At 66.7% G+C, this 54,312-nt stretch carries 55 protein-coding genes and 3 pseudogenes (2 of these 58 running past the window's edge); 28 read left to right on the top strand and 30 right to left on the bottom strand.

Translation table 11 applies throughout. The annotated features are described in order from the left end of the window. On the top strand, positions 1 to 56 hold the end of the coding sequence (locus tag ACWGRX_RS19960; protein WP_452118951.1) for a TonB-dependent hemoglobin/transferrin/lactoferrin family receptor. Its footprint begins 2,200 nt before the window's first position; only the last 56 of its 2,256 coding nucleotides appear in the window; the start codon falls outside the window, past its left edge; its stop codon occupies positions 54 to 56. A gap of 173 nt (positions 57 to 229) precedes the next feature. On the opposite strand, the gene ACWGRX_RS19955 is transcribed toward ACWGRX_RS19960, so the two are convergent. After that, positions 230 to 793, bottom strand: a complete 564-nt coding sequence (locus ACWGRX_RS19955) for an NADPH-dependent FMN reductase (RefSeq protein WP_452118950.1) — start codon at positions 791 to 793, stop codon at positions 230 to 232. A 173-nt stretch (positions 794 to 966) separates the two neighbouring features. Beyond that, positions 967 to 1,401, bottom strand: a complete 435-nt coding sequence (locus ACWGRX_RS19950) for a MarR family winged helix-turn-helix transcriptional regulator (RefSeq protein WP_452118949.1) — start codon at positions 1,399 to 1,401, stop codon at positions 967 to 969. Positions 1,402 to 1,491: 90 nt separating this feature from the next. Here ACWGRX_RS19950 and ACWGRX_RS19945 point away from each other — a divergent pair, with 90 nt between their 5' ends. Beyond that, positions 1,492 to 1,968 (top strand): cupin domain-containing protein, encoded by a 477-nt coding sequence (locus ACWGRX_RS19945; protein ID WP_452118948.1) that lies wholly within the window; start codon positions 1,492 to 1,494, stop codon positions 1,966 to 1,968. A 119-nt stretch (positions 1,969 to 2,087) separates the two neighbouring features. Here ACWGRX_RS19945 and ACWGRX_RS19940 read toward each other — a convergent pair whose 3' ends face one another. Both ACWGRX_RS19940 and ACWGRX_RS19935 read right to left on the bottom strand, forming a co-directional pair. Then, complete coding sequence (locus ACWGRX_RS19940) at positions 2,088 to 2,891, bottom strand: RNA methyltransferase (protein ID WP_291638772.1); 804 nt, start codon at positions 2,889 to 2,891, stop codon at positions 2,088 to 2,090. 134 nt (positions 2,892 to 3,025) lie between these two features. After that, positions 3,026 to 4,165 (bottom strand): dipeptidase, encoded by a 1,140-nt coding sequence (locus ACWGRX_RS19935; protein ID WP_452118947.1) that lies wholly within the window; start codon positions 4,163 to 4,165, stop codon positions 3,026 to 3,028. 384 nt (positions 4,166 to 4,549) lie between these two features. Between ACWGRX_RS19935 and ACWGRX_RS19930 the strand changes: the two genes are divergently transcribed. From ACWGRX_RS19930 to ACWGRX_RS19900, 7 genes and pseudogenes are all read left to right on the top strand, one after another. Then, entirely contained in the window at positions 4,550 to 5,467 is a 918-nt protein-coding gene (locus ACWGRX_RS19930; RefSeq protein ID WP_291638770.1) for a branched-chain amino acid ABC transporter permease, read from the top strand. Positions 5,468 to 5,471: 4 nt separating this feature from the next. Next, a complete protein-coding gene (gene livM, locus ACWGRX_RS19925; RefSeq protein WP_452118946.1) occupies positions 5,472 to 6,854 on the top strand; it encodes a high-affinity branched-chain amino acid ABC transporter permease LivM in 1,383 nt (460 codons plus the stop codon). Beyond that, positions 6,854 to 7,726: pseudogene (locus tag ACWGRX_RS19920) on the top strand (ABC transporter ATP-binding protein); the annotation flags it as partial. The gene livM and the pseudogene ACWGRX_RS19920, both read left to right, overlap by 1 nt. 23 nt (positions 7,727 to 7,749) lie before the next feature. Further along, positions 7,750 to 8,481: an ABC transporter ATP-binding protein gene (locus ACWGRX_RS19915; protein ID WP_291638767.1), complete on the top strand. Its 732-nt coding sequence runs from the start codon at positions 7,750 to 7,752 to the stop codon at positions 8,479 to 8,481. Positions 8,482 to 8,524: 43 nt separating this feature from the next. Beyond that, on the top strand, positions 8,525 to 8,878 hold the full coding sequence (locus tag ACWGRX_RS19910; RefSeq protein ID WP_452118945.1) for a DUF6867 family protein: 354 nt from the start codon (positions 8,525 to 8,527) through the stop codon (positions 8,876 to 8,878). Between the two features lie 150 nt (positions 8,879 to 9,028). Then, the gene (locus ACWGRX_RS19905; protein ID WP_291647477.1) at positions 9,029 to 10,144 is read left to right on the top strand and encodes a branched-chain amino acid ABC transporter substrate-binding protein; all 1,116 of its coding nucleotides are present in this window, start codon (positions 9,029 to 9,031) and stop codon (positions 10,142 to 10,144) included. 291 nt (positions 10,145 to 10,435) lie between these two features. Continuing rightward, the gene (locus tag ACWGRX_RS19900) at positions 10,436 to 11,098 is read left to right on the top strand and encodes a hypothetical protein (RefSeq protein ID WP_452118944.1); all 663 of its coding nucleotides are present in this window, start codon (positions 10,436 to 10,438) and stop codon (positions 11,096 to 11,098) included. A gap of 99 nt (positions 11,099 to 11,197) precedes the next feature. On the opposite strand, the gene ACWGRX_RS19895 is transcribed toward ACWGRX_RS19900, so the two are convergent. Together ACWGRX_RS19895 and purB are read right to left on the bottom strand one after the other, a co-directional pair. Continuing rightward, positions 11,198 to 11,764, bottom strand: coding sequence for an RBBP9/YdeN family alpha/beta hydrolase (locus ACWGRX_RS19895; protein WP_452118943.1), 567 nt, complete (start codon positions 11,762 to 11,764; stop codon positions 11,198 to 11,200). Positions 11,765 to 11,810: 46 nt separating this feature from the next. Beyond that, positions 11,811 to 13,118 (bottom strand): adenylosuccinate lyase, encoded by a 1,308-nt coding sequence (purB, locus tag ACWGRX_RS19890; protein ID WP_291638762.1) that lies wholly within the window; start codon positions 13,116 to 13,118, stop codon positions 11,811 to 11,813. Positions 13,119 to 13,300: 182 nt separating this feature from the next. On the opposite strand from purB, the gene ACWGRX_RS19885 reads away from it, so the two are divergent. After that, positions 13,301 to 13,651, top strand: coding sequence for a DUF1428 domain-containing protein (locus ACWGRX_RS19885; protein ID WP_291638761.1), 351 nt, complete (start codon positions 13,301 to 13,303; stop codon positions 13,649 to 13,651). Positions 13,652 to 13,844: 193 nt separating this feature from the next. Here the strand turns inward: ACWGRX_RS19885 and rpe are convergent, their stop codons facing one another. The 3 genes from rpe to ACWGRX_RS19870 all read right to left on the bottom strand — a co-directional run bounded on the left by rpe (position 13,845) and on the right by ACWGRX_RS19870 (position 16,424). Beyond that, entirely contained in the window at positions 13,845 to 14,528 is a 684-nt protein-coding gene (gene rpe / locus ACWGRX_RS19880) for a ribulose-phosphate 3-epimerase (RefSeq protein WP_452118942.1), read from the bottom strand. Between the two features lie 202 nt (positions 14,529 to 14,730). Further along, entirely contained in the window at positions 14,731 to 15,408 is a 678-nt protein-coding gene (locus ACWGRX_RS19875; protein ID WP_291638759.1) for a glutathione S-transferase family protein, read from the bottom strand. Positions 15,409 to 15,455: 47 nt separating this feature from the next. Then, entirely contained in the window at positions 15,456 to 16,424 is a 969-nt protein-coding gene (locus ACWGRX_RS19870; protein ID WP_291638758.1) for a Na+-dependent transporter, read from the bottom strand. A gap of 262 nt (positions 16,425 to 16,686) precedes the next feature. Here ACWGRX_RS19870 and ACWGRX_RS19865 point away from each other — a divergent pair, with 262 nt between their 5' ends. Then, on the top strand, positions 16,687 to 17,934 hold the full coding sequence (locus tag ACWGRX_RS19865; RefSeq protein WP_291647468.1) for an NAD(P)/FAD-dependent oxidoreductase: 1,248 nt from the start codon (positions 16,687 to 16,689) through the stop codon (positions 17,932 to 17,934). Positions 17,935 to 18,083: 149 nt separating this feature from the next. Here the strand turns inward: ACWGRX_RS19865 and ACWGRX_RS19860 are convergent, their stop codons facing one another. The 5 genes from ACWGRX_RS19860 to ACWGRX_RS19840 form a co-directional block, all read right to left on the bottom strand. Beyond that, positions 18,084 to 18,956 (bottom strand): bile acid:sodium symporter family protein, encoded by an 873-nt coding sequence (locus tag ACWGRX_RS19860; RefSeq protein ID WP_291647467.1) that lies wholly within the window; start codon positions 18,954 to 18,956, stop codon positions 18,084 to 18,086. A gap of 145 nt (positions 18,957 to 19,101) precedes the next feature. Beyond that, complete coding sequence (locus tag ACWGRX_RS19855; RefSeq protein ID WP_291647466.1) at positions 19,102 to 20,112, bottom strand: 4-hydroxyproline epimerase; 1,011 nt, start codon at positions 20,110 to 20,112, stop codon at positions 19,102 to 19,104. A gap of 9 nt (positions 20,113 to 20,121) precedes the next feature. Beyond that, positions 20,122 to 20,547 (bottom strand): DUF3574 domain-containing protein, encoded by a 426-nt coding sequence (locus ACWGRX_RS19850; RefSeq protein WP_452118941.1) that lies wholly within the window; start codon positions 20,545 to 20,547, stop codon positions 20,122 to 20,124. 164 nt (positions 20,548 to 20,711) lie between these two features. Next, positions 20,712 to 21,944, bottom strand: a complete 1,233-nt coding sequence (locus ACWGRX_RS19845; protein ID WP_452118940.1) for an FAD-binding oxidoreductase — start codon at positions 21,942 to 21,944, stop codon at positions 20,712 to 20,714. Beyond that, complete coding sequence (locus tag ACWGRX_RS19840; RefSeq protein ID WP_291638752.1) at positions 21,941 to 22,267, bottom strand: cupin domain-containing protein; 327 nt, start codon at positions 22,265 to 22,267, stop codon at positions 21,941 to 21,943. The genes ACWGRX_RS19845 and ACWGRX_RS19840 overlap by 4 nt, the downstream gene beginning before the upstream one ends. A gap of 285 nt (positions 22,268 to 22,552) precedes the next feature. Between ACWGRX_RS19840 and ACWGRX_RS19835 the strand changes: the two genes are divergently transcribed. Together ACWGRX_RS19835 and ACWGRX_RS19830 are read left to right on the top strand one after the other, a co-directional pair. Beyond that, the gene (locus tag ACWGRX_RS19835; RefSeq protein ID WP_452118939.1) at positions 22,553 to 23,245 is read left to right on the top strand and encodes a GntR family transcriptional regulator; all 693 of its coding nucleotides are present in this window, start codon (positions 22,553 to 22,555) and stop codon (positions 23,243 to 23,245) included. Between the two features lie 145 nt (positions 23,246 to 23,390). Then, positions 23,391 to 23,906: a flavin reductase gene (locus tag ACWGRX_RS19830; protein ID WP_291638750.1), complete on the top strand. Its 516-nt coding sequence runs from the start codon at positions 23,391 to 23,393 to the stop codon at positions 23,904 to 23,906. A gap of 97 nt (positions 23,907 to 24,003) precedes the next feature. On the opposite strand, the gene pcaC is transcribed toward ACWGRX_RS19830, so the two are convergent. The 5 genes from pcaC to pcaB are packed head-to-tail and all read right to left on the bottom strand — an operon-like array spanning position 24,004 to position 28,243. Continuing rightward, positions 24,004 to 24,399, bottom strand: coding sequence for a 4-carboxymuconolactone decarboxylase (pcaC, locus tag ACWGRX_RS19825; protein WP_291647458.1), 396 nt, complete (start codon positions 24,397 to 24,399; stop codon positions 24,004 to 24,006). Between the two features lie 3 nt (positions 24,400 to 24,402). Beyond that, complete coding sequence (gene pcaD / locus ACWGRX_RS19820) at positions 24,403 to 25,182, bottom strand: 3-oxoadipate enol-lactonase (protein WP_452118938.1); 780 nt, start codon at positions 25,180 to 25,182, stop codon at positions 24,403 to 24,405. 13 nt (positions 25,183 to 25,195) lie between these two features. Further along, on the bottom strand, positions 25,196 to 25,627 hold the full coding sequence (locus ACWGRX_RS19815; protein WP_452118937.1) for an aconitase X swivel domain-containing protein: 432 nt from the start codon (positions 25,625 to 25,627) through the stop codon (positions 25,196 to 25,198). Further along, entirely contained in the window at positions 25,618 to 26,877 is a 1,260-nt protein-coding gene (locus tag ACWGRX_RS19810) for an aconitase X (protein ID WP_452118936.1), read from the bottom strand. Before ACWGRX_RS19810 ends, ACWGRX_RS19815 begins: the two co-directional genes overlap by 10 nt. Further along, positions 26,870 to 28,243: a 3-carboxy-cis,cis-muconate cycloisomerase gene (gene pcaB, locus ACWGRX_RS19805; protein ID WP_452118935.1), complete on the bottom strand. Its 1,374-nt coding sequence runs from the start codon at positions 28,241 to 28,243 to the stop codon at positions 26,870 to 26,872. Before pcaB ends, ACWGRX_RS19810 begins: the two co-directional genes overlap by 8 nt. Before the next feature lie 337 nt (positions 28,244 to 28,580). On the opposite strand from pcaB, the gene ACWGRX_RS19800 reads away from it, so the two are divergent. Continuing rightward, positions 28,581 to 29,033: an SRPBCC family protein gene (locus ACWGRX_RS19800; protein WP_291638744.1), complete on the top strand. Its 453-nt coding sequence runs from the start codon at positions 28,581 to 28,583 to the stop codon at positions 29,031 to 29,033. Between the two features lie 157 nt (positions 29,034 to 29,190). On the opposite strand, the gene ACWGRX_RS19795 is transcribed toward ACWGRX_RS19800, so the two are convergent. Next, positions 29,191 to 30,534: a methyl-accepting chemotaxis protein gene (locus tag ACWGRX_RS19795; RefSeq protein ID WP_452118934.1), complete on the bottom strand. Its 1,344-nt coding sequence runs from the start codon at positions 30,532 to 30,534 to the stop codon at positions 29,191 to 29,193. Positions 30,535 to 30,865: 331 nt separating this feature from the next. Here ACWGRX_RS19795 and ACWGRX_RS19790 point away from each other — a divergent pair, with 331 nt between their 5' ends. From ACWGRX_RS19790 to ACWGRX_RS19780, 3 genes are all read left to right on the top strand, one after another. Beyond that, a complete protein-coding gene (locus ACWGRX_RS19790) occupies positions 30,866 to 31,366 on the top strand; it encodes a (2Fe-2S)-binding protein (protein ID WP_291638742.1) in 501 nt (166 codons plus the stop codon). A 110-nt stretch (positions 31,367 to 31,476) separates the two neighbouring features. Beyond that, complete coding sequence (locus ACWGRX_RS19785) at positions 31,477 to 33,840, top strand: xanthine dehydrogenase family protein molybdopterin-binding subunit (RefSeq protein WP_452118933.1); 2,364 nt, start codon at positions 31,477 to 31,479, stop codon at positions 33,838 to 33,840. A 128-nt stretch (positions 33,841 to 33,968) separates the two neighbouring features. After that, complete coding sequence (locus ACWGRX_RS19780) at positions 33,969 to 34,775, top strand: FAD binding domain-containing protein (RefSeq protein WP_452118932.1); 807 nt, start codon at positions 33,969 to 33,971, stop codon at positions 34,773 to 34,775. A gap of 193 nt (positions 34,776 to 34,968) precedes the next feature. Here ACWGRX_RS19780 and ACWGRX_RS19775 read toward each other — a convergent pair whose 3' ends face one another. Both ACWGRX_RS19775 and ACWGRX_RS19770 read right to left on the bottom strand, forming a co-directional pair. After that, positions 34,969 to 35,325, bottom strand: coding sequence for a nuclear transport factor 2 family protein (locus tag ACWGRX_RS19775; RefSeq protein ID WP_452118931.1), 357 nt, complete (start codon positions 35,323 to 35,325; stop codon positions 34,969 to 34,971). A gap of 74 nt (positions 35,326 to 35,399) precedes the next feature. Further along, positions 35,400 to 36,002 carry a trimeric intracellular cation channel family protein gene (locus ACWGRX_RS19770; RefSeq protein WP_291640901.1) on the bottom strand — a complete coding sequence of 201 codons (603 nt, stop codon included), beginning with the start codon at positions 36,000 to 36,002 and terminating at the stop codon, positions 35,400 to 35,402. 125 nt (positions 36,003 to 36,127) lie between these two features. Here ACWGRX_RS19770 and ACWGRX_RS19765 point away from each other — a divergent pair, with 125 nt between their 5' ends. The 7 genes from ACWGRX_RS19765 (at position 36,128) to ACWGRX_RS19735 (ending at position 42,432) form a co-directional block, all read left to right on the top strand. Next, positions 36,128 to 37,042 (top strand): AAA family ATPase, encoded by a 915-nt coding sequence (locus tag ACWGRX_RS19765; protein WP_291640893.1) that lies wholly within the window; start codon positions 36,128 to 36,130, stop codon positions 37,040 to 37,042. Positions 37,043 to 37,145: 103 nt separating this feature from the next. Beyond that, on the top strand, positions 37,146 to 37,520 hold the full coding sequence (locus ACWGRX_RS19760; protein ID WP_452118930.1) for a nuclear transport factor 2 family protein: 375 nt from the start codon (positions 37,146 to 37,148) through the stop codon (positions 37,518 to 37,520). A 246-nt stretch (positions 37,521 to 37,766) separates the two neighbouring features. Beyond that, a complete protein-coding gene (locus ACWGRX_RS19755; protein ID WP_452118965.1) occupies positions 37,767 to 38,969 on the top strand; it encodes a vWA domain-containing protein in 1,203 nt (400 codons plus the stop codon). Between the two features lie 145 nt (positions 38,970 to 39,114). Then, on the top strand, positions 39,115 to 39,453 hold the full coding sequence (locus ACWGRX_RS19750) for an XdhC family protein (RefSeq protein ID WP_452118929.1): 339 nt from the start codon (positions 39,115 to 39,117) through the stop codon (positions 39,451 to 39,453). Beyond that, complete coding sequence (locus ACWGRX_RS19745; RefSeq protein ID WP_291640886.1) at positions 39,453 to 40,085, top strand: LysE family translocator; 633 nt, start codon at positions 39,453 to 39,455, stop codon at positions 40,083 to 40,085. Before ACWGRX_RS19750 ends, ACWGRX_RS19745 begins: the two co-directional genes overlap by 1 nt. Positions 40,086 to 40,088: 3 nt before the next feature. After that, positions 40,089 to 40,793: an XdhC family protein gene (locus tag ACWGRX_RS19740; protein ID WP_452118928.1), complete on the top strand. Its 705-nt coding sequence runs from the start codon at positions 40,089 to 40,091 to the stop codon at positions 40,791 to 40,793. A 22-nt stretch (positions 40,794 to 40,815) separates the two neighbouring features. Next, positions 40,816 to 42,432 (top strand): NTP transferase domain-containing protein, encoded by a 1,617-nt coding sequence (locus ACWGRX_RS19735; protein ID WP_452118927.1) that lies wholly within the window; start codon positions 40,816 to 40,818, stop codon positions 42,430 to 42,432. Positions 42,433 to 42,498: 66 nt separating this feature from the next. Here the strand turns inward: ACWGRX_RS19735 and bcsS are convergent, their stop codons facing one another. After that, entirely contained in the window at positions 42,499 to 43,239 is a 741-nt protein-coding gene (gene bcsS / locus ACWGRX_RS19730) for a cellulose biosynthesis protein BcsS (RefSeq protein ID WP_452118926.1), read from the bottom strand. A gap of 151 nt (positions 43,240 to 43,390) precedes the next feature. Here bcsS and ACWGRX_RS19725 point away from each other — a divergent pair, with 151 nt between their 5' ends. Next, on the top strand, positions 43,391 to 43,660 hold the full coding sequence (locus tag ACWGRX_RS19725) for an usg protein (RefSeq protein WP_452118925.1): 270 nt from the start codon (positions 43,391 to 43,393) through the stop codon (positions 43,658 to 43,660). Positions 43,661 to 43,741: 81 nt separating this feature from the next. Beyond that, a complete protein-coding gene (locus ACWGRX_RS19720; RefSeq protein WP_452118924.1) occupies positions 43,742 to 44,338 on the top strand; it encodes an exopolysaccharide biosynthesis protein in 597 nt (198 codons plus the stop codon). 16 nt (positions 44,339 to 44,354) lie between these two features. Here the strand turns inward: ACWGRX_RS19720 and ACWGRX_RS19715 are convergent, their stop codons facing one another. The 3 genes from ACWGRX_RS19715 to ACWGRX_RS19705 form a co-directional block, all read right to left on the bottom strand. After that, entirely contained in the window at positions 44,355 to 46,523 is a 2,169-nt protein-coding gene (locus tag ACWGRX_RS19715) for a putative bifunctional diguanylate cyclase/phosphodiesterase (RefSeq protein ID WP_452118923.1), read from the bottom strand. Between the two features lie 188 nt (positions 46,524 to 46,711). Next, the gene (locus tag ACWGRX_RS19710; RefSeq protein ID WP_291647435.1) at positions 46,712 to 47,461 is read right to left on the bottom strand and encodes a proteasome-type protease; all 750 of its coding nucleotides are present in this window, start codon (positions 47,459 to 47,461) and stop codon (positions 46,712 to 46,714) included. 257 nt (positions 47,462 to 47,718) lie between these two features. Beyond that, a complete protein-coding gene (locus tag ACWGRX_RS19705) occupies positions 47,719 to 48,882 on the bottom strand; it encodes a GGDEF domain-containing protein (RefSeq protein ID WP_452118922.1) in 1,164 nt (387 codons plus the stop codon). Between the two features lie 196 nt (positions 48,883 to 49,078). On the opposite strand from ACWGRX_RS19705, the pseudogene ACWGRX_RS19700 reads away from it, so the two are divergent. After that, a pseudogene (locus tag ACWGRX_RS19700) lies at positions 49,079 to 49,331 on the top strand (transposase); the annotation flags it as partial. A gap of 252 nt (positions 49,332 to 49,583) precedes the next feature. On the opposite strand, the gene ACWGRX_RS19695 reads toward ACWGRX_RS19700, so the two are convergent. The 3 genes from ACWGRX_RS19695 to ACWGRX_RS19685 are packed head-to-tail and all read right to left on the bottom strand — an operon-like array spanning position 49,584 to position 52,863. After that, a complete protein-coding gene (locus ACWGRX_RS19695) occupies positions 49,584 to 50,411 on the bottom strand; it encodes a transglutaminase family protein (RefSeq protein WP_452118921.1) in 828 nt (275 codons plus the stop codon). Positions 50,412 to 50,453: 42 nt separating this feature from the next. Beyond that, positions 50,454 to 51,395, bottom strand: a complete 942-nt coding sequence (locus tag ACWGRX_RS19690; RefSeq protein WP_291640868.1) for an alpha-E domain-containing protein — start codon at positions 51,393 to 51,395, stop codon at positions 50,454 to 50,456. Positions 51,396 to 51,447: 52 nt separating this feature from the next. Next, entirely contained in the window at positions 51,448 to 52,863 is a 1,416-nt protein-coding gene (locus ACWGRX_RS19685) for a circularly permuted type 2 ATP-grasp protein (RefSeq protein ID WP_452118920.1), read from the bottom strand. 295 nt (positions 52,864 to 53,158) lie between these two features. Between ACWGRX_RS19685 and ACWGRX_RS19680 the strand changes: the two genes are divergently transcribed. Beyond that, complete coding sequence (locus ACWGRX_RS19680; protein WP_452118919.1) at positions 53,159 to 54,064, top strand: PepSY domain-containing protein; 906 nt, start codon at positions 53,159 to 53,161, stop codon at positions 54,062 to 54,064. Positions 54,065 to 54,074: 10 nt separating this feature from the next. On the opposite strand, the pseudogene ACWGRX_RS19675 reads toward ACWGRX_RS19680, so the two are convergent. Further along, positions 54,075 to 54,312: pseudogene (locus ACWGRX_RS19675) on the bottom strand (JAB domain-containing protein); its annotated part runs 80 nt beyond the window's last position; the annotation flags it as partial.

Raw genomic sequence — 54,312 nt, 5'->3', positions numbered from 1 at the left:
ACTATTACAGCGAGCCCGGCCGTACCGTGAAGGCGACGCTGAAGTACCAGTTCTGAACGCCGGCGCGCCTTGAACAGAAAGAGGCCGGCGTCCTTGACGCCGGCCTCTCGGCGTTTGCGAACCTGTCCTATCCATCGGACCGAAAAGTGGACTCTACTTTTCGGAAAACTCCGATGCGATAACACTGAGATAGATCACCGTGACCGCGTCCGAACGGACGCGCGGTGATCTAGTCGCGCAGCGGCTTCAGTGCGCCAGCCCATTTGCCGAGCTCGGTGAGCAGGTCGGCGGCGCTCTTGCGGTGCAGGTCGTTGGCGGCGAAGACCCCGTCCTTGATCGACTGGCCGACCATCGGAACCGTGACGGCTTCCATGATCGGCATCATCTTCAGGGTGGTGACGATCTGCTTGGTCAGCTGGACGGCGCGCAGTCCGCCGGAAACGCCGCCATAGCTGACGAAGGCGCAGGGCTTGTAGGTCCACTCGCCATAGACATAGTTCAGCGCGTTCACGAGGGCAGGCGTCGGGCCGAAATTGTATTCCGGCGTGACGAAGACATAGGCGTCCGCAGCCTCGACGCTGGCGCTCCAGCGCCTGGTGTGCTCGTGGAGATAGTCGCGCATGACGGGGTGCTTCGGCTCGTCATAGACCGGCAGCGCGAAGTCGGCGAGGTCGACGAGATGGGCATCGAAGCCGGGATCAGCCTGCGCGACCCCGTGAAACCAGTTGGCGACCGCCGGGCCGACGCGGCCGGGGCGGGTGCTGGCGATGATGGTGTGCAGCCGAAGCGTCATGCGGTTCTCCTGGGGGATGGTTTGCGTGAAGGGGCCGGGTCGGCAGCCCGTCGCAGCGGATGGTGGTCGGCCGGCCTGCGGCAGGAACGGTGCGGGCGAACTCCGGGAGCGATTTTGATTGCGCTTTCACGCATCGCGCAAGCCCGGCGTCCAGCCTCCCCGAAATGAGGCGGCTAGCGGGCCAGCGAGCTGTCCCAGACGTGAAGCAGCAGGGTCTTGAGCTGCCCGAAACGATCGGAGCCGAGTTCGGCGCTCCACTCGCGCTCGATGTCGCGTAGGACTTCGATCATTTTCGAGAACGCGGCGTGTCCGCGTTCGGTCAAGCGGATCACGCGAGCACCGCTCTCGCCCGGCATATCGGACCGGGCGATGTAGCCGAAGGCCTCAAGGCTCCGGAGCAACTGGTTCATCGCCTGCTTGCTCATGCCTGCGCGCTCGGCGAGCGTGCCTGGGCGAACTCCGTCGGGGCCGGGAAACTGCAGCACTGCCATATGCGGCAGTCGCAGTTCATCAAAGCCGCCGGCATTGAGTTCCTTGATCAGCCGGCGCTGGATCGCCTGGGCCGGAACGCGCAGCAGGGCGCCGATCAACATGTCCTCGGTCTTCATCGGTAGGCCTTCGGCGACAGGATGTTGACTTCCGGTAAATGAAGTTTACCAATCAAGGGGTAAATCTAGTTTACGGATGGAGCTTGCACAATGCCACAGCGTGCCATCGACAGTCGCGTCAATCCTTCCGACGAAATCATCGCCACCAAGGGGCTCACGGTTCGCTTCCTGCTAACCGGGGACGACTCGAAAGGCAGCATCGCGGCCTTCGAGCTCATGGTCCCGGCTGCGCAGCGATTGCCAGCGCCGGCGCACAGCCACGACCATTATGAGGAGACCATCTACGGCATCGACGGGGTGTTGACCTGGACCGTCGACGGAAAACAGATCGATGTCGGGCCGGGGCAGGCGCTGTGCATTCCGCGAGGCGCCGTTCATCGCTTCGACAATAATGGTGGCGAGGATGCGAAAATGCTCTGCGTCATTACGCCGGCCGCCATCGGCCCTGCGTATTTCCGCGAAGTTTTCGGGGTGCTCGACGCGGCGGCGGGTGGCCTACCGGACCGAGCCAGGCTGGCGGAGATCATGCGCCGCCATGGTCTGACGCCGGCAGTACCTCCGACATAGTCTGCCGCACTGGCGATTAGGGCTCGGCTTCAGGTCTCCAGTGCCCGGCTGGGCCTCCATAGCAATGGCCAGCCGCAGCCTTATGCCTTGTCCGGACGAGCCGCCATTGCCGGGAGCCTTTACGCCGCCGGCTCTTCCGGCCGTCGCCGGCGCGGGCCCTCAGTGAGAGACTTGAAGACGCCGCGCAGCGTGCGGGCCTCCTGCTCGGTCATTGCGAGGCGGTGCAGAATGTCGCGCAGATTGGCGCTCATGATCGCCTTCTTGCCCGGCGGAAAGAAGCCGCACTGGTCGAGCTCGGCCTCGACATAGTCGAACATCGAGAGCACCGTCGCCCGCGTCGCCGGCGGGGAGGGGTTGTTCTCGCGGAAGCTCGGCTCGCCGCCCGATGTCTTGAGCCATTCATAGCCGCAGAGCAGCACTGCCTGGGCGAGATTGAGCGAGGCGAAGGCCGGGTTGACCGGGAAGGTCAGGATCGCGTCGGCGAAGCTGATCTCCTCATTGGTCAGGCCGATGCGCTCGCGCCCGAACAGGATGCCGACGCGCTCGCCGCCGCCGATCCGCTCGCCAAGGCCGGGCATTGCCTCGGCCGGGGTGAAGACCCGCTTCATCTGGCCGCGCTCGCGCGCCGTCGTCGCCAGCACATGGTTGAGATCGGCGATGGCCGAGGCGGTGTCAGGATAGAGCCTGGCATTGTCGAGGATATGGGTCGCGCCCGAGGCGGCCGAGGTCGCGCCCTTTTTCAGCCCGCCGCCGGTCGGCCAGCCGTCGCGCGGCGCGACGAGCCGCATCTCGGAGAGGCCGAAATTCGCCATGGCGCGGGCACACATGCCGATATTCTCGGCGAGCTGGGGCTCGACCAGGATGACGATGGGAGCCTGCCCTGTGACGGGGGGGCGGGTGCGGTCGGTACCGGAGCCGGTCATGCGCGGGGTTTCCTGAAGCGGGCGCAGCTTTGCGCTCGCGGCCCGTGCGCCGTCAACCGGGCGGGGGCCATCGGGGCGCCGGAAATCACCGGCGTTTCCCCTGCTTTCTGCGCGCGCGGTCGATAACAGGCGACTCAGCCGGCGGCCTGCTCCACGGCCCGCATCACCCGCAGCGTGTTGCCGGAGGCGAGCTTGGCGAGGTTCGCCTCCGACCAGCCGCGGCGCAACAGCTCGGCGATCACGTTCGGGAAGGTCGAGACATCCTCAAGCCCTTCGGGCACGGCGCCGCCGAAGAAGTCCGAGCCGATGCCGACATGGTCATGGCCGATGCGCTGCGCGAGATAGTCGAGATGGTCGCAATACTCGGCGAGCGTCGCCTTGGGGCGCGGACCGGACTTCCTGACGATCTCGGCCTCCGCCGCCTTGTAGTCCAGCCCGTCCGGCGTCTTGCCGTACTGGTCCTTGGCCGGCCGGTGCCAGTCGCGCGAGGCCTGGCTGATGAAATCGGGCACGAAGGTCGCCATCACCACGCCGCCATTGCCGGCGACGCGGTCGAGCACGTCATCGGGAACGTTGCGCGGGTGGTCGCAGAGCGAGAAGGCGTTGGAGTGCGACCAGACCACTGGCGCGGTGGTGACGTCGAGCACGTCATGCATCGCCTTCGGCGCGACATGGGCGAGGTCGACGACCATGCCGAGCCGGTTCATCCGGCCGATCACCGCCTTGCCGAAGGCCGAAAGCCCGTTATGGCGCGGCGCGTCGGTGGCGGAATCGCACCAGTCATGCGTGCCGTTGTGGCAGAGCGTCATCAGGCGCACGCCGAGCCCGTGATAGGCGTCGAGCGCGTCGAGCTCGCCGTCGAGCGCCGAGCCGTTCTCGATCGTCATGAACAGGGCGATCCTGCCCTCGGCCTTGGCGGCGGCGACGTCGTCGGCGGCGAGACCAGGCCGGAAGACGTCGGCATGGCGGACGGTGACCGCGCGCATCAGCGCGATCTGGGCCAGGGCGAAGCCGGCCGGGTTCTTCTGGTTTGGCGGGACATAGGCCGCGAAGAACTGGCCGGCGAGCCGGCCGGCGCGCATCCGGGGAATGTCGGTATCGGTTTCGGGGTGGACCCGGCTGAGATCATAGGCGGCGACATCGCCCTTGGCCGCGGCGTCAAGCCGCAGGACATAGGGCATGTCGTTATGCCCGTCGATCAGGGCGACATGCTCCAGGAGCGTGAGCGCCCGCGCCTGCGCGGCGTCGGTGATGGGAGGCGAGGCGAGGGCCATGGCTTACCTTCGAAGGCAGGAATCGCGAGGGCCGATGGTGGCAGGAGCCGACCTGCTGCGCGAGTGCGAAAACCGTCTGGCCGCCATCGGTTTCGGGAGGTTTTCGCGCGCTATGCGGTTTCGAGCGTTTCGTATGCCCCAACCATGGTCGTATTTTTCCGTGAAGGGTGCGCAATTATCTTGCGAAAGAGGCTTGCGGGGCGGCAATTTCGTCCGGCAATTGCATATGCAAAGAGGCGCAGATTGCTTTTGACAGAAATGTGGCGCGGGTGGATTGTCGGCGGCGCAGACCGTTGCTAGCTCTGCGTCGCAATCGCATCCCGCATGCGTCGACGTCATGTCGACTCACAAGAACGGGCTGATTCGAGGGGACAGGCGTCGTCAATGGAAGTCTTCGTCCAGCAGCTCATCAATGGGCTGACCCTGGGGTCGATCTACGGCCTCATCGCCATCGGCTACACGATGGTCTTCGGCATCATCGGCATGGTGAATTTCGCCCATGGCGACGTCTTCATGCTCTCGGCTTTCATCGCGCTGATCTTCTTCATGCTGATCTCGGCCTGGCTCGGAGCCGGGCTGATCGTGCTGTCGCTGTTCTTCGTACTGATCCTGGCGATGTTCTTCACCTCGCTGTGGAACTGGACGATCGAGCGGGTCGCCTACCGGCCGCTGCGCGGCTCGTTCCGCCTTGCGCCGCTGATCTCGGCGATCGGCATGTCGATCTTCCTGATGAACTTCGTCCAGGTCGTGCAGGGGCCGCGCAACAAGCCGACGCCGCCGATGCTGAACAAGTCGATCCTGCTGATCGACAGCGCGACCTACCCGGTCTCGATCTCCTACAAGCAGATCATCATCATCGTCTCGACGGTCGTGCTGCTGGCCGCCTTCTGGTTCATCGTGCAGAAGACCTCGCTCGGCCGGGCCCAGCGGGCCTGCGAGCAGGACCGCAAGATGGCGTCCCTGCTCGGCATCGACGTCGACCGCACGATCTCGATCACCTTCGTGATGGGCGCCGCGCTCGCAGCCGTCGCCGGCGTGATGTACCTCGTGCTCTACGGCGTGGTCTCCTTCCATGACGGCTTCGTGCCCGGCGTGAAGGCCTTCACCGCGGCGGTGCTCGGCGGCATCGGCTCGCTGCCCGGTGCCGTGCTCGGCGGGCTGCTGATCGGCCTGATCGAGGTGATGTGGTCGGCCTATTTCACCATCGACTACAAGGACGTCGCGGCCTTCTGCATCCTGGCGGTGGTGCTCGTGTTCATGCCATCCGGCATCCTCGGCCGGCCCGAAGTCGAGAAGGTCTGACCCGATGGCCATCGACGCAACGACGCCGGCCAAGCGCCAGGCCGACATGATGGCGGCCCTGAAGGAAGCAGCCTTCGCCGGCCTGATCACCCTCGGCCTGTGCATCCCGATCATCTCCTGGGGCACGCGCCAGAACATCGAGAACCAGCTCGTCCTCGATCCGCGCTGGGACACGGTCGCCTGGGCGGTGGCGATCGTCTTCGTCGGGCGCTTCCTGATGGCGCTGCGCCAGCAGACGCGCGATCCGAACAAGCCGGCGGTCCGGCTCCTGCCGCATGGCACGATCGGCTTCTTCCAGCGCCATTCCGGCCTGTTCTCGCTGTTCGGCCTCGGCTTCCTGATCGTCTTCCCGATCATCGCGATCACGCTCGCCGGCTGGGGCGGGGCGCTGAAATGGATCGACAATTTCGGTGTCCAGATCCTGATCTATGTGATGCTCGGCTGGGGGCTGAACATCGTCGTCGGCCTCGCCGGGCTGCTCGATCTCGGCTATGTCGCCTTCTACGCGGTCGGCGCCTATTCCTACGCGCTGCTGGCCAAGAATTTCGGCCTGTCCTTCTGGATCCTGCTGCCGCTCTCGGGGATCCTGGCCGCCTTCTGGGGCATGCTGCTCGGCTTCCCCGTCCTGCGCCTGCGCGGCGACTATCTCGCCATCGTCACGCTCGCCTTCGGCGAGATCATCCGCCTCGTCCTGGTCAACTGGACGGATTTCTCGAACGGCTATGCCGGCATCTCCGGCATCCCGCGGCCGACCTTCTTCGGCATCCCGTTCACTGCCGCCGATAACGGCTTCGCCGCGGTGTTCGGGCTGGAGTTTACACCGCTCTACCGGACGATCTTCCTCTATTACGTCATCCTCTGCCTGGCGCTGCTCACCGCCTTCGTCAGCCTGAGGCTCCGGCGCCTGCCGGTCGGGCGCGCCTGGGAGGCGCTGCGCGAGGACGAGATCGCCTGCCGCTCGCTCGGCATCAATACCACCAACACCAAGCTGACGGCGTTCTCGCTCGGAGCGATGTTCGGCGGCTTCGCCGGCTCCTTCTTCGCGGCGCGGCAGGGCTTCATCTCACCCGAATCCTTCGTCTTCATGGAATCGGCGATCATCCTCGCCATCGTCGTGCTCGGCGGCATGGGCTCGCTCTGGGGCTGCGCCATCGCGGCGATCGCGATGATCGGCGGCACCGAGCTTTTGCGCGAACTCGACTTCCTGAAGCAGGTCTTCGGCAATGATTTCGACCCGACCAAGTACCGCATGCTGATCTTCGGCTTCGCCATGGTGGTGATCATGATCTGGAAGCCGCGCGGGCTGATCTCGACCCGCGAGCCTTCGGCCTTCCTCAAGGAGAAGAAGGCGATCTCGGCCGACATGGTCCAGGAAGGGCACGGCTGATGAGCGATGCGATCACCCTGCTCAAGGTCGAGCATCTGACGATGCGCTTCGGCGGCCTCACCGCCGTGAACGATCTCTCCTTCGAGGCACGTACCGGCGAGATCACCGCGCTGATCGGGCCCAACGGCGCCGGCAAGACCACGGTGTTCAACTGCATCACCGGCTTCTACAAGCCGACCGAGGGGCGGATGGCGCTGATCCATCCGCTGCCGGACACCGACCAGCTGATCGCCGACACGACCCAGCGCGGCGTCTCCTCGATCAACCGGGCCTCCGTCCACCTGCTCGAGCGGATGCCGGATTTCCGCATCGCCTGGGAAGCGAAGATCGGCCGCACCTTCCAGAACATCCGCCTGTTCAGCGGCATGACGGTGCTCGAGAATCTTCTGGTCGCGCAGCACAACCCGCTGATGATCGCCTCGGGGTTCACCTTTCTCGGGGTGCTCGGCGCCCGCAGCTACAAGGTGCGGGAAAAGCAGGCGATCGAGAAGGCCAAGTTCTGGCTGGAGAAGATCAACCTGATCCACCGGGCCGACGACCCGGCCGGTGATCTGCCCTATGGCGATCAGCGCCGGCTCGAGATCGCCCGCGCGATGTGCACCGACCCGGTGCTGCTTTGCCTCGACGAGCCGGCCGCCGGCCTCAACCCGCGCGAGAGCCTCGAACTCAACACCCTGCTCCTGTCGATCCGCAAGGATCTCGGCACGGCGCTGCTGCTGATCGAACACGACATGTCGGTGGTGATGGAAATTTCGGACCATGTCGTGGTGCTCGACTACGGCACCAAGATCGCCGACGGGACGCCGAAGGAGATTCAGGCGGACCCGAAGGTCATCGCCGCCTATCTCGGCGTCGACGACGAAGAGGTCGCGGCCGTGGAAGCGGAGGTCGGCCTATGAGCGAGGCACAGCCGCTGCTGCGCGTTCGCGGCGTCAAGACCTTCTACGGCAAGATCATTGCGCTGAAAGGGGTCGATATCGACGTCAACCAGGGCGAGATCGTCACGATGATCGGCGCCAACGGTGCCGGCAAGTCGACGCTGATGATGACGATCTTCGGCAATCCGCAGGCCCGCGAAGGCACCGTCACCTATGACGGACGCGACATCACGCGGATGCCGAGCCACGAGATCGCCCGCATCGGCATCGCACAGTCGCCGGAAGGGCGGCGGATCTTCCCGCGCATGACCGTGCTGGAGAACCTGCAGATGGGCGCGGCCGTCGCGGGGCTGCAGTATTTCGACGAAGACCTCGAGAAGATGTGCACGCTCTTCCCGCGGGTGAAGGAGCGGCTGCAGCAGCGCGGGGGCACCCTGTCCGGCGGCGAGCAGCAGATGGTGGCGATCGCGCGCGCGCTGATGGCGCGGCCGAAGCTGCTCCTGCTCGACGAGCCTTCGCTCGGCCTCGCGCCGCTGATCGTCAAGCAGATCTTCGAGGCGATCGCCGAGCTCAACCGCAGCCAGGGGCTGACCGTCTTCCTGGTCGAGCAGAACGCCTTCCATGCGCTGAAGCTCGCCCATCGCGGCTATGTCATGGTCAACGGCCTCATCACCATGAGCGGTTCGGGCAAGGAGCTCCTCGCCAATCCGCAGGTGCGTGCCGCCTATCTCGAAGGCGGGCGGCATTGAAGGCGTCGGTTCGGAGCGGCGCAGGCCGGATGGGAGCACGGTGATGCAGGGCATCCTCTACGAAGAGCCGACGATCTGGCTGTTCCTTCTCGTCACGGTGGTGATCGGCGGCTGGGCCGCCTGGATGACGGGCCGGGCGGTGGCGATCACCTGGCGGCCCTTCCTGCAGCTCGTCGCCTATACGCTGGTGCTCGGCCTGGTCATCCGCTTCATCCATTTCGCCCTGTTCGAGGCGACCTTGCTGACCTTCCACTACTACCTGGTCGACACGCTGGTGCTGTTCGCCTTCGGTCTGGCGGGCTGGCGTTACAACCGCACACGGCAGATGACGACCCAATATCGCTGGCTCTACGAGCGCACCGGACCCTTCACCTGGAAGGCTCGGGAAAGCGCCTGAAAGGGGCGAAAAACACCACGAAAGTTCACGTCCTTGCCGCGTGACAGCATCCTGAAAAAGCGCAAGACTGCGCTCCACGGTGGCACCACGCGCCGAGACGGGCCGGCTCCTGGCCGACCCGTTCAATGAAAGACAGGGGAGTCACGAGACATGAAGAAACTGCTCTTGGGCGGAATCGCCCTTGGCGCGGTCCTCGCCTTTTCCGGCGTGGCGAATGCACAGATCAAGCTCGGCGTCGGCGGCCCGCTGACCGGTCCGAACGCGGCCTTCGGGGCGCAGCTCAAGAACGGCGCCGAGCAGGCGGTGGAGGACATCAACGCGGCCGGCGGCGTGCTCGGCCAGAAGATCACGATCTCGCTCGGAGACGACGTCTCGGATCCGAAGCAGGGCGTCTCGGTCGCCAACAAGTTCGTCGGTGACGGCGTGAAATGGGTGCTCGGCCACTTCAATTCCGGCGTCACCATGCCGGCATCGGAAGTCTATGCCGAGAACGGCATCCTGATGATCAGCCCGTCGGCGACCAACCCGAAGATCACCGAGCGCGGCCTGTGGAACGTCTTCCGCACCTGCGGACGTGACGACCAGCAGGGCGGCGTCGCGGCCGAGTACATCGCCAAGACCCTGAAGGGCAAGAAGATCGCGATCGTCCACGACAAGACGACCTATGGCCAGGGCCTCGCCGACGAGACCCGCAAGGGCCTGACCAAGGCGGGCGTCAAGGACGTGCTCTATGAAGGCGTCAACGCCGGCGAGAAGGACTTCTCGGCGCTGATCTCGAAGCTGAAGTCGACGGGCGCGGACTATCTCTACTGGGGCGGCCTGCACACTGAAGGCGGCCTGATCGTGCGCCAGATGCGCGACCAGGGCCTCAAGACCGTGCTGATCTCGGGCGACGGCATCACCACCGACGAGTTCGCCACGATCGGCGGGCCGGGCGTCGAGGGCACGCTGATGACCTTCCCGCCGGATCCGCAGAAGCGTCCGGAGGCGGCCGCCGTCCTGAAGAAGTTCGAGGCCCGCAAGTTCAAGCCGGAAGCCTACACCCTGTACAGCTATGCCGCCGTGCAGATCATGGCCGAAGGCGCCAAGCGCGCGAACTCGACCGATCCGAAGAAGATCGCTGCGGCCCTGCAGGGCGGCGCGCCGGTCGACACGGTGATCGGCAAGCTCGGCTTCGACAAGAAGGGCGACATCACCCGCCCGGACTACACGATCTACACCTGGAAGAAGGGCGCCGACGGCAAGATCACCTATGTCGAGAACTGATCTCGGCGGCTGATCTTTCTCAGACCTGAAACGAGCCCGCTCCGGAGCGATCCGGGGCGGGTTTTCGTTGACGGGTATCCGCCCATCTTCGCAGCAGGTGACACATCGCGTCGGCTTCGTGCCGCCCGGCCGGAACACAGTGCGAGCCTGCCGAGCCGGGGGTGATTCCGCACCAAGGCCAAGGCCATGCTAAACTGGCAGTGGGTCGGTCGCCTTGCCCGTCTCCGAATTTGGACAGGCCAACCGGTGCGACGCGTCCCGGAACGCGGAACAGGACGGGAGGGTCGAGCGATGCGTGTCGGATGGACTGAACTTGCCGCCGCCGCTGGTCTGCTGGTGCTGACGGCGAGCGCCGGCCAGGCCCAGACTGCCGAGATGAGCTTCTTCGTGACGAGCGCCGGCTCCGGCAAGGGAGCCGATCTCGGTGGGCTCGCCGGCGCCGATGCGATCTGCCAGCGTCTCGCCCAGGCGGTCGGCGCCGGCGGCAAGACCTGGCGGGCCTATCTCTCGACGCAGGCGGCGGACGGGGCGGCGGCGGTGAATGCGCGCGACCGGATCGGCGCCGGACCCTGGCGCAATGCCAAGGGGGCGGTGATCGCGAGCAGCCTCGCCGAGCTGCATGGCGCCGCGGCGAACCTCACCAAGCAGACCGCGCTCACCGAGAAGGGCGAGATCGTCAACGGCCGCGGCGACACGCCCAACCAGCATGACATCCTGACGGGCTCGCAAGCCGACGGCACGGCCTTCGGCCCGGGCGAGGACCGGACCTGCGGCAACTATACCAGGAGCGGAACCGAGGGCGTCGTGATGCTCGGCCACCATGACCGCTCGGGACTGGACGATTCGGCGGCCGCGAAATCCTGGAACATGTCGCATCTGTCGCGCGGCTGCAGCCAGGATGCTCTGAGGAGCACTGGCGGAGCCGGACTGCTCTACTGCTTCGCCGCGAACTGACGTGATCCGCGGCACACGGCCGAAGCGCGATGCGAGGGGCCGTGTGCAGGGCTCGAGCCCGTCCCGAAATGGCTCGGGGCGGGATCGTGCTGGCGTCCGTCAGTGCCGCAGGACGCTGAGGCTGCGCATGAAGCCGGCGAAGCGCAGCAGCCCGTCCGGCCAGGGGCCGTGGCCGGACTCCGTGTTGAGATGCCCGCTCTCGCCGGCATCGACGAATTCGGAGCCCCAGGCTTCGGCCAGCGCCTTCGCTTCCTCGGGCGTGCAGTAGCTGTCATTGGTGCTGGCGATCAGCACCGAGCGGAAGGGCAGGGGCTCGCGCCGGTGCTCGATGAAGTCGGCGTCCATGCCCGGGATGGAGCGCTTGGCCCGCTCGGCGGCCGGAGCCACCAGGAAAGCGCCAGCGACCTCTCCCGGTTTCAGGTGCTCGGCCGCATGCGCGACGGCGCTGACCCCGCAGGAATGGGCGACGAGGACGACCGGCTTGGTCGCGGCGCGCACCGCCGCGACGATGCGGTTCGCCCAGGCGTCGCGGGCCGGCTTGTACCAGTCCTCCTGCTCGACCAGGCGAGCGCTGGAGAGCTTGGCGACCCAGCGGCTCTGCCAATGGTCCGGCCCGGAGCCGGACCAGCCGGGGATGATGAGGATGTCGGCGTCGGAGGTCTTCATGGCCGCTAGATAGCCATGAAGACGCCGATGTCCATAGACGCAGCCCTCAAGCCTCGCCGAACACGCGGCGGAAGATCGTGTCGACGTGCTTGAAGTGGTAGCCCTCGTCGAACATCGCCTCGAGTTCGGCGACCGAGAGCCGCGACGTCACGTCCTTGTCGGCCTTGAGATTGGTGAGGAAGTCCTCGCCATGCTCCCAGGTGCGCATCGCATTGCGCTGGACCAGGCTGTAGCTCTCCTCGCGGCTGGCGCCGGCCTGGGTCAGAGCGAGCAGGACGCGCTGCGAATTGTGCAGGCCGCCGAGCCGGTCGAGGTTCTTCCTCATGTTCTGCGGATAGATCAGCAGCTTGTCGACGACGCCGGTCAGGCGGGCGAGCGCGAAATCGAGCGTCACCGTGGCGTCGGGGCCGATCATGCGCTCGACCGAGGAGTGCGAGATGTCGCGCTCATGCCAGAGGGCGACGTTCTCCAGCGCCGGGGTGACCATGCCGCGCACCAGCCGGGCGAGGCCGGTCAGGTTCTCGGTCAGCACCGGGTTGCGCTTGTGCGGCATCGCCGAGGAGCCCTTCTGGCCCGGCGAGAAATACTCCTCGGCCTCGTAGACCTCGGTGCGCTGGAGATGGCGGATCTCGGTCGCGAGGCGCTCGACGCAGGAGGCAACGACGCCGAGCGTGGCGAAGAACATGGCGTGGCGGTCGCGCGGAATCACCTGGGTCGAGACCGGCTCGACGGTCAGCCCCATCTTGGCCGCGACATGCTCCTCGACCCGCGGGTCGATATTGGCGAAGGTGCCGACGGCGCCGGAGATGGCGCAGGTCGCGATCTCGGCCTTCGCGGCGACGAGGCGGGCGCGGCAACGGTCGAACTCGGCATAGGCCTGGGCAAGCTTCAGGCCGAAGGTCACCGGCTCGGCATGGATGCCGTGCGAGCGGCCGATGGTCGGGGTCAGCTTGTGCTCGAAGGCGCGGCGCTTGATGGCGGCGAGCAGCGCGTCGACATCGGCGATCAGGATGTCGGCGGCGCGGGCGAGCTGCACGGCGAGCGTGGTGTCGAGCACGTCCGAGGAGGTCATGCCCTGGTGGACGAAGCGCGCCTCGGGGCCGACGATCTCGGCGAGATGGGTCAGGAAGGCGATGACGTCATGCTTGGTGACGCGCTCGATCTCGTCGATGCGGGCGACATCGAAGACCGCGTCCCTGGCCTTGGCCCAGATCGTCGCCGCGGCCTCCCTGGGAACGACGCCGAGCTCGGCGAGTTTATCGGTGGCGTGGGCCTCGATCTCGAACCAGATGCGGAAGCGCGCCTGCGGCTCCCAGATCGCGACCATTTCGGGGCGGGAATAGCGGGGGATCATCGGCGGGCTCGCAACTGGTCAGAGTTTCCTTTCGCGCTCGCTAGCACGTGCGGGCCGTGGACGGAAATGCCGGGGCCGCTGCTGACAGCTTCGGACCATCGCCTTGCCTAGCGTCCGCGCCGGCTGGGGGGCGGTGCTCTTCCTCCCGAGAGCGCCGGAAAACCCAAAGGAGGAGAATGCAGATGTCCTATGTCGATGGTTTCGTCGCGGCCGTGCCGGCCGCCAATCGCGAGGCCTATGCCGAGCATGCCCGCAAGGCTGCGCCACTGTTCAGGGAATATGGCGCGACGAAGGTCGCCGAGTACTGGGGCGACGATGTCCCGCGCGGCAAGCAGACCGATTTCTTCCGGGCCGTCGAGGCCAAGGAGGACGAGGTCGTCGTCTTCTCCTGGGTGGAATGGCCGAGCAAGGCGGCGCGCGATGCCGGCTGGGAGAAGATCATGGCCGATCCGCGCATGCAGCCCGGCGCCAATCCGATGCCTTTCGACGGCAAGCGACTGATCTATGGCGGCTTCGCGCAGATCGAACTTTGAACGTTCGAGGTTCGATCGATCGCTGTGCCGTCATTCCGGGGCGGGCCGCAGGCCCGGTCCCGGAACCCATGAACACGGGCTGAAACTGACTGTGTCGGTGCCGCGGACTACAGAGCCCGGTCGCGATTATGGATTTCGGGCTCGCCGCTGACGCGGGCCCCGGAATGAGGGTCTAATGGCCTTCGGTTGCGCCTCAGACCCAGTCGCCGCGCGCCGCTTCGGCCGCCTTGCGGATCGCGGCGATGTTGCCGGCATAGGCCGAGGGGCCGCCCTTGAACACGGCCGAGCCGGCGACCAGCACATTGGCGCCGGCCTTCGCCGCGAGCGGTGCCGTCTCTGGCGTCGCGCCGCCATCGATCTCGAGCGCGATCGGCCGTTCGCCGATCAGGGCGCGGATGCGGGCGATCTTGTCGACCACCGAATGGATGAAGCTCTGGCCGCCGAAGCCGGGGTTGACCGTCATCAGCAGGATCAGATCGAGGTCGTCGAGCAGGGGCTCGACGACGCTGGCCGGCGTACCCGGATTGAGCACGATGCCGGCCTGCTTGCCCTGCGCCTTGATCGCCTGGATCGTGCGGTGCGGATGCGGCCCGGCCTCGACATGGAAGGAGATCAGGTCGGCGCCGGCCTTGGCGAAGGCCTCGACGTAAGGATCGACCGGGGCGATCATCAAATGGACGTCGAAGAACTTCTTCGTATGCGGCCGGATCGCCTTCAGCACATCGGGTCCGAAGGTGATGTTGGGCACGAAATGCCCGTCCATCACGTCGCAATGGATCCAGTCGGCGCCGGCTTCATCGATGGCGCGGACTTCCTCGCCGAGCTTGGCGAAGTCGGCGGAAAGGATGGAGGGGGCGATGCGGATCGGGTTTTTCATGCGCGGCGTTTAGCCTGTTTCGTTCGATCGCGAAACCATTCCGGTGTCATCCCGAACAAGTCGCGTCAGCGGCGCCGATCCGGGATCCATTCCGGAGCTTTTCCGAAAGAGGTCCAGGCATGGGTCCCGGGTCTGCGCTTCGCTCCGCCCGGGATGACCGCGGCCATGCACGGAAACAGAGAGCGCCCAATACCGACTGAATTCACGCGCGCTTCAGCGGAAACGACAGGCGCCGGTCGGCTTCGGCGATCTCGACCGTGGCCTGCGCGAAAGCCGGCCGCAGCTTCAGCCGCTCGAACCAGCGCGACAGGCCGTCGAAAGGGGCGAGCGAGGGGCCGCCCAGGCGAAGCGAGAACAGCACGCCCATGAACAGGGCGATGTCGGCGACAGAAACGGCGTCGCCGAAGAATTCACGGCCGGCGAGCCGGTCCTCGAGTACGGCATAGTGCTTTTCCAGCGCCTGTTCGGCGATCAGCGCGTCGGCCTCCTGGGCAAGTCGCCGGATCTGGTCGGTGTTCGGTGGGCTGGTGCGGTGCATCAGCGGCTTCAACGCCTGCAGCATGATCTCGTCGGCATAGAGCTCGTCGAGTCGGCAGCGGGCCCGGGCGCCGGGACAGAGCGGAAAGAGCGGCGGCTCGGGGTAAGCGTCTTCGAGGTATTCGAGGATCACCGTCGAATCGTAGAGCACGATCCCATCGTCGTTCAGCACCGGGACCTGCTGCTTGGGGTTGATGGCGACGACTTCGGGATGCTTGGGGTCGTAGCCGGTCGTCTGGTTGAACGGCACCATGATCCGCTCGAACGGCAAGGCCTTCTCGCGCAATGCGATCTCGACCTTGCGCGAAAACAGACTCAGCGGCCCTGAATAGAGGGTGATCATGGTCGTCGCTCCAGGTTTTCTTGGAGCGACCGTCCCATTACTTCCAGTCAGGGCGAGTCAGCAGGCGCCTCCCGCCGCCTGATCCGGGCCGCGATACCGCGCAGGAGCCAGGGCAGCAGATAGATCGGAAACTGGGCGACGGCGAAGAAGAGATAGGTCGTCGGCGGCACGCCGGCGCCGAGCGCAGCGACCAGCAGCCCCATATTGCGCTGTCCGGTACCGTAGCCGATCATGAAGCGTTCCGAGACGGGGAAGCGCCAGAGCAGCAGACAGGCACTGGCGAGGCCGACCGCCGAAACCAGGAAGGCGACTGCGGCGAAGAGAGCGACCTGGCCCGGCCGGGCAAGGGCGGCGTCGGTCACGCCATCCATCGCGGCGATGGCGAAGATGAAATACATCAGCACGCCGAAGCCATCGAGATTGGGCTTCAGCTCGCGGATGCGCGCGGCGCCGAGCCAACGCCTGATCGCTGCGGCGACCACGATGCCGCCGCCGATGAACAGGACGAGCCGGAAGGTCAATGCCAGCCGGTCGAGCGGCACGGCGGCACCGGCCAGCCAGTCGACCAGGAACGGCGCGACCAGCGGGCTGACGATGGTCGTGACGATGACCCCGGCGATGATCAGCGAGGGCTCGAAGCCATAGAGGATGGCGACCGCGGGCGAGGACATGATCGGCGGCGCGGAGCCGAGCAGGGCGATGCCGAGCAGCAGGCCGGGATCGAGCGCCTCGCGCCCGATCAGAAGCAGGGCGGCGCCGATCAGCAAGGCGGGCGCTGCCATCAGCCAGAGACAGGTTGCGACAAGCTTCGCCGGCCGGCGCACCAGCCCGGCGATCACGGCGAAATCGGCCCGCATGAAGACGACCGTGGTGAAGCAGAAGATCGTGATCGGCAGCAGCGGGCGCGCCGCGGCGGAAAATTGCGGCAGAGCCAGGCCGAGCAGGATCGAGAGGGCAAAGCCCTGTGTGCCGTAGCGGCCGAGAAGGGCGAGGGCGGAAGCAAAAACGGAGAGCATCGATAGCCGGGACAGCAGGAAGGTGGGGCACACTGGCCGATCCGCGCGCCTGCGTCATCTCGCGGGCGCGCATCGCTGCCTTGCGCGAGGCAGAAAATTGCAAGCTTTGTCGGTGGTGCTCGGAAAAAATGAGCCATTTCTTCAAGATTGCGCAAAATTTGCGAAAGTTTGCGGCAATCTGCGCAAAATTGCGCACGCTGGCTGACAGCGCCGGTTCGGGCGCTATTGTGGGCGGCTGGGAAGGGCTGGCGGAGTTGGCGCGATGCGCACGGATACTATCGTTCTCGGGGCAGGAATCGTCGGGATTGCGGTCGCGCTGCATCTGCAGAAGGCGGGCCGTTCGGTGCTGCTGGTCGATCGCGGCCAGCCCGGCGGTGAGACCAGCTACGGCAATGCCGGCCTGATCCAGCGCGAGGGCGTCTACCCTTATGGCTTCCCGCATGATTTCGGGGCGCTGATCCGCTATGCGATGAACAACACCATTGACGCGCATTACCACTGGAACGCGATGCCCAAGCTCGCGCCCTTCCTGTGGTCCTACTGGATGCATTCGCGGGCGTCGCAGCACGAGGCCATCGCCCACAAATACGCGACCCTGATCGAGCATTGCGTCAGCGAGCACGATGCGCTGGCGCAGGAAGCCGGCGCGACCGATCTCCTACGCCGCAAGGGCTGGATGAAGGTCTTCCGCACGGTGCGCGAGCAGGAAACGCGGCTCGCCGAGGCGGCGCGCTGGAAGCGCGATTACGGTCTGAACCATCGCGCTCTCGATGCGGCCGCGCTGCGTGCCGAAGAGCCGCATCTCGACCAGAGCCTGATCGGCGGCCTGCAATGGACCGACCCGGTGACGGTGATCGACCCGCTCGGTCTCTCCAAGGCCTATGTCGCGCTGTTCGAGACGCTAGGTGGCCGGGTCGCGCAGGGCGATGCCGGCACGCTAAGCCAGAATGGCGAGCTCTGGAGCGTGACGCTTGCCGATGGCGGCAAGGCCGAGGCGCGCGACGCGGTGGTGGCGCTCGGGCCCTGGGCCGACGTACTGACCAACCGGCTGGGCTATCGCCTGCCGCTCGCGGTGAAGCGCGGCTATCACATGCATTACAAGCCGCTCGGTAACGCAGTGCTCAACCATCCGGTGCTCGATACCGAGCGCGGCTATTTCCTGGCGCCGATGCGCCAGGGGGTCCGGCTGACCACCGGCGCCGAATTCGCCAACCGCGATGCGCCGAAGACGCCGGTGCAGCTCGCCCGGGCCGAACCGATCGCCAAGACGCTGTTCCCGCTCGGCGAGCGGCTCGATCCCGAGCCTTGGATGGGCTGCCGACCTTGCACACCGGACATGATGCCGATCATCGGGCCGGCGCCAAAGCACCGGAATCTCTGGTTCTCCTTCGGCCACGCCCATCACGGGCTGACGCTTGCCGCCGTCACCGGCCGGATGATCGCCGAGATGGTTACGGGCCAGAAGGTCTTCGTCGACCCGACGCCCTTCGCGCCGGCACGGTTCGGGTAGCACGTCGGTCTTTCAAGGACCTCATCCTGAGGAGCGGCCGAAGGCTGCGTCTCGAAGGATGATCCAGATGCCTCCTGAAGCATCCTTCGAGGCGCCATTCCCTCGGGAATGGCTCCTCAGGATGAGGGCAATGGGGACGCCGTTCAGCCTCAGCCGACCGCTACCGCGCGCTGCCTGCGCAGCAGGAACAGCACGAAGAGCGTCGCGGTGACATACATGACCAGGCTGTAGATGCCCGGCACGACGGCGGCGGCGGGGTTCTTCAGCACGTTGAGCGCGATATAGATCGCCAGGGCCGCATTGTGGATGCCGATCTCCATCGAGATCGCCACGGCCTGGCTGCGCGGCAGGCGCAAGGCGAGCGGCGCAAGATAGCCCGAGAACATGCTGAGCAGGTTGAAGGCGAGGCAGGCGCTGCCGACCGCGACGAGGCTTGGCAGCAGAGCCTTGCGCTCCATGTAGATCGCGATGGCGATCAGTGCCGCCAGCACCAGGATCGCGAACAGCTTGATCGGCTTCTCGGCACGCAGGGCGAAACGCTCGGCCCGGGCGCGCACCAGCATGCCGAGCGCCACCGGGATCAGGATGATGGCGCCGACCTCGATGACCTTGCGATGCGGCGGCGGGACATATTGTTCCGTTCCCAGGAAAAAGCCGAGCGAGAGGTCGAGCACGATCGGCAGCGTCACCAGGCAAAGCAGGCTGTTGACCGCGGTCAGGGTGATGTTGAGGGCGACATCGCCGCGCGCGAGATGGCTGTAGATGTTGGCGGTGGCGCCGCCCGGTGCGGCAGCGAGCAGCATCAGTCCGACCGCATGATCGGGCGAGAGCCTGAGCGCGATGGCGATCGCGAGCGCGCCGAGCGGAAGCAGGACGACCTGCAGCGCCAGGCCCGAGCCGACGGCCAGCGGATAGCGCGCGACACGACGGAAATCGTCGAGGGTCAGGCTCAGTCCAAGGCCGAACATGATGATGCCGATAGAAAGCGGCAAAAGCAGATCCGTCAGGATCGAAGCCTGCATAATACGTTCCCCCCTTTCGGCGTTTGGCGCCTTGAGGTCACGCTACAATGTAAAATCGAAATTACGCCACAGATCAATTGTTCCGTTTCGCTCAAACTACACGGCAAGGTGGCGCCAGGCGGAGATCCGAAGCGTTACGAAATCCTTAATTCTTGTCCGCGAGCTGGAAACCATGGGCGAGCGGGTCGCGATCGTCGATGAAGATGGTGTTGTAGCCGGTCATCCTCGCCCAGCCTTCGATCGAGGGAATGATCGCATCGTGCGGGCCAACCTTGGCGGCCGCCTCGACCCGGCCGCGGAACAGCGTGCCGATGATGCTCTCATGCACGAAGTCGTCGCCGACCTTGAGCCGTCCCTTCGCCGCCCATTGCGCCATGCGCGAGGAGGTGCCGGTGCCGCAGGGCGAGCGGTCGAGCGCCTTGTCGCCGTAGAACACGGCATTGCGGGCATGGGCATCCGGCTTGGTCGGCGCACCTGTCCAGAGGATGTGGCTGAGGCCGTTGATCGCCGGGTTCTCCGGATGGACGAACTGGTATTTGGCGTTGAGCGCGGCGCGCAGCTTCGGGCTCCAGCGCAAGAGGTCGGACGGATTGACCTCGGCGATGTCGCGGATCGCCGCCTGCGGGTCGACGATCGCGTAGAAATTGCCGCCATAGGCGACGTCGACCGTGACCTCGCCGAGGCCGTCGACCTCGGCGCTCAGCCCGGTCGCGTGCAGATAGGAGGCGATATTGGTGATGCGGACGCTGTCGACATAGGGGCCGTTCTGGACATAGGTCGCGGTGACCAGCCCGGCGGGCGTGTCGATCTTCAGGACGCCCGGTGTCTTCGGCGTCACCAGCCCGCGCTCGAGCGCCATGGTGACGGTGCCGATCGTGCCATGGCCGCACATCGGCAGGCAGCCGGAGGTCTCGATGAACAGGAAGGCGATGTCGGCGTCGGGGCGCGTCGGCGGGTAGAGGATCGCGCCGGACATCATGTCGTGGCCGCGCGGCTCGAACATCAGCCCGGTGCGGATCCAGTCGAACTCGGCCAGGAAATGCGCCCGCTTCTCGACCATGTTGGCACCTTCGAGCCGCGGGCCGCCGCCGGCGACGAGCCGCACCGGATTGCCGCAGGTGTGGCCGTCGACGCAGAAGAAGGTGTGGGTCGCCATGGCTGATCCTCAGAACGAAATACAGGCCGGGCGCAGGATGGTGCCGACCGATTGCTGGTGGAAGCGGGTCTTGTAGGCCTGGGCGACGGCGGCGAGCCGGGCGCGGCCTTCCGGTTCGTCCTTCAGCGCGATGAGCAGGAGCTTGCTCGGCTCGCGGATCAGGGCGCCGCTGGCGGTGTCGCGGTACTGTCCGCTCGCGTCGAGGACGGTCAGCCCGTCCGGAAAGCGCGGCGTCACCTCCTCATCGACGAAGCGGCGGAAGGCGGCTTCGCTGACGCCGAGACGCTCGCCGACCTTGCGGCCGAAGAGCAGCTCGGCGGTGAGCATCGCCTCCTGGCCGGGGCGGCAGGTCTGGGGAGGCAGACTGGCGCAGCCGGCCAGGATGATCGCGGCCAGAATGATCGCGGCGAGGCTGGGAAAGGCGAGTCGGCTCATGGTCTTGCGACCTGCGGTTCGCGTATTGATTCAGTCGCTTGATCCGTTGATTCAACTGGTGCGCGCCGGAACCGAAACCCGGCCGGCTTGCGCGCCATGCAGAGCTTGCCGCGGCCCGGCCAGCCATTGATGAGGATGATCGGGCCGCCGCTCGCCATTGTCGTTCAGAAGCGCTGCGGGCTGAAATGGTCAAGATCGATCGCCGGCTCCCGGTCGGCGATGAGATCGGCGATCAGGCCTGCGGTCGCGGTCGACTGGGTCATGCCGTAATGGCCGTGACCGAAGGCGTAGAGCACGTTTCGGTTGCGGCTCGCCCTTCCGATGACCGGCAGCGAATCCGGCAGCGAGGGCCGAAAGCCCATCCAGAGCTGGCCGCTGTCGAAGGCGGGCAGCCCGTCGACCAGCGTTGCGGTCTTGTCGTAGAGCGCCCTGGTGCGGGCATGGTTCGGGGCGGCTTGCAGGCCGCCGAACTCGACGGCGCCACCGATGCGCAGGCCGCTTTCGAGTGGGGTCATGACGAAGCCGTCATCCTTGAAGCCGATCGGCCGGCTGGTCAGCCCGGTGACGCCGGGAAAGCTGACATTATAGCCGCGCTCGGTCTCGAGCGGGATGCTGTCGCCCATCGCGGCGGCCAGCGGCTTCGACCAGGCACCGGCGGCGATGACGACGCGATCGACCACGCGCTGCCAGCCTTCGGGTCCGATCAAAGCAGGGCGCTCGCCCTGGGAGATGTTGCTGATCTCGGCCTTCTCGAAGGTTGCGCCGCGGGCGAGCGCGGCCTCGTAGAGCGCCAGGGTCAGGCTAAGCGGGTCGCTGATATGGGCAGCGTCGGGGTGGAAGGAGGCGCCGGCGAAGCGGTCCTTCAGGGCCGGCTCCATCTGGCGCAGCTCCTGCGGCGCCAGCATGTCGACCGCGATGCCGGCGGCGCGCTGGCGCCGGGCGAGGGCTTCGAGATCGGCGGTGTCGCGCGCATCGCGATAGGCGTAGAGCGCGCCGCGGCGGTGGATGTGCCCGCCGAGCCCGGCCTTCTCGGCGCGCGCCAGCCAGGCCGGCAGCGCCAGTTGCTGCAGGGCGACGAGGCCGGTGATCGAGCGCTCATAGGCGGCCGGGCGCGCCGCGAGCAGGAAACGCGCCAGCCAGGGCAGCAATTGCGGGAGATAGCCGAGGCGGATCGCCAGTGGCCCGAGCGGATCGAGCAGGAAGCCCGGCACCTTGCGCAGCATGCCCGGGCTGGCGATCGGCAGGATGTCGGTATGGGCGATGATGCCGGCATTGCCGCGCGAGGGGCCGAAGGCCGGCCCCTCCCTGTCGAGGATCAGGACCTCGTGGCCTTCGTCCAGCAAGGCATGGGCGGTGGCCACGCCGACAATGCCCGCTCCGACGATCGCGACCTTCATGCGGCAGCGAGCTGCTTGAGGGCTGACGGCTGTTTGACCTCGATCTCGATGAAGGCGATCGGGTGGGGCGAGCCGTTCATGACGTCGTGCTGGATGCCGGCCTGGCGCATATAGGACTGGCCCTGGACCAGTGGCACGTCGGTCGCGTTCTGCCCGTCATGGATGCGCAGCGTGCCGTCGACCAGCATGATCACGAAATAGGGCCAGCCATGGCTGTGCCAGCCGGTGACGGCGCCGGGCTCGAAGTCCCAGCGCGTGATCCGGATCGCTTCGTCATCCTGCTGCACCGTGGCGACGGCAGGGATGGTGCAGGTGAAAGCCATGTCTCCTCCAATTCGACTGGCAGGCCTTGTCGCCCTCGCGCGCCGGCCGGCGCATGCGGTTCGACCGCCTGAAGTTGGCCCAGCGGCACGAAGGCGTCGAGATCGCGGGGCGGGGGCCGGCAATGCGCCGGGCGCCGTCGGTCTTGCTCGGCGATCTTCCTTGCGCGCGGGCGGCTTTCGGCGGCAGATAGCCGCCGATCACCCTTTCGACAGGATTTCGAGGTTTGATATATCAATGAGGCGAGCAGCGTCAAACCTCGGTTTCCGGCGGGCTGGAGCGTCGATGTGAACCGGTCCGGCGTCGTTGCGGCGGATGGCGGGGAGGCGGCGGAGCGCTCCGCTCCGGAGAGCCTCGCCGATCTCGCCTATCGCCGTCTCGAAGAGGCGATCGTGACGCTGTCGCTGCGCCCCGGCGCGATCCTGAACGAGGCGCAGATGATCGCTCTCGTCGATCTCGGGCGCACGCCGGTGCGCGAGGCGCTGATCCGGCTGGCGCAGCAGGGGCTGGTCGAGATCCTGCCGCGCAAGGGCATCGCGATCACCGATATCGACGCCATCGACGTGATGGCGGCTCTCGATGCGCGCGAGGTGCTCGAGCGCCTGATCGCCGCAGAGGCGGCGCGCCGCGCCGGGCCGGGCGAGCGCATCGCGATCCTGAGCAAGGCCAAGGCGATGCGGCGGGCGGCGGAAGGCGGCGACGTCAACGCCTATATGCGGCTCGACAAGGAGTTCGATGCGCTGATCGCCGCGGCGGCGCGCAGCCCCTATGCGGTGCGGGCGGCCGAGCCGCTGCAGGCGCTGCTCCGCCGGGCCTGGTATTTCTTCGAGAGGCAGGACGATCTGGTACCGGCGGCGGGTCACCATGTCGCTCTGGCGCAGGCGCTGGCATCCGGCCGGCCCGAGCCGGCGCTGGAGGCCTGTGACGCGCTGATGCGCCATCTGCGTGCCGGCCTGCTGGCGACGCTCGGGCGCGAGTGAGCCGGCGCCGCACAGGCGAGCGAAGCCGGATTGATATATCTGACCTTGCCTCCTCTGCCTCGCACTTTGCCGGGAGCGATCTGGCCATGGCGCGGCAAAGTCCGTAAATGAGCGGCATGAACGCTTCTTCGCCAGATACGGGCCGATGATCAAAACTCTTGAGGCGGCGCTTGCCGCCGCCGTGCCCGAAGCGGCGGCCTTTCGCGATGCGATGGCCGAGGTCGCGAGTGCTGCCCATCTCGTCACCACCACCGGCCCGTCCGGACGGGCCGGGATGACGGCGACCGCGATTGCCTCGGTATCCGATGCGCCGCCGACCCTGCTCGCCTGCATCGAGGCCGGCAGCCGCACGCTCGCGGCGATCGAGGCGAGCGGCTTCTTCTGCGTCAACACGTTGTCGGCGCTCGATTACGAGCTTGCCGGGGTCTTCTCCGGTCGAGCCGGCATTTCGGGCGAGGCCCGTTTTGATCGGGGCGAATGGACGGTGCTGGCGACCGGCGCCCCGGTGCTGAAGAGCGCGCTCGTTTCCTTCGACTGCCGGCTGGTCGCGGTCCACCCGGTCGCGACGCACAAGATCCTGATTGGCGAGGTCGTGGCGCTCGGCGGCGGCGGCGCCGGCGAGGGGCTGGTCTATCGCAAGCGCCGCTTCGGCGGCTTCTGAAGGTCTGCCGCTGATTCCCTGAGCCCTCATCCTTCGAGACCGCCCTGCGGGCCTCCTCGGGATGAGGACTCGGTTTTCGTGTCGGGCGTCCTCGGTTTCAGCCCTTCGCCTTCTCCGCCTCGATTTCGGCGATGACGCTCGCCGCCTCCTTGAAGGCGTGGTTGGCGGCGGGGACGCCGGCATAGACGGCGGCCTGGATCAGCAGTTCCTTGATGTCCTCCTGGCTCAGCCCGTTGTTGAAGGCGGCGCGGACATGCAGGCGGAACTCGCCCCAGGCGCCGAGCGCGACCGTGATCGAAAGCACGATCAGCGAGCGCTCGCGGCGGGAGAGGCCGGGGCGGTTCCAGATGTCGTTCCAGGCGGTGCGGGTGATGAACTCCTGGAAATCCCGGTTGAAATCGGTGATTCCGGCGGTGGCGCGGTCGACATGGGCGTCGCCGAGCACGGCGCGGCGGGTCTTCAGGCCGTTCTCGTAGCGGGTCTTGTCGTCCATGGTTCAGCCTTTCAGGAAGTCGGTCACCGCCCGGCCGAAGGCTTCGGGCTGTTCGAGATTGGAGAGATGGGCGGCGGCGAGCTCGATGCGCTGCGCACCGGGGATAGCATCGGCGATCTCGTGGCCGGCCGCGGGCGGTGTCGCCGGGTCGCGCTGACCGATGACCACCAGGACGGGATTGCGGACGGCGCGGATCGTCTCGCGCTGGTCCATATCGCGGATCGCGCCGCAGCAATTGGCGTAGCCGAGCGGCGGGGTGGTCGCGAGCATTTCGCTGACCTTGGCGACGGTCTCCTTGGCGGTTTCGCGGAACTCCGGCGTGAACCAGCGCTCCAGCGTCGGCTGCACCAGCACGCTCATGCCCTGCGTGCGGACGGTGCGGATGCGGCCGTCCCATAGTTCGGGCGGGCCCATATGGGCGGCGGTGTTGGCGAGCACGACGCGCCCGAGCCGGTCGCCATGATGCGTCGCCAGCCATTGCCCGACCATGCCGCCCTTGGAGAGCCCGCACCAATGCGCCTTGTTGATGCCGAGCGCATCGAGGATGGCGAGCGCGTCATCGGCGAGCATGGCGATGGAATAGGGCTCGTCCGGTGCCGGCGAGAGGCCGTGCCCGCGGCTGTCATAGCGCACGACGCGGAAATGCCTGCTCCATTCCGGGATTTGCGGATCCCACATCGAAAGATTGGTGCCGAGCGAATTGGAGAGCAGCAGTACGGGCGCGCCCTCGTCGCCATCGATCCTGATATGGAAGTCCTCGCCCCTGACCTTCAGCATCGGCATCGGCGTTCCTCTCCTAGGGAGTTGCGGTGCTGATCGCACCATCTTTGGCAATCGAAAGCCGCTTGCCGGCGAGACCGGCCTGGATCGCGGCGGGAAGCTTCAGGGCAGGGGGCGTCGGCCAGCCCATCTCGCGGGCGACGACGAGGCCGAGCAGCAGGATCGCATCCGGCTCGGCGATCAGGATCGCGGCCGGCGCCTTGCCGGCATGGACGAGCTCGAGCAGCACGGCCGAGGCCGAGGAGGAGCCGATCGTACCGGGCAATGCCAGCACCATGCCGGCGACGCTCTGGCCGCGCTGCGGGTGGCGGGCGTCGATGATCGCGCCGCTGCGCGGATCGACGCCGCCCCAGAAGCTGATCGGGGCGGTCAGGGCGAGGCAGGGGGCGGTGACCGCCTCGCCGGGCAGGAGGATCTCTGCGCTCACGCCCATGTTCGTCAGGCCCATGTTCTCGGCTCCCTGACGAGCCGGCCGGTGACGGCGCTCTCGACGCATTCGGCGAGCGAGCCATAGGTCACGGCATAGCCGGTATTGCCGGGCGCATAATGAGCGAACTTGCCGGAATTGGTCATCAGCACCCCGCCCTTCAGCGCGGGCAGGATCGGCGTCACCACCACGCAGGTGTCGACGACGAAGACGACCCCCGCCTGTTCGAGGGCGCTGCGCCGGCCCTGTTCCTCCAGCGGCTTCAGGACATGGCGGCCAGTATTGGCATAGAGCGGCCGCGCGAGCTTTCGGCCCGCCAGGCGCCGTTCGAGCGCATCGATCTCGGCGAGCGAGAGATGCGGCGAACCGATCGCGACGGCGTCGACCTGGTCGCTCGTGCCGGATGTCGAAAGCCGCGCCAGCTCGGCCGCGATGCGCTCCGGGGTGACGGTCACGACGCGCTCCGGTGCCTGGCCGCCGAGTGCGGTCGAGAGGTCAGGCGCTTCCGGCGTCATGCCGGCGACATGGAAGAGGCCGACGCCCCCGGCCGAGGCCGCCGCGGCGCCGAGGGCTTTCAGTCTGTCCTCGTCGGGAAGTCCCTGCAGCCCATCGATCACCGCGATCTCGCTGCCGGCCTCGCGGCCGAGCAGGGCGCCGAGCACGGGGTAGAACACTTCGGCGCTGCGCAGGGCCTGCGACAGGCCGGAGAGGTCGAGGACCAGCGTCGCGCGCCGGTTCTCCGGCCGGTGCAGGCCGTAATCGGGCGCGCGGCCGGCAACGGCGCAGGCGATGTCGAGGAAATCGCCATAGCGGTTGGTGCGGGCGCCGAGCACCGAATTGCAGAAGACCACGGCATTGGATTCGCCCCAGGCGACGTCCGTGCCCTGACTCGGCCGATGCCCGGCCTGATAGGGCGCGCAGGTCCAGCTCGGCTCGCAGCCCATCGCCTCATAGGCACGCATCATCCGGGCCGCCATCGCATGCCGGGCCGGCGGCAGGCGGGTCGCGACGCAGCCATACGGGGTCAGCGCGCCGACATTGAGGGTGGCGCGCACCGCGACGCTTGCGCCGCCCGCGACCAGCCTCTCGGCGAAGAGCGTGCCGGAATCGCCATGGTAGAGCGCGCCGTCGATATGGGCGGAAGCGACGGGGATCAGCCTGGGCGCGCCCATCAGCCGGGCCGCCTCGGCGACGATGCGCATCGCCATCGCGGCGCCGTCGCCTTTGGCGCCGGCGGCGATCTCGCGCTCCTGCGGCGAGAGCTCAGCCATTGCCGCTCATATATTCCCGCTCCTCCTCATAGAGCACCAGGACACGGTCGATGATGGCGTCGGTGGCGCCGCGATAGGTCGTGGGATCGAAGAGGTCGTCCAGCGCCTCAGGCGAAAGCCTGCCGGCGAGCGCCGGGTGATCGGCGAGGACGTCCTTGAGATGGCGGCCGCTGGCGATGCAGTCGCGGCTGGCCTCCTCGAGCAGATGATGGGCTTCGCCGCGGCCGATGGTCTGCGCGAGCGCGAGCGAGGCGCGTTCGGCCATGACGAGCCCGTTGGTGAGATCGAGATTGTACTGCATCTGCTCGGGGAAGACCTGGAGCCCCTCGATCAGCGTGACGGCCTGGTTCAGGGCCGCGCCGGCAATCAGGAAGAGTTCGCGCAATGTCAGCCATTCCGCATGCCAGCCGCCCATGGCGCGCTCATGCTCCTGCGGCATCGCGGCGAGCATGGTCGAGACCAGGCCGGGCGCGCGCTTGGCGGCTGAAAGGATCAGCGTGCACAGCACCGGGTTGCGCTTGTGCGGCATCGCCGAGGAGCCGCCCTTGCCGGGCGCTTCCGGCTCGGCGAGCTCGCCGATCTCGGTCTGCGCCATCAGGGCGATATCCCCGGCCATCTTGCCGAGATGGCCGAGAAGCAGGCCGAGTTCGGTCGCGATCCGGGCGGGACGCCGGCGCTCGCTGTGCCAGGGCACGCGGACGGCGCCGATCGAGGGCATGATGCGGGCGAAGGCTTCCGAGACCGCGTCGGCCTTGTCGCCGAGCGCGGCGAGGCTGCCGGCGGCGCCGCCGAGCTGATGCGCCGACTGGCCCCAGATCATGAAGTCGTCGTGGAAGGCGACGATCGGACCCAGCCAGTTGGCGGCCTTGAGCCCGAAGGCGATCGGCACCGCATGCTGCAGGAAGGTGCGGCCGATCATCGGCGTGCGGCGATGCTCGCGGACGAGCCCGGCGAGTGCGTGGGCGAGACGGGCCGAGCGCTCCAGCAGCAGTTCCCAGGCCGCGCGATATTGCTGGGCCTGGCCGGAATCGATCACGTCCTGGCTGGTGGCGCCGAAATGCACCCATTTCGCCGCTTCCGGATCGGTCGCGGCGACGCGCGCGGTCAGCGCCTTGACCAGCGGGATCGCCGGATTGCCGGCGAGCGTCGCGGCCCTGCCGATGGCGGGGATGTCGTAGAGCCCGGCCTCGCAGACTCTCGCTATCGCCTCGGCCGCGGCGGCGGGAATGACGCCGGTCTCGGCCTGCGCCTTGGCGAGCGCCGCCTCGAAGTCGAGCATGCCCTGCAGGCTCGCCTGGTCTTCGAACAGGGCCGCGAATTCGTGATCGGCGAAAAGCTCGCCATGAAGTCCGGCGAGCTCAGCCATGCCCGGACGGGCCTTCGTGCGGAGCAGTCGGTGCAACCCACATCCCAGCTTCGTCCTCTTGTGCGCGCCGGTGCTTTCCGGCCATGGATGAGAGCGTACCGATTTTACGCGGAACCATCACCGTCATCCTGGGCGCCCAAAGGGCGTCCCGGGATCCATCATAGGGTTCGGTGCCTCATGATGGATTCCGGATCTGCGCGGCTTTGCCGCTTGTCCGGGGCGACAGTCTGATTTCGCGTGAAATCCGCATGCTACAGGGGAACTTGGATAGACCCGAGGCGAGGGCGGCCGCAACCTGTCGGGCGTCGGTCGGGCCGTGAGGGATGGGAGTGACGCCATGGCGATGACCATGAACGGAGAAGCGCTGCTGCCGGCCGCCAAGGCGGTGGTCTGGGCCAAGCTCAACGACCCGGAAGTGCTGAAGGCCGCCATTCCCGGCTGCGAGCAGCTCACCAAGGACGACGACACGCATTTCTCGGCGGTGGTCAAGGTCAAGCTCGGCCCGGTCAAGGCGACCTTCAAGGGCAAGGTCGAATTGCAGGATCTCGACCCGCCGAACGGCTACCGCATCGCCGGCGAAGGCGAGGGCGGCATCGCCGGCTTCGCCAAGGGCGGCGCCAGGGTCACGCTGGAGGATGCCGAGGGCGGCCAGACGCTGCTGCGTTACGAGGTCGAGGCGCAGGTCGGCGGCAAGCTGATGCAGCTCGGCTCGCGCCTGATCGATTCGGTCTCGAAGAAGCTGGCCGACGAGTTCTTCGCCAATTTCGCCAAGGCGGTGAGCGAAGGCTGAAGCGGCCTTCGATTTGCTCAGCCCTCATCCTGAGGAGCGCCGCTGGCGCGTCTCGAAGGATACTCCAGCGATCTTCCGAGCCTCCTGAAACATCCTTCGAGACGCCGCTAACGCGGCTCCTCAGGGTGAGGGCTTGGAGGGGGCGTATATCAGGGAGCTACGAAGCCTTGCGCAGGGCCGCCAGCGCCTCGCTGACCGTGGCCTCGGCGGCGCCGACCTGCTGGGCGATGTCGGCGGCGGCGGCATTGGCCCGGCCGAGCGCCTTTTCGGTGGTCTCCAGGCTGTCATTGACGCGATTGGCGCTGCCGATCGCCTCGTCGGAGCTGCTGGCGACCTCGGCGGCATCGCGCGAGATGCCGGTGGTGACGTAGCTCTGCTGGGCGACCGCCTCCGAGATCGCCTCGGAATCGGCCTTGATCTCGCCGATCGTCATGCCGATCGAGGCGGCCCGCTCGCTGCAGGCCGCGGCACTGGCGGTGAGCTCTGCGATCTGGCTGGAGATGTCCTGCGTCGCGCTCGCGGTCTGGGTCGCTAGGGTCTTGACCTCGGCGGCGACCACCGCGAATCCGCGCCCGGATTCGCCGGCGCGCGCGGCCTCGATCGTGGCGTTGAGCGCCAGCAGGTTGGTCTGCGCGGCGATGTCGGCGATCATGCCGACGACGGTGCCGATATTGCCGGTGACCTCGCGCAGCCTGGCGATCGCCTCGTTCATCGCGCCGGCATCGGCGACGGCGCGATTGGCGATGTCGAGGCTCTGGCGGGCGCGCTGGCCGATCTCGGCGATGTTGAGCGCCATCTCCTCGGAAGCGGCGGCGGTCTGCATCGCCTTCTCGCGGACCAGCATCGAGGTCCTGGCGACCGAGCCGACCTGATCCTTGATGAAGCTGCTCGCCCCGGCGGTCTCGCTGGCGGTCGCCATGAATTGTTCGACGGCGCCGCTGATCCTGGTGTCGAGCTGGCCGATGCGGGAGGTCAGCGTGGCGGCGACCTCGTCGAGCGTCACGCCGCGACGCCGCGCCTCCGCGGCCTCGAATTCGCGGTCCAGCGACATGGCCGTGTTGACGTCATAGGTCAGCACCCGCTCGATGATGAAGAGATCGCGCGGGATGTCGCGCCGCGAGAAGACGAGCCGCGTCCGGCTCTCCTCCAGGAAGATCCGGAACAGGGTGAAGGCGATCGAGGTGCGGGCGCGGGCCCCGACGCCGGCACGGCGCTCGAGCACGGTGAGCTGCTCGAGCGAATCGCAATAGCGCTGGTCGAAATCGGCGTCGAAGAGCAGGCGGAAATGGTCGGCTTCGGCGGCGTAGAGTTCCGCCGCCATGGGTGCGACACCGTCTTGCAGGCGCGGATGGATCGCAAAGGCCCGCGCGAAGTCGTCCTCGACGACCTTGGCGATGACCCGCTCGACGATGGCGCGATAGCGGCGCAGCCGCTGCCGCTGCGCCTCGTCATAGCCGATCGCGCCCAGCCGACGCTGGACATGGTCGAGAAGCGTGGCCAATCGCACAACCCATGATGGCGACGATCTCAAGTCGTCGTTCAACGGGCGATACTGCACGGCGGAGGTTAAGAAAGCGCAAAAGGCGCGGCTTGTGCCGGATTGGCCTGGCGAAAGCTGCCCCTGTTCGCAAACGGCGTCAAAACGCCGCGAAAACGGCGTTCTCGATCGGTGGCCTCCCGCTTGACCGCGGAAAATCCCGAGTCCACATTCAATTTGAAGTTGTTCCAAGAAAAATCCGTTTCCGGGGCAAGCGCGCCGGGGACGTGCATGGTCCGGCGGTCGAGCTGTCTTCCGCCGGGCTGCTAAAACAGGCTTTCGGAGGGAGTGCCCCATGGCCAATGTGACCATGACGGTGAACGGCAAGACCGTCACCGCGAATGTCGATCCGCGCACCCTCCTGGTGCAGTTCCTACGCGAAAATCTCCGGCTCACCGGTACGCATGTCGGCTGCGACACCAGCCAGTGCGGCGCCTGCGTCGTGCATCTCGACGGAAAAGCCGTGAAGTCCTGCACCACGCTTGCGCTCGCCTGCGAGGGGGCCTCGGTCACGACCATCGAAGGACTGGCCAATGGCGGCGCGCTGCATCCGATGCAGGAGGCCTTCCGCGAGCATCACGGCCTGCAATGCGGCTTCTGCACGCCGGGCATGATCATGTCGGCGGTCGACATGGTGAACCGCCGTGGCCACGCGCTCGACGAGAAGACGATCCGCGAGGATCTCGACGGCAATATCTGCCGCTGCACCGGCTATCACAACATCGTCAAGGCGGTCGCCGCCGGCGCCGAGGCGATGGGCAAGGGCGCGGCCCCGGCCCGCCAGGCCGCCGAATAGCGCTTTCCGGAAGGCCGCCTCCGGCAGGACCGGCGCGGCCTTCTTCCGATGCGATCCCCGCCAGACACGCTGCCAACGCCCGTCAAGAGGCGACATGCCAGGAGGAATCCATGTCCGCTACCGGAATCGGCGCTCCCGTCCGCCGCAAGGAAGACCATCGCTTCATCACCGGCCAGGGCCGCTATACCGACGACATCAACCGGCCGGGCCAGGCGCATGCCTATTTCCTGCGCTCGCCGCACGCGCATGCGACGCTGAAGAAGATCGACACCAAGGCCGCGGCGGCAATGCCGGGCGTGCTCGGCATCTTCACTGGCGACGACCTCGCCGCCGACAAGATCGGCGGGCTGATCTGCGGCTGGATGATCCACAACAAGGACGGCTCGCCGATGAAGGCCGGGCCGCATCCGGCCCTGGCGCAGGGCAAGGTCCGCTATGTCGGCGACCATGTCGCGGTCGTCGTCGCCGAGACGCTGGCGCAGGCGCGCGATGCGGCTGAGGCGATCGAAGTCGATTACGGCGTGCTGCCGGCGGTGGTCGACACCGCGACGGCCGCGCAGACGAAAACACAAGTTCATGCCGAGGCGCCGGGCAATACGGTGTTCAACTGGCATCTCGGCAACAAGGATGAGACCGAGAAGGCCTTCAAGGCCGCCAAGCATGTGACGAAGCTCGATCTCGTCAACAACCGGCTGGTGCCGAACGCGATGGAGCCGCGCGCCGCGGTCGGCGATTACGACCAGGGCGAGGGGGCGTTCACGCTCTATACGACGAGCCAGAACCCGCATGTGGCGCGGCTCGTGCTCTCGGCCTTCATCGGCATCGCGCCGGAGAACAAGCTCAGGGTGATCGCGCCGGATGTCGGTGGCGGCTTCGGCTCGAAGATCTTCATCTACGCCGAGGAGACGGTCTGCGTCTGGGCGGCGAAGAAGGTCGGCCGCCCCGTGAAATGGACCTCGGACCGCACCGAGGCCTTCCTCTCCGACGCGCATGGCCGCGATCACGTCACCCATGCCGAGCTCGCCACCGACGCCGAGGGCAAGATCCTGGCGATGAGGGTGCACACCACCGCCAATCTCGGCGCCTATCTTTCGACCTTCTCCTCCTCGGTGCCGACCTATCTCTACGCGCCGCTGCTCTCGGGCCAGTACGACATCCCGGCGATCTATTGCGAGGTCGACGCCGTCTATACCAACACCGCCCCGGTCGACGCCTATCGCGGCGCCGGGCGGCCGGAGGCGACCTTCGTGGTCGAGCGCCTGATCGAGGTCACGGCGCGCCAGCTCGGCAAGGACCCGGCCAAGTTCCGGATGCAGAACTACATCAAGAAGTTCCCGCATCAGACGCCGGTGATCATGATGTACGACACCGGCAATTACGGCGCCTCGATGAAGAAGGCGCTGGAGCTGATCGACTATAAGGGCTTCGCCAAGCGCAAGCGCGATTCCGGCCGCAACGGCAAGCTGCGCGGCCTCGGCTTCTCCTCCTATATCGAGGCCTGCGGCATCGCGCCTTCGGCGGCGGTCGGCTCGCTCGGCGCCGGCGTCGGCCTGTGGGAATCGGCGGAGGTCCGGGTCAACCCGATCGGTACCGTCGAGGTGCTGACCGGCTCGCACAGCCATGGCCAGGGCCATGAGACGACCTTTGCCCAGCTCGTCTCCGACCGGCTCGGCGTGCCGCTCGAAAACGTTTCGATCGTCCATGGCGACACCGACAAGGTGCAGATGGGCATGGGCACCTATGGCTCGCGTTCGGGCGCCGTCGGCATGTCGGCGATCGCCAAGGCGCTCGACAAGGTCATCGCCAAGGGCAAGAAGGTCGCCGCCTATGTGCTGGAGGCCGACGAGGCCGATATCGACTTCAAGGACGGCAATTTCCTGGTCAAGGGCACCGACCGGAAGCTCGATTTCGGCTCCTGCGCCCTGCAGGCCTATGTCGCCCACAAGTTCAACGGCCAGGACCTCGAACCGGGGCTGAAGGAAGGGGCGTTCTACGACCCGACCAATTTCACCTTCCCGGCCGGCGTCCATATCTGCGAGCTCGAGATCGATCCCGACACCGGTGTCACCCGGATCGAGCGCTGGGCCGCGGTCGACGATTTCGGCAACGTCATCAACCCGATGATCGTCGAGGGCCAGGTCCATGGCGGTATCGCCCAGGGCGTCGGTCAGGCGCTGCTCGAAGGCGCCCGCTACAATGCCGACGGCCAGCTCGTGACCGCGAGCTTCATGGATTACTGCATGCCGCGGGCCGACGATCTGCCGTCCTTCCAGGTCGGCATGACGGTGACGCCATGCCCGTCCAACCCGCTCGGCATCAAGGGCTGCGGCGAAGCGGGCGCGATCGCCTCGCCGCCCGCCGTGATCAACGCCATCACCGACGCGCTCGGCCATGAGGACATCGCCATGCCGGCGACGCCGCAGGCGGTCTGGCGCGCGGCGCAGAAGACGCTCAGCCGTATGGCTGCGGAATAGACAAAGCGCGTCATGGCCGGGCCTGCCCCGGCCATCTCTCCCAGGAGAGGCGCCGCGAGCGCGCCCTGGAAGAGATGCTCGGGACAGGCCCGAGCATGACGCTCACGGAACCCGAGCGGAGAACGACCATGTACGCTTTCACCTATCACCGCCCGACCAGCGCAAGGCAGGCCGCCGGCCTGCTCGCCAAGAAGGAAGATGCTAAGCTGCTCGCCGGCGGGCACACTTTGCTGCCGACGATGAAGCAGCGTCTGGCCTCGCCGGCTGCGCTGGTCGATCTCTCCTCCTGCGCCGATCTCAAGGGCATCGCCCGCAAGGGCCGCAATCTCGTGATCGGCGCGATGACCACCCATGCCGAGGTCGCGGCCTCGCCGGAGGTGCAGGAAGCGATCCCGGCGCTGGCCTATCTCGCCAGCCATATCGGCGATCCGCATGTGCGCCATCGCGGCACGATCGGCGGCTCGGTCGCCAATAACGATCCGGCGGCCGATTATCCGGCGGCGCTGCTGGCGCTCGGCGCCACGATCGTCACCAATCAGCGCAAGCTTAGCGCGGCCGAGTTCTTCACCGGGCTTTACGAGACAGCGCTGGAGGAGGGCGAGATCATCACCAAGGTCTCGTTCCCGCTGGCCTCTAAGGCCGGCTACGCGAAGTTCCGCAACCCGGCCTCGCGCTATGCGCTGGTCGGCGTCTTCGTCGCCAAGCGCGGCAGCGAGGTCGCGGTCGCGGTCACCGGGGCGGGCGAGGGCGGCGTCTTCCGCTGGCCGGAGGCGGAAGCCGCGCTGAAGGCGCGTTTCGCGCCGAAGTCGCTGGACGGGCTGAAGCACTCCGCCAAGGGCATCAATGCCGACATGCATGCCGATGCCGAGTACCGCGCCCATCTGATCGGCGTGATGGCGAAGCAGGCGGTGGCGCAGGCGACCGGGAAGGGCTGAGCGGCCAGCCGCTCCCTTCTCCCCTTGCGGGAGAAGGTGGCCCGAAGGGCCGGATGAGGGGTCGATCAGGTCTTGAGGGCTCTGGGGAATGCTGCGCGGCACCTGTGGCCAGCGTCGCGCGACCCCTCACCCCAACCCTCTCCCGCAGGGGGAGAGGGGGCAGGTCGTGGATCGCCTTTCGGGCAGCGTCGACTCAATAAAAGAACCGCTCCTCGACGATCTTGCCGTCCTTGACGGTGTAGAGCCCGACCTCGTGCATCTTGCGCCGCTCGCCGCTCTCCTTGACGGTGACGTCGACATAGAAGGTCACGGCGAACTGTTCGCCGTTGAGATAGGGCCCTTCGGTGGTGAACTCGTGCAGCTCGTGATTGGCGACCCACCATTCGCCCTTCTGCCTGACGGCGTCCTTGCCGCGGCAGACCTCCATCGGGCCGGGCATGTTCTCGTAGCTGACGATCTCGTCGGCATTATAGGCGCTCGCGGCCTCGTCGTGCCGGCCATCCTTGAGCAGGGCGACGAAGTCGGTGGCGAGCTCGGCTGTGCTGGTCATGGTCTTGTCCTCCGCCCGCGATCCTGCCGAGCTTCGGGTCAGAAGCTGTCAGCAGGATGACCTTGCGTGAGGGGCTAATGCAGATCGCGCGAGTAGACGAATTTCGGCATGCTCCAGTTGAAGCGCAGCGCCATGATCCGCAGCACCAGCCCGACGGCCATGGCGAGGATGGTGACGAGGTCGTGCGGCAGCTCCACCCTGAGGCCGCCGAGATAGATCAACCCGGTGACGACCGAGACCGTCGCATAGAGTTCGCTGCGGAAGAGCAGGGGGATGTCGGCGCAGAGCATGTCGCGCAGTACGCCGCCGACGCAACCGGTGATCAGCCCGGCCGTGATCACGATGATGAAGGGCTGTTGCATCTCCAGCGCGACATTGCAGCCGATCACGGTGAAGAGCACGAGCCCGACCGCGTCGAGCAGCAGGAAGATCTTGCGCAGCCGGTACATGAAGCGGGCGATGAAGATGGTGAACAGGGCCGCCGCCGCGGTGATCAGCAGGTAGTGCGGATGCTTGACCCAGCTCAGCGGGTAATGCCCGAGCAGCATGTCGCGGACCGAGCCGCCGCCGAGCGCCGTGATGCTGCCGAGCATGCAGACGCCGACCCAGTCCATGCTGCGGCGGCCGGCCGCCAATGCAGCCGACATGGCTTCGACGATGATCGCGACGATGTACATTGCGCCGAGCACGCCGGAATCTCCGCTCGCTATCAACCGGACCTGTTAGGGACTAAGGAAAGCCACAGGTCAAACCGGTCTTGCGGGGCTGGCGACGCTTCGACATCTTCCAGGACCGGGACCTCATGACGCCTGCCATGCCGACCTCGATCGACGAAACCCTCGCGCTGCTGCAATCCCAGGGCTATGTCGCCGACCGCGCGCTCGCGACGGTGCTGTTCCTGGCGCTCAGGATGAAGCGCCCGCTGCTGCTCGAAGGCGAGGCCGGCACCGGCAAGACCGAGATCGCCAAGGTTCTGGCTGCCGGGCTCGGGCGCCGGCTGATCCGGCTGCAATGCTATGAGGGGCTCGATCTCGCCTCGGCCGTCTACGAGTGGAACTATGCCGGGCAGATGATGGCGATCCGCCTCGCCGAGGCCGGTGGTATCGCGGGGGATCGCGAGCGGCTGGAAAGCGACCTGTTCTCCGAGCGTTATCTCGTCAAGCGCCCGCTGCTCCAGGCGCTGGAGCCGCAGCAGGGCGGGGCGCCGATCCTGCTGATCGACGAGCTCGATCGCACCGACGAGGCCTTCGAAGCCTTCCTTCTGGAAGTGCTGGCCGATGCGCAGGTGACGATCCCCGAGCTCGGCACGGTCAAGGCCGCCGAGCCGCCGATCGTGATCCTGACCTCGAACCGCACGCGCGAGATCCATGACGCGCTGAAGCGGCGCTGCCTCTATCATTGGGTCGGCTATCCAGACGCGGCCCGCGAACTCGCCATCCTGAAGGCCAAGGCTCCGGCGGCGCCGGCCAAGCTGGCGAAGCAGGTGGTTTCCTTCGTGCAGGCGATCCGCAAGGAGGAATTGTTCAAGGCGCCGGGTGTCGCCGAGACGCTGGACTGGGCGAGCGCCCTCGTCGAGCTCGATGCGGTGGCGCTCGACCCGGCGATCGTCTCTGACACGCTCGGCGCGCTGCTGAAATACCAGGACGACATCCAGGCGATGCAGGGCTCGAAGGTCGGCGAATTGCTCGACCAGGCCAAGCAGGCGGCGCGGGGGTAGTGCATCGTCATGGTCGGCCTTGTGCCGACCATCCACGTCTTCCCTGCATCCGCGCCGCCAGACGTGGATGCTCGGGACAAGCCCGAGCATGACGGAGTGAGCGATGAACGACGACATCAAGGCGATCGAGGCCGCGACGCAGACCTATCTCGACGGGCTCTATGAGGGCGATGTCGAAAAGCTCGCTTCGGTCTTCCACCCGACCAGCGCACTGACCCAGTCGCTCGACGGCGAATTGAAGGTCGTGCCGCGCGAAAACTGGTTCGAGGCGGTGCGGGGCCGCAAATCGCCGAAGGCGGCGGGGCTCGAGCGCGGCGACCATGTGCTGGCGATCGACCTCGTCGGGCCGTCCATGGCGCTGGTCAAGGTCAAGTGCCAGATGCCGCCGCGCTATTTCACCGACCTGCTCTCCTTCCTCAAGGTCGACGGCAAATGGGTCGTGGCGCAGAAGGTGTTCATGACCGAGACGGGGACGTGACGACGACGTCCGGAATGAGAGGCGCGGTGAACCCCTCTCCCAGATGGGAGAGGGGCAGGGGTGAGGGACCGCCCTTTCACCATCAGGCCCCAGCGTTGCCGGCACGCCTTCTGCGGAAACGGCAGGCCCTCATCCGGCGCTCCGCGCCACCTTCTCCCATCCGAGAGAAGGAAGGTCGCGTCGCGCGCTTCGTCGGCGGTGCAAGACGTGGATGCTCGCCACAAGGGCGAGCATGACGGTGGAGATATGACCGGAAAGCTGCCCGAGAATGTCGCCTATTTCGCCCGCGCCCTGCGGATCGCCGGTCTGCGCGTCGGGCCGGGCGCGGTGGTCGAGGCGGTCGAGGCGCTGGCGGATGGCGCGCTCGGCGGCCGCGAGGACGTCTATTGGGCGCTGCATGCGATCTTCGTGAAGAAGCACGAGGATTCAGCGGTCTATGATCAGGCTTTCAGGCTGTTCTGGCGCCGGCGCGGGCTGATCGAGAAATTGATGGCGCAGATGTCGCCGGTAACGCCCCGGGTCGATGCGCCGCCGCAGAGGCCCGAGGCGGGAGCCTTGCGCGTCGCCGAGGCCTTCGCGCCGCCGCCGGCGGAGGAGGAGCCACCGCCGGTCGAACTGACGGAATTGTCTGCGCGGCTGACGGTTTCGGAACGCGAGACCCTGAAATCGCGCGACTTCGCCCAGATGAGCGCCGCCGAGATCGCAAAAGCGCGCCAGCTCATCGCGGAATTGCGCCTGCCCGATGATGCCGTGCCGACGCGGCGCTTCCAGGCGGCGCATGCCGGGGCGCGGATCGATCCGCGCCGTACTTTCCGCCGCTCGCTGAGGGGCGGCGGCGCTTCGATCGATCTCGCCTTTCGCGAACGGGCACAGGTGCATCCGCCCTTGGTGGCGCTGGTCGACATCTCCGGCTCGATGGCCGAATACTCCCGGATCTTCCTGCATTTCCTGCACGCCGTCACCGAGCAGCGCCGACGCGTGCATTCCTTCGTCTTCGGCACGCGCCTGACCAATGTCACCCGCAGCCTGCGCGCCCGCGATCCCGACGAGGCGCTGGCGCTGGCCGGCAGGGCAGCGCCAGACTGGGAGGGCGGCACCCGCATCGCCTCGGCCTTGCATGCCTTCAACCGGACCTGGTCGCGCCGCGTGCTGTCCGGCGGCGCCGTCGTCCTTTTGTTCACCGACGGGCTGGAGCGTCATCTCGATGACGAGCTCGGCTTCGAGATGGACCGGCTGCAGCGCTCCTGCCGCCAGTTGGTGTGGCTCAACCCGCTCCTGCGCTATGATGCCTTCGAGGCGCGGGCGAGCGGCATCAGGGCGATGCTGCCCCATGTCGACTCCTTCCGGCCGATCCACAATCTCGCGGCGATGGCCGATCTCTGCGCCGCGCTTTCGCCCGATGCACGGCAGGCAGGCGATCCGCGCCAGTGGTTGAAGAGGGCGGGTTGAGGCATGATGTCTTCCAAACCAGCCCTCATCCTGAGGAGCGATCGCAGATCGCGTCTCGAAGGATGTTCCAGAGTATACTGGAGCCGTCCTTTGCAACGCCGTTGCGCGGCTGCTCTGCGCGATGGCTGAGAGGGAGGCGACAGTCATGATCAGCACTGACACCGACATCCTCGCCACTGCCGAGGCCTGGGCAAAGGCCGGGCGCGGCGTCGCGCTCGCCACCGTGATCGAGACCTGGGGCTCGGCCCCGCGTCCGGTCGGTTCGCATCTCGTCATCGACGGGGAAGGGAATTTCCTCGGCTCGGTCTCGGGCGGCTGCGTCGAGGGCGCCGTCGTCGAGGAGGCCGGCGAGGTGATCGCGCAGGGCAGGGCGCGTACGCTCGAATTCGGTGTCGCCGACGAGGCCGCCTGGAAGGTTGGGCTTTCCTGCGGCGGTCGGATCAAAGTCTATGTAGAGCCGGTCCGCGGCAAGGAAACGAACTAATGGCCTCCTGGGAAACCCTCGTCGCCTTTGCGACGCTGACCTTGCTGGTCGCTTACTTCCCCGGCCCGGCGCTGCTCTACACGGCGGCGCAGACCATCGCCCATGGCCGCAAGGCCGGGCTGATGGCGATGCTCGGCATCCATCTCGGCTGCTATGTCCATGTCTTCGCCGCGGCCTTCGGCCTGTCGGCGGTGTTCAAGCATGTGCCCGAGCTCTATTTCGCGGTGAAGATCGCCGGCGCGCTCTATCTGGTCTGGCTCGGCATCGGCATGATCCGTTCCAAGCTCGGCTCGTCCGAGGAGCGCCCGGTCGCGCCGCCGAAGACGGTGAAGCGGGCCCTGGTCGATTCCTTCATCGTCGAGATCCTGAACCCCAAGGTCGCGCTGTTCTTCATCGCGCTCCTGCCGCAGTTCGTCGATCCCTCGGCTTCGCTGCCGGTCTGGGCGCAGTTCCTGATCCTCGGCACGATCGTCAACTTCTCCTTCTCCTCGGCCGATCTCGTCACCGTGTTCGGCGCTACCCTGGTGATGAAGACGATGAAGGCGAGCCGCGCCGGTTTCGGCATCGGGCGCTGGCTCGGCGGCGGCATGATGATCGGGCTCGGGGTCAAGCTCGCGGTGGACAAGGGCTAGGCCATGGAACTGTCGCTGCTTTCGGCGCTCAATGCCGAGCGTGCGGCGCGCCGCGCCGCGGTGCTGGTCACCGATATCGGTATGGGTGCGCAAAGACTGGTCAAGGCGGCGGAGCTGCAGCAGGACCCGCTCGCCGAGCTGATCGACAGGCAGTTGCGCACCGGCAAGAGCGGTTCGGTCGAGGTCGACGGCAAGGCCTATTTCCTGACGGTGCAGGCGCCGCCGCCGCGCCTGATCGTCACCGGCGCGGTGCATATCTCGCAGGCCATGGCGCCGATGGCGAAGCTGCTCGATCTCGACGTCACCGTCATCGATCCGCGTACCGCTTTTGCGACGCCGGAGCGCTTTCCCGAGGTGACGCTGCTGCCGGAGTGGCCGGACGAGGTGCTGAAGCGCCAGCAGCTCGACGCCTACACGGCTTTCGTCGCGCTGACGCATGACCCGAAGATCGACGATCCCGGGCTCGTCGCGGCGCTGAACTCGGACTGCTTCTATATCGGTGCGCTCGGCAGCCGGAAGACGCATGGCCGGCGCCTGGAGCGCCTGGCGGCAGCGGGCTTCAGCGAGGCGCAGACGGCGCGCATCCACGCCCCGATCGGGCTCGACATCGGCGCGGTCTCGCCGGCCGAGATCGCGCTCGCGATCCTCGGCGAGATCGTCTCCACCCTGCGCGGCCCGCGCCGCAAGCCTGCAACAGAGCCTGCATGAGTGCCCGTATGAGTGCCTGCCCATGAAGTTCGGTCCCATTCCGATCGCCGAAGCGGCGGGCAGCGTCGCGGCCCACACCGTGCGTGCCGGCGACGCCATCGTCCGCAAGGGCGCGACGATCAGCGCGCAGGATGCCGAGCGGCTGGCGGCGGGCGGGCTGACCGAGATCGTCGCCGTCCAGCTCGAGCCCGGCGATATCGACGAGAACACCGCAGCCGAACAGCTGGCGCGGGCGCTGGCCGGGCGGGCGGTGGTGACCGAGGCGCCGTTTACCGGGCGGGTCAACCTGTTCGCGGCGGCGGCCGGCGTGCTGACCATCGATACCGCGCTGATCGACATGCTGAACGGCATCGACGAGGCGATCACGGTCGCGACCTTGCCGGCGCTGAAGGCGGTCGTCGCCGGCGAGATGGTCGGCACGGTGAAGATCATCCCCTATGCCGTACAGGAGCGCCAGATCGCCGAGGCGCTCACGCGGCTCGGCAGCGCCCGGCCGATCGCGATCACCGAATACAAGCTGAAATCCGTGGCCGTGGTCTCGACCCTGCTGCCCGGCCTCAAGCCCTCGGTCGTCGACAAGACCTTGCGGGTGATGGCCGAACGCCTGGCGCCGGCGGGCGGAGAGATCGTGCTGGAGCGGCGTGTGCCGCATGAGGGCGCGCCGCTCGCCACGGCGATCCGCGAGGCCGCTGCCGGGCCGGCTGAGCTCGTCGTGGTCTTCGGCGCTTCGGCGATCACCGACCGGCGCGATGTGGTGCCGCAGGCGCTGGCCCTGGCCGGCGGGCGTATCGAGCATCTCGGCATGCCGGTCGATCCCGGCAACCTCATGCTGATCGGCGAGCTCGACGGCAAGCCGGTGATCGGCGCGCCGGGCTGCGCCCGCTCGCCGAAGGAGAACGGCTTCGACTGGGTGCTGCAGCGCTGCCTCGCCGGCCTGCCGGTGCGCCGTGCCGAGATCCAGGGCATGGGGGTCGGCGGGCTGCTGATGGAGATCATCTCGCGGCCGCAGCCGCGCGCGCCGGGCCATGCCGCGGTCGCGCCCGTCGCCGGGCTGGTGCTCGCGGCCGGTCGCTCGACCCGTATGGGGGGAGACAACAAGCTGCTCCAGCAGGTGCGTGGCGAGGCGCTGGTGCGCCATGCCGTCAAGGCACAGATCGCCTCGCGGGCCGCGCCGGTCTTCGTCGTGGTCGGCCACCAGGAGGCCGAAATCCGCGCGGCACTGGAAGGGCTCGACGTTCGCTTCGTCCGCAATCCCGGTTTCGCCGACGGCCTCTCCAGCTCGCTCAAGGCGGGGCTCGCGGCGCTGCCATCCGATGCGCAGGGCGTCGTGGTCTCGCTCGGCGACATGCCCAACGTCACGCCCGGCGTGATCGACCGGCTGGCCCAGGCTTTCGCCGACAGGCCGGACGCGGTGGCGGTGGTGCCGACGCTGCTCGGGCATCGCGGCAATCCGGTGCTGCTGTCGCGAGAGCTCTTCGCCGCGGTTGCCCGGCTGTCGGGCGACGAGGGTGCCCGGCGCCTGCTGGAGGAGGCCGGAGACGCCGTCGAGGAGGTCCCGCTCGACGACCCCGCGATCGCGATCGATGTCGACACGCCCGAAGCGCTTAAGGCCCTGACCGGTGCGCCTCTGCGCTCCTAGTTCGACGCGCAGGAGGCTCGAGCCGGCCAGGCTATCGGAGGTGTTTCGTGCGGTTTGGCAGGCGCTTCAGCGCTTCCAGTAGACTCCGAGCGTCGCATAGGCCGCATTCGGCTGGTCGCTGGTCTGCTGCGCCCCGGCGGCGAGGCGCCAGTTCAGGCTGAACAGCCTGAAACCGGTGAGGTGCAGGCCCAGTCTGAGCTTGTGATAGTCCTGCTGCCGGTAGAACTCGATCTCGGGGCCGAGATAGAGGTCGGGGGCGAGCTTCCAGCCCGGCGAAAGCCTGAGCCAGAAGCGCTGGTCCAGCGTCGCGGCATAGGCATTGGCCTGGAGCAGCAGGTTCTCCAGCGGGGTCGCCCAGAGATCGAATTGCAGCCGGCCGCCGATGCGGTCGCTGAACCGCGTGCGGGTCCTCGTCTCGCTGAAGACCGCCTCCAGCTCCGGTCCGGCCGACAGCGCCAGGAAAAGGTCGCCGATGCGCCATTCATAGCCGAGCAGCGCATGGACCTCGGTCTTGACCATGCGTCCGCGTGCCGGGCTGTGCTCGGCCGGCTCGATGCTCTCGCCCCATTTCAGCCCGAGCCGGAAGCCGCTGGCGTCGAGCCCGCCTTGCCCGAAGGCGCGCTTGAAGCCGACCGAACCGTGCAGCTTGCTGCGGTCGGTGTCGAATGAGGCGAAGATCACCATCGAGAGCGGCGTACGCTCATGCAGGGTGCTGTCGGCCGACGTCGGAGCGGAAGCGAGGGCTGCCGTCGCAATGATGACGGATCCCGAAAGCCCTTTCGCCCGCTCGGTGACGCCCCACGCCACGCCTACGCCCCCTCGGCTCTTGAAAACGGCCGATCACGCTACGGAGAGGAAGTCTGGCAGCAGATGAAATTCTTGCAAGTTTTTGTTAACCATGACGGCGCAGCCTGATGGCATCGGCCAGCCTTCTTCTCGCAGAGGAGTGCATCGTGTCATGGCATCGAAAGATTTCATCCGCCAGCTCGCCGGCTACGGTCTGACAACGGCCAATATCCTCTACCGCCTGCCGGATCATCCGACTTTCCTACAGAGCTACGTCTGGCAGGAATACGATCTGGCGCCACGCTTCCCCGAGCTGCGTGCCTTCCTGGATTTCTGGCGGCGCGAGCTCGAGGGACCGCTGCATTCGGTGACGGTGGCGCATGCGCGCCTGATCCGTCCGGCCGAGATCGTCAGCGTCAACGGCGTGCTGACCCTGCATTGACGCCGTGCGCCGCGGCGGGGTTGTTGGTCCTGCGCCCGCCATGCTAGGGCGCAGCTCCAGCCCTTCGCCCGGCGATACAGCTTGTCCTCTCCCCTGCGCACTTCCGGCCTGCTGCATGCGCTCGCGAGCCTTCCCGGCCCGCGCATCGCCGTCGGCGACATCGTCGCGGCGCTGCGCGACCGGGCCTATGCTTTGCTCATCGTGCTGCTCGGCCTGCCGAACTGCCTGCCGATGCCGCCGCCGATCCCGCTGGTCTGCGGCCTGGTCCTGGCCTTCATCGCGATGCAGATGCTGATGGGCCGTACCACGCCCTGGCTGCCGCAGCGTCTGCTCCGGCGCAGCATCGCCCAGGCCGATCTGGCGCGGGCGGTTTCACGCGCGCTGCCGCCGCTGATCCGGCTCGAGCGCTTCTCGAAGCCGCGCATGATGATGCTGAGGGGGCCGTTCGCGCTGGCGCTGCTCGGCGTGCTGCTGCTCGTCCTGGCGCTCGGACTGGTGGTCGCGGCGCCGTTCATCGGCCAGATTCCGCTCGGCCTCGCGGTCTGCCTGGTCGGGCTCGGGTTGGTCGAGCGTGACGGCGTGCTGATCGTCGGCGGAGCCGTGGTCGGGGCAATCGGCCTCGCGCTCTCGGCAGGCTTCGCCTATGCGCTGGTGAGCTCGATCGCCAGCCTGTTCTGAGAGCCTCGAGCGCCGCTCAGGCGGCGAGCTGCTTCTCGAAGGGCTGGTCGAGCGCCAGCAGCCGGTCGATCTCGCGGGGCGGGACGCCCTTGGAGAACAGGAAGCCCTGCAGTTCGTGGCAGCCGACCGCCTGAAGGAAGCGGTGCTGCTCCGTGGTCTCGACGCCCTCGGCACAGACGCGCAGGCCGAGCGCGCGGCCGAGATGCACGACGGAATGCACGAGAATGGCGGATTCCCCGGTCGTCTCCATGTATTCGAGGAAGGAGCGGTCGATCTTGATCTTGTCGAAGGCGAAGCGGCGCAGATAGATCAGGCTCGAATAGCCGGTGCCGAAATCGTCGAGCGCCAGGCCGATGCCATGCGCCCGCAGGTCCATCATCGCGTTCTCGGCGGCGTCGGCGTCCTCGACCACGACGCCCTCGGTCAATTCGAGTTCGAGCCGGCCAGGGTCGAAACCGGTTTCGTCGAGGATGCGGATGACGCTGGCGACGAAGTCCTTGTGGCGGAACTGGATCGGCGAGACGTTGACGGCGAGCTTGATCCCCGGCCATTTCAGCGCCTGCTCGCAGGCGCGGCGCAGCACCCATTCGCTCAGCGGCATGATCAGGCCGCGCTCCTCGGCGATGCCGATGAACTCCGAGGGCGGGATCATGCCGTGCACCGGGTGCGGCCAGCGCACCAGCGCCTCGACGCCGACGATGGTCGCGCCGTCGATCGAGACCTGAGGCTGGTAGTGCAGCAGAAGCTCGTCGCGGTTGATCGCGTTGCGCAGGTCCTCCTCGACCATGCGCTTGACCTGGAGCGCCCGGTTCATCTGCGGTTCGAAGAAGGAGTAGCGGTTCCGTCCCTCGTTCTTGGCCTGGTAGAGGGCGGTATCGGCGAGGCGCATCAGCGTGCCACGGTCAGCGCCGTCCTGCGGGCCGTGGGCGATTCCGATGGAGCAGCCGATGGTGACGGCGACGCCGGCGATCTCGAAAGGCTCCGTGAGCGAATCGAGGATTCGCTGGCCGAGCGCTGCGCTGGCGCCGGGCTCGTTCATATGGGTCTGGATGATGCCGAACTCGTCGCCGCCGAGCCGGGCGACCGTGTCGCCGACGCGCAGGATGGTGGTCAGGCGTTTCGCGACCTGCCGGATCAGCTCGTCGCCGGCATTGTGGCCATAGGTGTCGTTGACGGCCTTGAAGCGGTCGAGGTCGAGCATCAGGACTGCGAGCCCGCTCTTGGTACGGCCGAGCTGGGCGAGTTCCTGGTCGAGTCTGAGATCGAAGGTGCGGCGGTTGGGGAGGTGAGATAGCTCGTCCTGGCCGGCCAGACGCTGGATTTGCTGCTCTCGAAGGGTGATCTGGGTACCCGCGTGGCGCAGGCGATGGAAAACATAGGCGAAGATCGCGATGAAGAGCAGCCCGACCCCGGCAAGGGCCCAGAAGAACTGCCGCATCATCGCGTCACCAGGCCGGTCCGGCGTCCAGGTCAGCCATGCTCTGATGGCGCCGTCCGCCGAAACGATATCGCGGCGAGTCAAGCGGTCGGGCGGACGCTCGCCGACGATCCGCACATTCGGGACACGGTAGCGCTGGGCCAGATCTTCGAGGAGTGACGCGGTGGTGCGGCGATAGCCGACGAGATAGGCGGGACCGGCAGGGGAGGAGGTCCTCGCGCCAGCCATGCTGGCCGCTCTCAGATCAGCGATCACAACGCCCAAGGTCTCCTGGCCATCAGACCTGAGAAAGGCGTTCAGCGGTCCGCTCGTCGCGGTTGGGGTTGCATGCGTGGTCGTGGCCATCGCGCCAGGCAGTTCGGCGGCGAAATGACGCAAGCCTTCATAGCCGGCCTGGCCGGCGGCCTGGCCGCCTTCGACGCCGGCGAGAACCTTGCCCGAGGCGGTGACGAGATAGGCGCCGTCAAAATCGAGGAAGCGGCTGGCAAATCGCGCGAAACCCCATTGCAGGGCCGGGCGCGGCAGGCTCGCATCGAAGATCGGCTGGAGCAGCCCGGCATCGGCCAGGTTTTCGAGGCGATGGCGGCGCAGCCGAACCTGGCTTTCGATCGCCGCTTCGACGCGATCATATTGTCTTTCCGCCTCGACGCGGTTTGCATCGAGCATGATCGCGACGATGACGCCCACGGCGGCCGCGCTGACGAATGCGAAGGCACAGGCCAGGGTTGCCACCGTGCTCGTCAGCATCCGAGCTGACGAATTCATGTTGGGCAAACGAGCAGAAAGCTGCAAAATGCTCCACCTGTCCGGGCGCGCAGATGATCCATCCTGACAGGCGAATCTTGCCATCGGGTTTCCAGCGATGCTGACGAAGTGCGCGAAATCGTTGTCGCGCTGCCGAGAATGGGCGTCCGGAGCCGCCTGGCGGCTCGCGCTCAGCTCTCCGTCGGTTCGTAGGGTGGGCGCGGAATCGCCATATGTGCGGCGCGCAGTGCAGCCGACCAACGCTCGCGCAGATCGTGGAAATAGGGCTCGCCGGCCTCGATCCGGCGGTTGAGTTCCGGTGCTTCCGCGTCGCGGCGGAGCATGATCAGGTCGATCGGCAGGCCGACGCCGAGATTCGAGCGCATGGTCGAATCCATCGAGATCAGACCGACCTTCAGTGCGTCATAGAGATCGGTCCTGAAGGTCACGGCGCGGTCGAGGATGGGCTTGCCGTATTTGTGCTCGCCGATCTGCAGGAAGGGCGAATCCATGCCGCATTCGATGAAGTTGCCGGCCGAGTAGATCATGAACAGCCGCATCGGCTGGCCGATGATCTGGCCGCCGAACAGCAGCGACATGTCGTATTTGACGCCGGCATCGCGCAGCGCATCGCCATCGGTCTCGCGCACGCGGCGGACCGCCCGGCCGACGAGCTGGGCGGCGCGGAACATCGAGGGCGCATTCTGCAGCGTCTCGGGCTCGCCCGTCTCCGGATTCGGTACGCCCTCGTGCAGCAGGCTGACGACCGACTGGGTGAGGGAGAGGTTGCCGGCGGTGGCGAGCGTCAGGGTACGCTCGCCCGGCCAGGAGAAGACGTGGAGCTTGCGGAAGGTCGAGATGTCGTCGAGTCCGGCATTGGTGCGCGTGTCGGCGATCATCACGAGACCGTCCTGGACGAGGATGCCGGCGCAATAGGTCACGTGACGGGTCTCCGGAGCGGGGCGCGTATGGCTGGTATCAGGCGCTCATGGCGAGGACAATGCGCCCAGGCTCAATACCTACCAAGGCGGTAGCGGATGTTCGGCGCACCGAGGCCGGCTCCAAGACCCTTCACATATCGAGAATAGGCTACGCATCGTCATCGCAGGTGTTCTTGGGCTGTTCGGGAGGCAGCCACCAAATATCGGCAGTCGCTATCGGCTGCCCATGTCACTTCGTCCCGCCCGATTGGAAATGTTCACCCAGCGACCGACCGCTTGCCGTGAAAGTGCTGTTCCAAGTCACGAACGCGATCGCGCCCCTCTTTCTTGGCTCGGTACAAAGCTTGGTCGGCCCGATCCAGCAAAGCGTCCAACCCTTCGGCCCCGGTAGCGACGGCAATCCCAAAGCTTGCGGTCGGGCGCAGTACGTCCTGAACGACAGCAGGTGCAACAGCCCTGAAGGCCACTCTGATGCCCTCGGAAATTTGATGGGCCGTGCTCAGGTCACAGGACGGCAACAAAACGGCGAACTCTTCACCGCCCAGTCGTGCGCGTATTGCCCCCGACGGCGATTTTTGCGTGAGTAGTTCCGCAAAAACCTGGATGATCCTGTCGCCAGTCGCATGCCCGCAGCGATCATTGATCGACTTGAACAGGTCGAGATCACTCACGATCAGAACGGATGTGTCCAGATCTGACTGCGCATGCAGGAATGCCTTGGCGTGACGCTCGAAACCGCGCCGGTTGAGCAATCCTGACAAAGAGTCATTTTCAGCCTCGGATCGCATCTCTTCCGTGACGTCCACGGCAATGATCGCGAAAATGCCGACAGCCAGTGTCGAGCATATCAGTGTGTCGGATATCGAGATGGCCAGCCAATAGGCACTTTCGAAATCTTCGCCAACAATACTCGGCATTGCAAATAGCGGTCTGCAGCCGAAGGCGACGGCGGTCACCACGACGAGCCAAAACAGTAGCGCCTCTACGGGCGTGCGTCGCGGCCGCTTCGGCATATCGGCCAGCATCGTCAGGCATATGGCAACGAGGCCGGCGCCTATGATAGCGCCGCGCGCCACCAAACTGTCGTGCACAAGCGTGTAGAACCCGAGGCCGGGCAGGGTTGAAAACACGATGATCGACAAAAGTACATAGCGGGGGCGCCGTTCGAATTTCTGCGCTACGCCTATCGACAGAAGCCCCATCGTCAGCAAAATCAATGCGTTGCTGACTAGGCGGAGTGGCGAGGCCTGTTCGCGCAGCGCGACGAATACGACGATGAAGCAAATGGCGCGTACCGCATATGACGAGGCAAAAATCATGATGTAAGCAAGTCGACGCTGGTGCCACCAGAGCGCCAGCAAGCTGATGCTCAAAATCGCCGACATCGCGGGGTTGAGCACCCCTATTACCACGTAGCTCATTGCCCACACGCTGGCGCGGCAAAACCGCGGTACTCCGTCCGTTGGATCTTGGGCTGAGCACAACACGGCTTGGGTGTCGTATCAGTAAAGTATCATGGTAAACGGCAGCTCGTGCCGTAATGTAAGAGGCAATCTAGGTTCAATATCTATTGATTTGGCTCGAGATGTGATTCGTGATGTCCCGGGCTATGCCGTGATCGATGATTTACTTCTGCTGAGCGAGCGCCAGATGGCGCGCACCGCGCCGCATTTTCTGCTCTCGCATGGCGTGCGCGGGTCGATGACCGGCGCGTGGTGAGCGGCATCGTCGACGTTATCCGCAACGGCCTGCAATGGAGGGACGCCCCCAAGGGCTACGGTCTCCGCGCAAGACGCTCTACCACCGCTTCACCCGCTGGAGCCGGCTCGGCATCTTCAATCGCATCTTCGCCGGATTTGCCGGCGAAGGGCCGAAGCCCCAGAATCGAACCTCTTCGCCAAGCTGAAGGACTGGTGCCGATCGCCACGCGCTACGATCGATGCGCCTACACTTTCTTCTCGACAATCCGTATCGCCGCAGCCCTCGTCTTCTGGCTCTGACCAACGAGTCCCGAGTCTGGATCGCCGTGCGCCCGACCGGTTGCAAGATGGCGATCAATCTTGTCGGGGTGTCGGATCTTTCTGAAGAACGGGCTCCACTTTCCAATCCGATGCCGAGGCCGTCACTGCCCCTGCTGGCGCGGCCGGGCGGCCTGGGCGCGAACCTCGACCAGCAGGCTCTCGCCATTGCCGCCGGTGCGGGCGCCGCGGACCGGCGCCGCGTCGGCATAGTCGAGACCGGTCGCGACGCGGATATGGGTGTCGATCGGGCAGAGCCCGTTGGCGCAGTCGAAGCCGATCCAGCCGTAATCCGGCAAATAAGCCTCGGCCCAGGCATGGGCCCCGCCGGCATGGGGCAGCGTCTGCGATTCCGCGACATAGCCGGAGACATAGCGGGCGGGCGCACCGAGCGAGCGGGCACAGGTCATGAAGACATGTGCGACATCCTGCGGGATGCCTTCGCCCGCTTCGAGGCAGGCGCCGGCGCCGATGCCGAGGCGCTCTCCGGTCGGCACGCAGGTGATTCTTTCGTGCAGCGTCTCCATCAATGCGTGCAGGCGCGAGAGCTCACTGCCGCCCCCGGCCGCCGCCTCGGTCGCGAGGTCGCGCAGAGCGGCGCTCGGCTCGGTCAGCCTGGTGTCGCGCATGAACACGGCCGGCGGCACCTTCTCGACCACGCCCCGGATGACCCCAGCGAGATCTATGGTTTCGACCATGCCGTTGACTTCGATCGCATAATTCTCGATCGGCCCGTCGGCCGAGAAATCATGGACGAGATTGCCGAACGGATCCTGGCTGGAACGCAGCCGGCCGTCGATGTTCGGTGTGATCCGCCAGGACATGACATGCTGGCCGTCATGGTCGCGGGGCGTCAGCCGCAGCACCTGCCGGAGCTGGCGCACCGGCTCGGCATAGGCATAGGCGATGCTGTGCGAGATCCGGATACGCATGGCGGCTGCTTGAGGTCCTCGGTTCCGTCGGTGGCCAATGGCCTATTGCAGATATTGGTCGACGATGATCGCACCAAGGCGGTTGTTCTCGGTGATGAAGTCCTCGATGAATTCGTGCAGCCCGCGCCGGATCACCGCGTCGATCGGCATGTTCGACAGGCTGGCCAGGGTCTTGCGGGCCTGGCGCTGGGCCGGGCCGTGCCGGTCATAGGCATCGCCGATCTGGTCGAGGAAGCGCGAGATGCTCTCATAGCAGCTCGCCAGCGAGCGCGGCATGCGCTTGTTGAGGATCAGGAGATCGGCGATCAGCACCGGCTTCACCGCTTCGCGATAGACCCAGTGATAGGCGGTCAGTGCCGAGACCTCGCGCAGCATCGTCGTCCACTGGAAATAGTCGAGCGAGCCGCCGACCTGCTCGGTCTCCGGCAGAAGCAGATGGTACTTCACGTCGAGGATACGGGCGGTGTTGTCGGCCCGCTCGAGATGCACGCCGAGTCGCGAGAACCAGTAGCCGTCATCGCGCAGCATGGTGCGGTAGGCCGAGCCGTCGAAGACCAGCGAGACGTTCTTCACCCAGTCGAGGAAGCGGGCGAACTCCTCGCGGTCCATGCGCTTGCGTTCGAAGCGCTGGAGTTCGAGCCAGGCGCCGTTGAGCGCGTCCCACATTTCCGAGGTCAGCGCGGTGCGGACCGCACGGGCGTTCGAGCGGGCGAGGGCAAAGCAGTTGCGGATCGAGGATGGATTATCCGGGTTGAAGGTGAGGAACTCGCAGACATTGCGCTCGTTCGCCTCGTCATAGGCGAGGGCGAAGGCATCCTCGCAGCCGGCGGTGGCGACGGCGCTCTGCCATTCGGTGCCGGCGCCGCCATAGGCGGAGGGCAGGTTGGTCAGGCGGGTCGTGGCGTCGAGGATGCGGGCGAGATACTCGGCCCGTTCGACATAGCGCGAGACCCAGTAAAGGCTGTCGGCGGTGCGCGAAAGCATGGTCAGGTCCGGGATTCCGGGAGGACTCGAAGACAGGTGAAAGCGGGCATCCTCATGCGTCGAGCACCCAGGTGTCCTTGGTGCCGCCGCCCTGGCTCGAATTGACCACCAGCGAGCCTTCCTGGAGGGCGACGCGAGTGAGCCCGCCGGGCACGCAGGAAATGCCGTTGGCGCCCGAGAGCACGTAAGGCCGCAGGTCGACATGGCGCGGCGCGACGCCGGAGGCGACGAAGGTCGGGCAGGTCGAGAGCGCCAGCGTCGGCTGGGCGATGAAGCCCTCGGGCTGGAGCTTGAGCTTCTGCCGGAAGGTCTCGATCTGGGCCTTGCTGGCATGGGGGCCGACCAGCATGCCGTAGCCGCCGGAGCCGTTGACCTCCTTGACCACCAGCTTTTCGAGATTGTCGAGCACATAGGCGTTGGCCTCGGGCTCGCGGCAGCGATGGGTCGGGACATTCTTCAGGATCGGCTCCTCGCCGGTGAAGAACTTCACGATCTCGGGCATGTAGCTGTAGACCGCCTTATCGTCGGCGACGCCGGTGCCGACCGCATTGGCGAGGGTGACGTTGCCGGCCTTGTAGGCGCCGATGATGCCGGGCACGCCGAGCACGGAATCGCCGCGGAAGACCAGAGGGTCGATGAAGTCGTCGTCGATGCGCCGGTAGATCACGTCGACACGCTTCGGCCCCTGGGTCGTGCGCATGTAGACGACGTCGTCCTTGACCAGCAGGTCCGAGCCCTCGACCAGCTCGACGCCGAGCTTGTCGGCCAGGAACGAGTGCTCGTAGAAGGCCGAATTGTACTGGCCCGGCGTCAGAAGGCAGATCGTCGGGTCGGAGGAAGCGCTGCGCGGCGCGACCGAGCGCAGCGTCGCCAGCAGCTGGTCGGGGTAATTGTCGACCGGCGCGACGCGGTGGGTGGCGAACAGCTCCGGGAAGAGCCGCAGCATCACCTCGCGGTTCTCCATCATGTAGGAGACGCCGGACGGGGTGCGGGCATTATCCTCCAGCACATAGAAGGTGTCGGCGTCGACGCGGACGATGTCGATGCCGGCGATGTGGCAGTAGATGCCGTGCGGCACCTGGAAATCGACCATCTGCAGCTGGTAGCAGGCATTGCGGTAGACCAGATCGGCCGGGATGATGCCGGCCTTCAGGCACTCCTTCTTGCCGTAGACATCGGCCAGGAACATGTTCAGCGCGGTGACGCGCTGGCGCAGTCCTTTTTCGAGCTTGGTCCATTCCGGCTTGGTCAGCACGCGCGGGATGATGTCGAAGGGGATCAGCCGCTCGGTCGATTCCTCGTCGCCATAGACGGCGAAGGTGATGCCGATGCGCCGGAAGAACAATTCGGCCTGGGAGCGGCGCAGGGCCAGCATCTCGGGTGGCGCTTCCTTCAGCCAGCGGTCGAGCTCGACATAGGCCGAGCGCAATCCGCCTTCTCCCCCCGTCATCTCGTCGAACGCCGGCATGCAGGCTTCTTCCCCTGTTTCGGGTAGCCTATGCGCAATTGCGCGGCTTCGGAAAGAGGTCTGCTGCCGAGGGTTGCGGCGAAGCTTGCCCGTTCCTTGGGCAAAGCACGGTGGCCGGACTGCGGTGGGCGCGCCGACCAAAGGGGATCAGGGCGGAGCGATCATGCCTTGGGCAGCGCAGGGGCTGCCAAAGGGGGCCTGCGGCGTTGCTGTCGCTTGCCTGGCTGGCGGGAGGAGCGCAAGGTCCGCAGCGGCGACAGGTTAGAAAGATTCCAATATGGGATTGAAGCCCTATTTGCTCCGCTTGCACCGCTGGATCACCCTCGTTTTCGCTCTGCCTCTACTCGGAATCATCGTCTCGGGGCTGGTGCTGTCGATCGAGCCGCTGGCGCAGCGCCAGGCGCCGGCGGCGCCTCTGACCGAAGCGCGACTGCTCGATTTCCTCGACCGCCACGACCCGGACGGCAAGGCGACCGGCCTCTCGGTTCGCACCTATGACCAGCTGGTCCGACTGTCCGGCGTCGGAGAGGACGGAACAGTGGATGTCGGCCTCGCCAGCGGCGAGGAGGTCGAGACGGAGGGGTTCGCCGAATGGTTCGGCTGGGCGCGCGGCCTGCACGAGCGGCTGCTCCTGGACCTCGGCTGGCTGGTGACGGCCAGTACCGTCGCGATGATCGCCCTGGCCGTGCTTGGCGTCGCCATGGGCTGGCCGCGCTTGCGCAACACGCTGGGCGGCTGGCACGCCGGAATGGCCTGGCTCACCCTGCCGCTCGCCGTGCTGAGCCCGCTGACCGGGCTGTTCATCGTGATGGGCGTCGGAACCGGTGGGGCGCCTGCTGGGCCGCGCGGCGAGCGCGTGCCGATCCGCGCCGCGGTCTCGGCCATTGCGCGCGACCATGATCTGGCCGGCCTGACCTCGCTGCGGATGCGGGGCGGGCGCCTGGTCGCCCGGATCTACGAAGGCAGCCGGCTGTCGACCTATGTCGTGACCCGGGAAGGGCTGCAGCCGGCACCGACGAACTGGTCGCGCGCGCTGCATGAGGGCAACTGGCACGCCTTGCTGGGGACCACTTTCAACACGCTGCTTTCGCTGGTGCTGGTCGGGCTCTGGGGTACGGGGCTGGTCATCTGGGCGAGGCGCCGTTTCCGCAAGCGCCGTCCACGGGCGCGGCAGTCGGCGCGCGCCGCGGCGTCGGGCTGATCCGGGACGCTCAGATCAGGCCGAGCCCCTTGAAGCTGGCATGGCCGTCGCGGCCGACGATGATGTGGTCGTGGATGGCGATGCCGAGCGGCTTGGCGATGTCGACGAGCTCGCGGGTCATGCGCATGTCGGCGCCGGACGGTGTCGGGTCGCCGGATGGATGATTATGTATTAAAATCAAGGCTGTAGCCGATAGTTCCAAGGCGCGGCGCATCACCTCGCGCGGGTAGACCGGGGTATGGTCGACG

The sequence above is a fragment of the Allobosea sp. NPDC055594 genome (assembly GCF_053618995.1).
Note: the sequence above shows the minus strand (reverse complement) of the source record. Positions and strands in the feature narration are given on the sequence as shown.

Excerpts from the sequence above, each read along its gene's own strand:
- livM (WP_452118946.1), top strand. The coding sequence starts at position 5,472 with ATGGCCATCGACGCAACGACGCCGGCCAAGCGCCAGGCCGACATGATG.
- ACWGRX_RS19810 (WP_452118936.1), bottom strand. The coding sequence starts at position 26,877 with ATGGCTGAGCTCTCGCCGCAGGAGCGCGAGATCGCCGCCGGCGCCAAA.
- ACWGRX_RS19870 (WP_291638758.1), bottom strand. The coding sequence starts at position 16,424 with ATGCTCTCCGTTTTTGCTTCCGCCCTCGCCCTTCTCGGCCGCTACGGC.
- ACWGRX_RS19830 (WP_291638750.1), top strand. The coding sequence starts at position 23,391 with ATGATCAAAACTCTTGAGGCGGCGCTTGCCGCCGCCGTGCCCGAAGCG.
- ACWGRX_RS19790 (WP_291638742.1), top strand. The coding sequence starts at position 30,866 with ATGGCCAATGTGACCATGACGGTGAACGGCAAGACCGTCACCGCGAAT.
- purB (WP_291638762.1), bottom strand. The coding sequence starts at position 13,118 with ATGATCCCCCGCTATTCCCGCCCCGAAATGGTCGCGATCTGGGAGCCG.
- ACWGRX_RS19800 (WP_291638744.1), top strand. The coding sequence starts at position 28,581 with ATGGCGATGACCATGAACGGAGAAGCGCTGCTGCCGGCCGCCAAGGCG.
- ACWGRX_RS19685 (WP_452118920.1), bottom strand. The coding sequence starts at position 52,863 with ATGCCGGCGTTCGACGAGATGACGGGGGGAGAAGGCGGATTGCGCTCG.
- ACWGRX_RS19855 (WP_291647466.1), bottom strand. The coding sequence starts at position 20,112 with ATGGCGACCCACACCTTCTTCTGCGTCGACGGCCACACCTGCGGCAAT.
- ACWGRX_RS19775 (WP_452118931.1), bottom strand. The coding sequence starts at position 35,325 with ATGACCAGCACAGCCGAGCTCGCCACCGACTTCGTCGCCCTGCTCAAG.
- ACWGRX_RS19935 (WP_452118947.1), bottom strand. The coding sequence starts at position 4,165 with ATGGCCCTCGCCTCGCCTCCCATCACCGACGCCGCGCAGGCGCGGGCG.
- ACWGRX_RS19865 (WP_291647468.1), top strand. The coding sequence starts at position 16,687 with ATGCGCACGGATACTATCGTTCTCGGGGCAGGAATCGTCGGGATTGCG.
- ACWGRX_RS19695 (WP_452118921.1), bottom strand. The coding sequence starts at position 50,411 with ATGCGTATCCGGATCTCGCACAGCATCGCCTATGCCTATGCCGAGCCG.
- ACWGRX_RS19750 (WP_452118929.1), top strand. The coding sequence starts at position 39,115 with ATGATCAGCACTGACACCGACATCCTCGCCACTGCCGAGGCCTGGGCA.
- ACWGRX_RS19955 (WP_452118950.1), bottom strand. The coding sequence starts at position 793 with ATGACGCTTCGGCTGCACACCATCATCGCCAGCACCCGCCCCGGCCGC.
- ACWGRX_RS19785 (WP_452118933.1), top strand. The coding sequence starts at position 31,477 with ATGTCCGCTACCGGAATCGGCGCTCCCGTCCGCCGCAAGGAAGACCAT.
- pcaB (WP_452118935.1), bottom strand. The coding sequence starts at position 28,243 with ATGGCTGAGCTCGCCGGACTTCATGGCGAGCTTTTCGCCGATCACGAA.
- ACWGRX_RS19760 (WP_452118930.1), top strand. The coding sequence starts at position 37,146 with ATGAACGACGACATCAAGGCGATCGAGGCCGCGACGCAGACCTATCTC.
- ACWGRX_RS19745 (WP_291640886.1), top strand. The coding sequence starts at position 39,453 with ATGGCCTCCTGGGAAACCCTCGTCGCCTTTGCGACGCTGACCTTGCTG.
- ACWGRX_RS19875 (WP_291638759.1), bottom strand. The coding sequence starts at position 15,408 with ATGATCACCCTCTATTCAGGGCCGCTGAGTCTGTTTTCGCGCAAGGTC.
- ACWGRX_RS19780 (WP_452118932.1), top strand. The coding sequence starts at position 33,969 with ATGTACGCTTTCACCTATCACCGCCCGACCAGCGCAAGGCAGGCCGCC.
- ACWGRX_RS19770 (WP_291640901.1), bottom strand. The coding sequence starts at position 36,002 with ATGTACATCGTCGCGATCATCGTCGAAGCCATGTCGGCTGCATTGGCG.
- ACWGRX_RS19715 (WP_452118923.1), bottom strand. The coding sequence starts at position 46,523 with ATGCTGACGAGCACGGTGGCAACCCTGGCCTGTGCCTTCGCATTCGTC.
- ACWGRX_RS19860 (WP_291647467.1), bottom strand. The coding sequence starts at position 18,956 with ATGCAGGCTTCGATCCTGACGGATCTGCTTTTGCCGCTTTCTATCGGC.
- ACWGRX_RS19690 (WP_291640868.1), bottom strand. The coding sequence starts at position 51,395 with ATGCTTTCGCGCACCGCCGACAGCCTTTACTGGGTCTCGCGCTATGTC.
- ACWGRX_RS19905 (WP_291647477.1), top strand. The coding sequence starts at position 9,029 with ATGAAGAAACTGCTCTTGGGCGGAATCGCCCTTGGCGCGGTCCTCGCC.
- pcaC (WP_291647458.1), bottom strand. The coding sequence starts at position 24,399 with ATGGACGACAAGACCCGCTACGAGAACGGCCTGAAGACCCGCCGCGCC.
- ACWGRX_RS19705 (WP_452118922.1), bottom strand. The coding sequence starts at position 48,882 with ATGAGCTACGTGGTAATAGGGGTGCTCAACCCCGCGATGTCGGCGATT.
- ACWGRX_RS19900 (WP_452118944.1), top strand. The coding sequence starts at position 10,436 with ATGCGTGTCGGATGGACTGAACTTGCCGCCGCCGCTGGTCTGCTGGTG.
- ACWGRX_RS19845 (WP_452118940.1), bottom strand. The coding sequence starts at position 21,944 with ATGAAGGTCGCGATCGTCGGAGCGGGCATTGTCGGCGTGGCCACCGCC.
- ACWGRX_RS19950 (WP_452118949.1), bottom strand. The coding sequence starts at position 1,401 with ATGAAGACCGAGGACATGTTGATCGGCGCCCTGCTGCGCGTTCCGGCC.
- ACWGRX_RS19910 (WP_452118945.1), top strand. The coding sequence starts at position 8,525 with ATGCAGGGCATCCTCTACGAAGAGCCGACGATCTGGCTGTTCCTTCTC.
- pcaD (WP_452118938.1), bottom strand. The coding sequence starts at position 25,182 with ATGCCGATGCTGAAGGTCAGGGGCGAGGACTTCCATATCAGGATCGAT.
- ACWGRX_RS19815 (WP_452118937.1), bottom strand. The coding sequence starts at position 25,627 with ATGGGCCTGACGAACATGGGCGTGAGCGCAGAGATCCTCCTGCCCGGC.
- ACWGRX_RS19930 (WP_291638770.1), top strand. The coding sequence starts at position 4,550 with ATGGAAGTCTTCGTCCAGCAGCTCATCAATGGGCTGACCCTGGGGTCG.
- ACWGRX_RS19725 (WP_452118925.1), top strand. The coding sequence starts at position 43,391 with ATGGCATCGAAAGATTTCATCCGCCAGCTCGCCGGCTACGGTCTGACA.
- ACWGRX_RS19755 (WP_452118965.1), top strand. The coding sequence starts at position 37,767 with ATGACCGGAAAGCTGCCCGAGAATGTCGCCTATTTCGCCCGCGCCCTG.
- ACWGRX_RS19840 (WP_291638752.1), bottom strand. The coding sequence starts at position 22,267 with ATGGCTTTCACCTGCACCATCCCTGCCGTCGCCACGGTGCAGCAGGAT.
- ACWGRX_RS19740 (WP_452118928.1), top strand. The coding sequence starts at position 40,089 with ATGGAACTGTCGCTGCTTTCGGCGCTCAATGCCGAGCGTGCGGCGCGC.
- ACWGRX_RS19850 (WP_452118941.1), bottom strand. The coding sequence starts at position 20,547 with ATGAGCCGACTCGCCTTTCCCAGCCTCGCCGCGATCATTCTGGCCGCG.
- ACWGRX_RS19915 (WP_291638767.1), top strand. The coding sequence starts at position 7,750 with ATGAGCGAGGCACAGCCGCTGCTGCGCGTTCGCGGCGTCAAGACCTTC.
- rpe (WP_452118942.1), bottom strand. The coding sequence starts at position 14,528 with ATGAAAAACCCGATCCGCATCGCCCCCTCCATCCTTTCCGCCGACTTC.
- ACWGRX_RS19765 (WP_291640893.1), top strand. The coding sequence starts at position 36,128 with ATGACGCCTGCCATGCCGACCTCGATCGACGAAACCCTCGCGCTGCTG.
- ACWGRX_RS19940 (WP_291638772.1), bottom strand. The coding sequence starts at position 2,891 with ATGACCGGCTCCGGTACCGACCGCACCCGCCCCCCCGTCACAGGGCAG.
- ACWGRX_RS19945 (WP_452118948.1), top strand. The coding sequence starts at position 1,492 with ATGCCACAGCGTGCCATCGACAGTCGCGTCAATCCTTCCGACGAAATC.
- ACWGRX_RS19885 (WP_291638761.1), top strand. The coding sequence starts at position 13,301 with ATGTCCTATGTCGATGGTTTCGTCGCGGCCGTGCCGGCCGCCAATCGC.
- ACWGRX_RS19735 (WP_452118927.1), top strand. The coding sequence starts at position 40,816 with ATGAAGTTCGGTCCCATTCCGATCGCCGAAGCGGCGGGCAGCGTCGCG.
- ACWGRX_RS19895 (WP_452118943.1), bottom strand. The coding sequence starts at position 11,764 with ATGAAGACCTCCGACGCCGACATCCTCATCATCCCCGGCTGGTCCGGC.